The organism is Microcystis sp. 49638_E5, assembly GCF_021300285.1.
GTDB classification, from domain to species: Bacteria; Cyanobacteriota; Cyanobacteriia; order Cyanobacteriales; family Microcystaceae; genus Microcystis; species Microcystis aeruginosa_C.
Genome location: NZ_JAJTDH010000053.1, coordinates 1 through 48,699 on the forward strand (window position 1 = coordinate 1; position 48,699 = coordinate 48,699).

47 protein-coding genes are annotated in these 48,699 nt (G+C 42.8%); 21 read left to right on the forward strand and 26 right to left on the reverse strand.

Going from position 1 to position 48,699, the window contains the following annotated elements; genetic code table 11:
• The first annotated feature begins 174 nt into the window (after positions 1-174).
• Together LW728_RS14905 and LW728_RS14910 are read left to right on the forward strand one after the other, a co-directional pair.
• Positions 175-1,755 (forward strand): photosystem II high light acclimation radical SAM protein, encoded by a 1,581-nt coding sequence (locus LW728_RS14905; protein WP_287767142.1) that lies wholly within the window; start codon positions 175-177, stop codon positions 1,753-1,755.
• Positions 1,756-1,797: 42 nt separating this feature from the next.
• Entirely contained in the window at positions 1,798-3,309 is a 1,512-nt protein-coding gene (locus LW728_RS14910) for a WD40 repeat domain-containing protein (protein ID WP_287767143.1), read from the forward strand.
• Between the two features lie 12 nt (positions 3,310-3,321).
• Here LW728_RS14910 and LW728_RS14915 read toward each other — a convergent pair whose 3' ends face one another.
• Positions 3,322-3,474, reverse strand: a complete 153-nt coding sequence (locus LW728_RS14915) for a hypothetical protein (protein WP_216628720.1) — start codon at positions 3,472-3,474, stop codon at positions 3,322-3,324.
• Between the two features lie 15 nt (positions 3,475-3,489).
• On the opposite strand from LW728_RS14915, the gene LW728_RS14920 reads away from it, so the two are divergent.
• On the forward strand, positions 3,490-5,370 hold the full coding sequence (locus LW728_RS14920; protein WP_002737004.1) for a DNA-directed RNA polymerase subunit gamma: 1,881 nt from the start codon (positions 3,490-3,492) through the stop codon (positions 5,368-5,370).
• A gap of 40 nt (positions 5,371-5,410) precedes the next feature.
• Here the strand turns inward: LW728_RS14920 and LW728_RS14925 are convergent, their stop codons facing one another.
• The 4 genes from LW728_RS14925 to ileS form a co-directional block, all read right to left on the reverse strand.
• Positions 5,411-5,827 carry a RidA family protein gene (locus tag LW728_RS14925; protein WP_002762767.1) on the reverse strand — a complete coding sequence of 139 codons (417 nt, stop codon included), beginning with the start codon at positions 5,825-5,827 and terminating at the stop codon, positions 5,411-5,413.
• 125 nt (positions 5,828-5,952) lie between these two features.
• Positions 5,953-6,453 carry a HEPN domain-containing protein gene (locus tag LW728_RS14930; RefSeq protein WP_287767144.1) on the reverse strand — a complete coding sequence of 167 codons (501 nt, stop codon included), beginning with the start codon at positions 6,451-6,453 and terminating at the stop codon, positions 5,953-5,955.
• Positions 6,443-7,558: a DUF262 domain-containing protein gene (locus LW728_RS14935; protein ID WP_287767145.1), complete on the reverse strand. Its 1,116-nt coding sequence runs from the start codon at positions 7,556-7,558 to the stop codon at positions 6,443-6,445. Before LW728_RS14935 ends, LW728_RS14930 begins: the two co-directional genes overlap by 11 nt.
• Positions 7,559-7,642: 84 nt before the next feature.
• A complete protein-coding gene (gene ileS / locus LW728_RS14940; RefSeq protein ID WP_002800154.1) occupies positions 7,643-10,501 on the reverse strand; it encodes an isoleucine--tRNA ligase in 2,859 nt (952 codons plus the stop codon).
• A 209-nt stretch (positions 10,502-10,710) separates the two neighbouring features.
• On the opposite strand from ileS, the gene LW728_RS14945 reads away from it, so the two are divergent.
• Positions 10,711-11,283: a Uma2 family endonuclease gene (locus LW728_RS14945; RefSeq protein WP_287767146.1), complete on the forward strand. Its 573-nt coding sequence runs from the start codon at positions 10,711-10,713 to the stop codon at positions 11,281-11,283.
• Positions 11,284-11,318: 35 nt separating this feature from the next.
• On the opposite strand, the gene LW728_RS14950 is transcribed toward LW728_RS14945, so the two are convergent.
• The 9 genes from LW728_RS14950 to LW728_RS14990 all read right to left on the reverse strand — a co-directional run bounded on the left by LW728_RS14950 (position 11,319) and on the right by LW728_RS14990 (position 21,204).
• Entirely contained in the window at positions 11,319-11,960 is a 642-nt protein-coding gene (locus LW728_RS14950) for a Uma2 family endonuclease (RefSeq protein ID WP_287767147.1), read from the reverse strand.
• A 28-nt stretch (positions 11,961-11,988) separates the two neighbouring features.
• A complete protein-coding gene (locus tag LW728_RS14955; RefSeq protein ID WP_287767148.1) occupies positions 11,989-14,343 on the reverse strand; it encodes an HD family phosphohydrolase in 2,355 nt (784 codons plus the stop codon).
• A gap of 329 nt (positions 14,344-14,672) precedes the next feature.
• Positions 14,673-15,116, reverse strand: coding sequence for a DUF6036 family nucleotidyltransferase (locus LW728_RS14960; protein ID WP_046663377.1), 444 nt, complete (start codon positions 15,114-15,116; stop codon positions 14,673-14,675).
• On the reverse strand, positions 15,070-15,249 hold the full coding sequence (locus tag LW728_RS14965; RefSeq protein ID WP_046663376.1) for a hypothetical protein: 180 nt from the start codon (positions 15,247-15,249) through the stop codon (positions 15,070-15,072). The genes LW728_RS14960 and LW728_RS14965 overlap by 47 nt, the downstream gene beginning before the upstream one ends.
• A 137-nt stretch (positions 15,250-15,386) precedes the next feature.
• Positions 15,387-15,602: a DUF2283 domain-containing protein gene (locus LW728_RS14970; RefSeq protein ID WP_046663375.1), complete on the reverse strand. Its 216-nt coding sequence runs from the start codon at positions 15,600-15,602 to the stop codon at positions 15,387-15,389.
• On the reverse strand, positions 15,590-15,805 hold the full coding sequence (locus tag LW728_RS14975) for a hypothetical protein (protein ID WP_071846534.1): 216 nt from the start codon (positions 15,803-15,805) through the stop codon (positions 15,590-15,592). The genes LW728_RS14970 and LW728_RS14975 overlap by 13 nt, the downstream gene beginning before the upstream one ends.
• A gap of 301 nt (positions 15,806-16,106) precedes the next feature.
• Positions 16,107-18,836: a formylglycine-generating enzyme family protein gene (locus tag LW728_RS14980; protein WP_287767149.1), complete on the reverse strand. Its 2,730-nt coding sequence runs from the start codon at positions 18,834-18,836 to the stop codon at positions 16,107-16,109.
• A gap of 8 nt (positions 18,837-18,844) precedes the next feature.
• The gene (locus LW728_RS14985) at positions 18,845-19,840 is read right to left on the reverse strand and encodes an AAA family ATPase (RefSeq protein WP_287767150.1); all 996 of its coding nucleotides are present in this window, start codon (positions 19,838-19,840) and stop codon (positions 18,845-18,847) included.
• Complete coding sequence (locus LW728_RS14990; RefSeq protein WP_287767151.1) at positions 19,822-21,204, reverse strand: hypothetical protein; 1,383 nt, start codon at positions 21,202-21,204, stop codon at positions 19,822-19,824. The genes LW728_RS14985 and LW728_RS14990 overlap by 19 nt, the downstream gene beginning before the upstream one ends.
• A 126-nt stretch (positions 21,205-21,330) precedes the next feature.
• Here LW728_RS14990 and LW728_RS14995 point away from each other — a divergent pair, with 126 nt between their 5' ends.
• Entirely contained in the window at positions 21,331-21,510 is a 180-nt protein-coding gene (locus LW728_RS14995; RefSeq protein WP_287767152.1) for a hypothetical protein, read from the forward strand.
• A 118-nt stretch (positions 21,511-21,628) separates the two neighbouring features.
• Here LW728_RS14995 and LW728_RS15000 read toward each other — a convergent pair whose 3' ends face one another.
• On the reverse strand, positions 21,629-22,813 hold the full coding sequence (locus LW728_RS15000) for an NAD(P)H-quinone oxidoreductase subunit H (RefSeq protein ID WP_002754423.1): 1,185 nt from the start codon (positions 22,811-22,813) through the stop codon (positions 21,629-21,631).
• Between the two features lie 503 nt (positions 22,814-23,316).
• Here LW728_RS15000 and pruA point away from each other — a divergent pair.
• Both pruA and LW728_RS15010 read left to right on the forward strand, forming a co-directional pair.
• Complete coding sequence (gene pruA / locus LW728_RS15005; RefSeq protein WP_287767154.1) at positions 23,317-26,286, forward strand: L-glutamate gamma-semialdehyde dehydrogenase; 2,970 nt, start codon at positions 23,317-23,319, stop codon at positions 26,284-26,286.
• 317 nt (positions 26,287-26,603) lie between these two features.
• Positions 26,604-28,238 carry an alpha-D-glucose phosphate-specific phosphoglucomutase gene (locus LW728_RS15010; RefSeq protein ID WP_287767155.1) on the forward strand — a complete coding sequence of 545 codons (1,635 nt, stop codon included), beginning with the start codon at positions 26,604-26,606 and terminating at the stop codon, positions 28,236-28,238.
• A gap of 68 nt (positions 28,239-28,306) precedes the next feature.
• Here LW728_RS15010 and LW728_RS15015 read toward each other — a convergent pair whose 3' ends face one another.
• From LW728_RS15015 to LW728_RS15025, 3 genes are read right to left on the reverse strand one after another with little or no spacing between them, the layout of a single operon-like run.
• Positions 28,307-28,717 carry a tellurite resistance TerB family protein gene (locus LW728_RS15015; RefSeq protein WP_287666022.1) on the reverse strand — a complete coding sequence of 137 codons (411 nt, stop codon included), beginning with the start codon at positions 28,715-28,717 and terminating at the stop codon, positions 28,307-28,309.
• Position 28,718: 1 nt separating this feature from the next.
• Complete coding sequence (locus LW728_RS15020) at positions 28,719-30,059, reverse strand: 16S rRNA (cytosine(967)-C(5))-methyltransferase (RefSeq protein ID WP_287767156.1); 1,341 nt, start codon at positions 30,057-30,059, stop codon at positions 28,719-28,721.
• A complete protein-coding gene (locus LW728_RS15025; RefSeq protein ID WP_353845707.1) occupies positions 30,056-30,649 on the reverse strand; it encodes an alpha/beta hydrolase in 594 nt (197 codons plus the stop codon). The genes LW728_RS15020 and LW728_RS15025 overlap by 4 nt, the downstream gene beginning before the upstream one ends.
• 187 nt (positions 30,650-30,836) lie before the next feature.
• On the opposite strand from LW728_RS15025, the gene LW728_RS15030 reads away from it, so the two are divergent.
• From LW728_RS15030 to LW728_RS15080, 11 genes are all read left to right on the forward strand, one after another.
• Positions 30,837-31,025, forward strand: a complete 189-nt coding sequence (locus LW728_RS15030) for a hypothetical protein (RefSeq protein ID WP_287767157.1) — start codon at positions 30,837-30,839, stop codon at positions 31,023-31,025.
• 19 nt (positions 31,026-31,044) lie between these two features.
• Positions 31,045-32,562, forward strand: coding sequence for an NAD(P)H-hydrate dehydratase (locus LW728_RS15035; RefSeq protein WP_287767159.1), 1,518 nt, complete (start codon positions 31,045-31,047; stop codon positions 32,560-32,562).
• Positions 32,563-33,030: 468 nt separating this feature from the next.
• Complete coding sequence (locus tag LW728_RS15040; protein WP_108937976.1) at positions 33,031-34,836, forward strand: aspartate kinase; 1,806 nt, start codon at positions 33,031-33,033, stop codon at positions 34,834-34,836.
• Between the two features lie 106 nt (positions 34,837-34,942).
• Positions 34,943-35,335: a hypothetical protein gene (locus tag LW728_RS15045; RefSeq protein WP_287767160.1), complete on the forward strand. Its 393-nt coding sequence runs from the start codon at positions 34,943-34,945 to the stop codon at positions 35,333-35,335.
• Positions 35,336-37,282: a tetratricopeptide repeat protein gene (locus LW728_RS15050; protein ID WP_502845976.1), complete on the forward strand. Its 1,947-nt coding sequence runs from the start codon at positions 35,336-35,338 to the stop codon at positions 37,280-37,282. It begins immediately after the preceding gene.
• 297 nt (positions 37,283-37,579) lie between these two features.
• Entirely contained in the window at positions 37,580-37,801 is a 222-nt protein-coding gene (locus LW728_RS15055) for a hypothetical protein (protein WP_106908986.1), read from the forward strand.
• Positions 37,798-38,211 (forward strand): type II toxin-antitoxin system VapC family toxin, encoded by a 414-nt coding sequence (locus tag LW728_RS15060; RefSeq protein ID WP_002780221.1) that lies wholly within the window; start codon positions 37,798-37,800, stop codon positions 38,209-38,211. The genes LW728_RS15055 and LW728_RS15060 overlap by 4 nt, the downstream gene beginning before the upstream one ends.
• Positions 38,190-38,372, forward strand: coding sequence for a tetratricopeptide repeat protein (locus LW728_RS15065; RefSeq protein ID WP_287767162.1), 183 nt, complete (start codon positions 38,190-38,192; stop codon positions 38,370-38,372). The genes LW728_RS15060 and LW728_RS15065 overlap by 22 nt, the downstream gene beginning before the upstream one ends.
• Positions 38,373-38,427: 55 nt before the next feature.
• Positions 38,428-38,604 (forward strand): hypothetical protein, encoded by a 177-nt coding sequence (locus tag LW728_RS15070; protein ID WP_287767164.1) that lies wholly within the window; start codon positions 38,428-38,430, stop codon positions 38,602-38,604.
• A 93-nt stretch (positions 38,605-38,697) separates the two neighbouring features.
• Positions 38,698-38,961 carry a type II toxin-antitoxin system Phd/YefM family antitoxin gene (locus tag LW728_RS15075; RefSeq protein WP_002756068.1) on the forward strand — a complete coding sequence of 88 codons (264 nt, stop codon included), beginning with the start codon at positions 38,698-38,700 and terminating at the stop codon, positions 38,959-38,961.
• Positions 38,961-39,215 (forward strand): type II toxin-antitoxin system RelE family toxin, encoded by a 255-nt coding sequence (locus tag LW728_RS15080; protein ID WP_002797171.1) that lies wholly within the window; start codon positions 38,961-38,963, stop codon positions 39,213-39,215. Before LW728_RS15075 ends, LW728_RS15080 begins: the two co-directional genes overlap by 1 nt.
• A 149-nt stretch (positions 39,216-39,364) precedes the next feature.
• Here the strand turns inward: LW728_RS15080 and LW728_RS15085 are convergent, their stop codons facing one another.
• Together LW728_RS15085 and LW728_RS15090 are read right to left on the reverse strand one after the other, a co-directional pair.
• A complete protein-coding gene (locus LW728_RS15085) occupies positions 39,365-39,589 on the reverse strand; it encodes a type II toxin-antitoxin system HicA family toxin (protein WP_002739026.1) in 225 nt (74 codons plus the stop codon).
• Positions 39,589-39,801 carry a type II toxin-antitoxin system HicB family antitoxin gene (locus LW728_RS15090; protein ID WP_016516940.1) on the reverse strand — a complete coding sequence of 71 codons (213 nt, stop codon included), beginning with the start codon at positions 39,799-39,801 and terminating at the stop codon, positions 39,589-39,591. The genes LW728_RS15085 and LW728_RS15090 overlap by 1 nt, the downstream gene beginning before the upstream one ends.
• Positions 39,802-39,897: 96 nt before the next feature.
• Between LW728_RS15090 and LW728_RS15095 the strand changes: the two genes are divergently transcribed.
• Positions 39,898-40,044: a hypothetical protein gene (locus LW728_RS15095; RefSeq protein WP_159297941.1), complete on the forward strand. Its 147-nt coding sequence runs from the start codon at positions 39,898-39,900 to the stop codon at positions 40,042-40,044.
• A gap of 396 nt (positions 40,045-40,440) precedes the next feature.
• Here LW728_RS15095 and LW728_RS15100 read toward each other — a convergent pair whose 3' ends face one another.
• Both LW728_RS15100 and LW728_RS15105 read right to left on the reverse strand, forming a co-directional pair.
• Positions 40,441-41,634, reverse strand: coding sequence for a Coenzyme F420 hydrogenase/dehydrogenase, beta subunit C-terminal domain (locus LW728_RS15100; protein ID WP_287767167.1), 1,194 nt, complete (start codon positions 41,632-41,634; stop codon positions 40,441-40,443).
• 115 nt (positions 41,635-41,749) lie between these two features.
• Positions 41,750-42,667 carry a histone deacetylase family protein gene (locus LW728_RS15105; RefSeq protein ID WP_287767169.1) on the reverse strand — a complete coding sequence of 306 codons (918 nt, stop codon included), beginning with the start codon at positions 42,665-42,667 and terminating at the stop codon, positions 41,750-41,752.
• Positions 42,668-42,945: 278 nt separating this feature from the next.
• Between LW728_RS15105 and LW728_RS15110 the strand changes: the two genes are divergently transcribed.
• On the forward strand, positions 42,946-43,815 hold the full coding sequence (locus tag LW728_RS15110) for an alpha/beta fold hydrolase (protein WP_287767171.1): 870 nt from the start codon (positions 42,946-42,948) through the stop codon (positions 43,813-43,815).
• Between the two features lie 171 nt (positions 43,816-43,986).
• On the opposite strand, the gene LW728_RS15115 is transcribed toward LW728_RS15110, so the two are convergent.
• From LW728_RS15115 to ndhC, 3 genes are read right to left on the reverse strand one after another with little or no spacing between them, the layout of a single operon-like run.
• Positions 43,987-44,490, reverse strand: coding sequence for an NAD(P)H-quinone oxidoreductase subunit J (locus LW728_RS15115; protein ID WP_002738424.1), 504 nt, complete (start codon positions 44,488-44,490; stop codon positions 43,987-43,989).
• Positions 44,491-45,234 (reverse strand): photosynthetic/respiratory NAD(P)H-quinone oxidoreductase subunit K, encoded by a 744-nt coding sequence (gene ndhK, locus LW728_RS15120; RefSeq protein ID WP_002800109.1) that lies wholly within the window; start codon positions 45,232-45,234, stop codon positions 44,491-44,493. It lies immediately after the preceding gene.
• Positions 45,235-45,281: 47 nt separating this feature from the next.
• The gene (gene ndhC, locus LW728_RS15125; protein WP_002739390.1) at positions 45,282-45,644 is read right to left on the reverse strand and encodes a photosynthetic/respiratory NAD(P)H-quinone oxidoreductase subunit C; all 363 of its coding nucleotides are present in this window, start codon (positions 45,642-45,644) and stop codon (positions 45,282-45,284) included.
• Between the two features lie 1,240 nt (positions 45,645-46,884).
• On the opposite strand from ndhC, the gene LW728_RS15130 reads away from it, so the two are divergent.
• On the forward strand, positions 46,885-47,196 hold the full coding sequence (locus tag LW728_RS15130) for a ferredoxin (protein ID WP_287669249.1): 312 nt from the start codon (positions 46,885-46,887) through the stop codon (positions 47,194-47,196).
• 185 nt (positions 47,197-47,381) lie between these two features.
• On the opposite strand, the gene hemC is transcribed toward LW728_RS15130, so the two are convergent.
• Entirely contained in the window at positions 47,382-48,341 is a 960-nt protein-coding gene (hemC, locus tag LW728_RS15135; RefSeq protein WP_004163774.1) for a hydroxymethylbilane synthase, read from the reverse strand.
• Positions 48,342-48,699 lie beyond the last annotated feature (358 nt).

Genomic DNA, 48,699 nt, shown 5'->3' on the forward strand with positions numbered 1-48,699 from the left:
TGTAGGGTGTGGGGTGTGGGGTGTAGGGTGTGGGGTGTGGGGAGTTTTCTCAGTGAACTGATAACTGATAACTGATAACTGATAACTGATAACTGATAACTGCCAGAAAAGCCCAGCAAAGTTAAGTTATATTAAGATTACTCAGAATGCGTCCTCGTCCCATTCAGAAATCTCATGACTCAACCGCAAGCGCAACGCATCCTCTACGTTAGACTCCCCTGTAACCCCATTTTCCCCATCGGTGTGGTTTATCTTTCCGACCACGTCCATAAACTATTCCCCGACATCGAACAAAGGATTTTTGACCTTGGTGCAGTCCCCCCCTTAGACTTTAACCAGTCCCTCGATCGCTGTGTTGACGAATTTCGGCCCACCCTGCTAGTATTCTCCTGGCGGGATATTCAAATATATGCCCCCGTCGGTGGTCGCGGTGGTAATCCCCTGCAAAACGCCTTTGAATTTTACTACGCTAAAAACCCCCTAATCAAGCTGCGAGGTGCTTTAGGCGGTTTAAAGGTGACAACCGCCTACTACGGTGAATTATGGCGCAATCAGGGACTAATTCGCCGCGGGTTGCAGCGGGCCAAAAAATACCATCCCGAAGCGCGAGTTATCGTCGGGGGTGGTGCCGTCAGTGTTTTCTACGAACAACTAAAAACCAAACTGCCCACAGGAACAATTGTATCAGTGGGAGAAGGGGAAACCCTGCTAGAAAAATTCCTCTCCGGCCGGGACTTTAGCGATGAACGTTGTTATGTCGTCGGAGAAACCACACCCCGGCCGCGTTTAATCCACGAATCCCCCACCCCCTTAGAGAAATCCGCTTGTAACTACGACTACATCGCCAGTATTTGGCCGGAATTTTCCTACTATTTCCAAGAAAACGACTTTTATATCGGGGTACAAACCAAGCGCGGCTGTCCCCATAACTGCTGCTACTGCATCTATACCGTCGTCGAAGGGAAACAAGTACGCATTAATCCCGCCGATGAAGTAGTTAAGGAAATACGCCAATTATACGACCGCGGCATTCGCAATTTCTGGTTTACCGATGCCCAATTTATCCCCGCCAGAAAATTTATCGACGATGTAGAAGAACTATTAGAAAAAATCCTCGCCGATGGGATGAAAGATATCCATTGGGCTGCCTATATTCGTGCCGATAATCTCACCCCGAAACTGTGCGATTTAATGGTAAAAACAGGCATGAACTACTTTGAAATTGGCATCACCAGTGGTTCTCAGGAATTAGTCCGCAAAATGCGGATGGGCTATAATTTGCGGACAGTTCTACAAAATTGTCGAGACTTAAAAGCGGCGGGTTTTAATGATCTGGTTTCGGTAAATTATTCCTTTAATGTTATTGATGAAACCCTAGAAACTATTCGTCAAACTATCGCCTATCATCGGGAATTAGAAAACATTTTTGGAGTCGATAAAGTGGAACCAGCCATCTTTTTTATCGGACTACAACCCCACACCCATCTAGAAGAATACGCCTTCAAAAAAGAAATTCTTAAACCCGACTACGATCCCATGAGTTTAATGCCCTGGACAGCCAAAAAACTGCTCTGGAATCCTGAACCTTTGGGGTCATTCTTTGGCGAAGTTTGTCTGCAAGCATGGCGACAAAATCCCGATGATTTTGGACGGGAAGTGCTGAAAATTTTGGAAGCAAGACTAGGGAAAGCCGATTTAGAATCCGCTTTAACCGCACCGATAGAAACTAAGGAAAAAGTCTTAATTACCGCTTAAAAATTAATTTTAGTCAATCCGAAGGCGGCAATTAGCGTTACCATGAGTCTGAAATCAGGAGATCATCAAAATCCCTTTACTGGTAACTGCAAAATGACCGACCATCGCCCCCATGGGCTAGAATTAGCGGAATATATCGCCCTAGGATTAACCCTGCTTACCCTTATCGCCATGGGTGCGGGGTTTTTGCCTTTGTTCCTCCTAGTCGTGACTTTCGGGTTAAATATTCTCAATCGTCTCCGAGAAAGAACCAGGCAACTTCAACGCTTAACCGAGATAACCGGTCATTTACAGGAGCAGTGGGAAGAAGAAAAAGAAGCTTTATCGGCCCAAATACAGTCCCTGAGTCCCGCAGCAGCCAAGGATAACGCCCTTGCGGTCGCAGAATTAGAGGAGAATATTCTCGCCCTCGAACAGTCCTACAATCAAATTATTCAATACATCAACCGTAACGCGCTGCTGGAACGCATCGAACATCTGGAAAAATCCTACAGTCGCTTACAAAGAGAGATTTTACCGATTAACGAAGAATCGGCGGATATTACCGCCACAAAAGCGGAAAATGAGCCACAAATCACCCTACCCACCCTTAATTTAACTCTCACTTCCCCCCCCGTCCCTATCCCCCATTGGCACTATTATCGCCGTCTGACCGCCCATCGGGAAATGATCACAGCGATCGCAATTACCGAGGATCAACGGTTTTTAATTAGCGTTAGTTGGGATCGTACCCTGAAAATCTGGGATTTTGCGAGGGGAACCCTGATTAATACGTTGGAAGCTCACGATCAGGGCATTTTAGCCCTAGCAGTTACCGGAAACGGCGATTATCATCTAGCGACGGGAGGATTCGATCAAACCGTTAAATTATGGACTTTAGCCAGCGATGGCAGTAATCTGGAATTAGATCAAATTTTCCTCGGTCATCTCGGTTCGATTCACGGCCTAGATTTTGCCTCTCGGTGGCATTTTTTGGTTAGTGGTAGTTACGATCAAACCCTAAAACAGTGGAATTTAGAGCAGGAAACCGAAGAATTTAGCTCCTATGACAGTCTGGGGGCAATTTATGCCCTAGCGGTGGCTCCTAATCAAGATTTTATCGCCGCAGCTGGAGGTGATGGCACTGTCTCCCTCTGGCAATTGGGATCGGGAGAAAAAATCGCCGTCCTATCCGGTAACGTTTCTTCGGTGCAGAGTCTGGCGATCGCTGCTGATAGTCAGATTATTGCCGCCGGTTGTGTGGATGGGACGGTGAAAATCTGGCAATACGACCCCGAGAAAAGCGGTTATTTTGCGCCAATTCGGGTGATAAATGCCCATAATGGTCAGGTGACAAGCTTGGTATTCGCAGAGGAGGGTCAATGGTTATTTACCGGGGGAACCGACGGAGAGATTAAAATCTGGTTAGCCAATTCTCAACAGGCGATCGCAACTCTCACCGCTGCCGATGGGCGATCATCGCCGATCTCCAGTTTAGTTCTCAGCCCCGATTATTGTCACCTAGCGGCGGCCGCGGCCGACGGCAGCATCACCATCTGGGAAAATATCACTTAATGGTCGATCGAACTAGAAAAATTGTATAATGTAATGTCCCGGACTCGGTCGGGCCAGTTTGACCCCAAGAAAAAGTGACTGAGTTAATTGTCGTTTCTGCCTAATAGTTGTCATCGGGGCATCGAGAACGCGAGAGCGATCGCTTATCCCAGAATCATTACCCATAGTAAAAAATTCAGAATGAAGACTCCAACAGATCAAAGATTTGATTACGTCAAAATCGGTTTAGCGTCCCCCGAGAGAATTCGGCAATGGGGAGAAAGAACTCTACCTAACGGTCAAGTCGTCGGAGAAGTAACCAAACCAGAAACGATCAACTATCGGACTCTCAAACCGGAAATGGATGGGTTATTCTGCGAGAAAATTTTTGGCCCCTCCAAAGACTGGGAATGTTGGTGCGGTAAATACAAACGCGTCCGTCACCGGGGGATTGTCTGTGAACGTTGCGGGGTAGAAGTCACCGAGTCCCGGGTACGTCGTCATCGCATGGGTTTTATCAAATTAGCTGCCCCTGTCACCCACGTTTGGTATCTCAAAGGTATTCCCAGTTATCTCAGTATCCTGCTCGATATGCCCCTGCGGGACGTGGAGCAGATCGTCTATTTTAATGCCTATGTGGTTCTCGATCCGGGTAACGCGGGCAATCTTAGTTATAAACAACTCCTCAGCGAAGATCAATGGTTAGAGATCGAAGAAGAAATCTACGCGGAGGATTCGGAATTAGTCGGCATTGAAGTGGGTATCGGGGCCGAGGCTATCCAAAGACTCTTACAGGAAATTAACCTGGAAGAAGAAGCGGAAAGACTGCGGACGGAAATTGTCGAAAGTAAAGGGCAAAAACGGGCAAAATTAATTAAACGTCTCCGGGTAATCGATAACTTTATCGCCACGGGTTCTCAGGCAGAATGGATGGTTTTAAGCGTAATTCCCGTGATTCCTCCCGATTTACGCCCGATGGTGCAGTTGGACGGCGGCCGTTTTGCCACCTCTGACCTGAACGATCTCTACCGTCGGGTGATTAACCGCAATAACCGTTTATCCCGTCTGCAAGAAATTCTCGCCCCGGAAATTATCGTCCGTAACGAAAAACGGATGTTACAGGAGGCCGTCGATGCTTTAATTGATAACGGTCGTCGCGGTCGCACGGTGGTGGGGGCCAATAATCGCGCCCTGAAGTCTTTATCGGATATTATCGAGGGTAAACAGGGGCGTTTCCGTCAAAATCTCCTCGGTAAACGGGTTGACTATTCGGGACGTTCGGTTATCGTTGTCGGTCCGAAATTGAAGATCTATCAATGCGGTTTACCCCGGGAAATGGCGATCGAATTGTTCCAACCCTTCGTTATCCATCGTTTAATTAAATTAGGCATCGTCAATAATATCAAGGCAGCCAAGAAAATGATCCAACGGGGGGATGCCAATGTTTGGCACGTCTTGGATGAAGTAATCACGGGACACCCGGTGATGTTAAACCGCGCTCCTACCCTGCACCGTTTGGGCATTCAAGCGTTTGAACCGATCCTAGTGGAGGGCCGGGCGATTCAGTTACATCCCCTCGTCTGTCCCGCTTTTAACGCTGACTTTGACGGGGACCAAATGGCCGTACATATTCCCCTCTCCCTGGAAGCACAATCGGAAGCGCGATTATTGATGTTAGCTTGTCATAATATTCTCTCACCGGCGACCGGTCGTCCGATTGTTGCCCCTTCTCAGGATATGGTTTTGGGTTGTTATTATCTCACGGCCGAAAATCCCAAGGCCCAAAAGGGTGGAGGTCGTTATTTCGCCAGCATGGATGACGCTATTCGCTCTTTCGATCAGGGATTGGTGGATCTGCACGCTTCTGTGTGGTTGCGTTTACCAGTCGGAGAAAAGGTGAAAACCAATAAACCCGATGAGGAAGTCCTGGAAACGGAAACTCTCCCCGATGGCAGCATCTGGAAATATTATCGGGAGCGCAAAACCCGGGAGAAGGATGGTGAGATAATTTCTCAGTATGTGCGTACTACTGTAGGGCGAATTATCTACAATAAGACGATTCTAGAAGCTTTGGTGGTCTAGAGAGAGATTAGGTTAGGGTGGGCAATGCCCACCTTAATTTTTAGGCTAAAGCGGCAATACATTCTATTTCCACTAGCACATCTTTGGGAAGACGGGCCACTTCCACACAGGCCCGGGCCGGGGCAGTTTCCGGGGGGAAATAACGGGCATAAACTTGATTCATCGCCCCGAAATTGGCTAAATCCGAGAGAAAGACGGTAGTTTTCACCACATTTGACCAATTAGCCCCAGCAGCGGTTAAAATGCCCTCTAGATTGGCCATAACTTGTTCGGTTTGGGCGCTAATTTCCCCGGAGACGATTTCACCCGTGACGGGATCTAGGGGAATTTGTCCCGCAACAAAGAGAAAAGGACCAGGAGCGGCGATCGCTTGATTATAGGGACCCACAGGGGCCGGAGCTTTATCAGTACGGATGACCTGATTATTCATGGGCAGGATAGTTAAAAAAGATGACATTGAATCAATTGAATATTTTCCCAGTTTTTCGATCGCTTGTAGTTAATTTTCGCCGGTTAGGGGATTTAATTTTGACTGATTGTCTTTGTCGAAGGTGCGCTAAAAGCGATTGTACGAGAAATAAGTCAACACTTATGACGCTGCAATTCTGCATCTAACTCTGTTAACAAAGCATATATTCTATCAAAATCATGTTTAGTTTTAGAAGGAGCGTCATAGGTTCTCAAAGTACCTTTAGTATGAGTATGAGCCGCTCGATTGCGACTTTTCTTTAGATTAACAAGATCACTTTTTAAAGCACTGATTTTACCAGTGTTTTCTAACTTTTCTTCGATTTTTTCTAATGTTGCTAAACCAATAACCATCATCAACATTTTTCTAAAAGCTTCATATCCAAAACTATAAGTATCGCCAATAGTCTTATCGATGAATTTTTGGTTAGCTTCGGACTTTAAGCATCGTTTAGCACATCTTAAAACTATATCATCCATAGTTTCCTCGATCCAGCCACATAATTCTATAAGAGCTAGTTTAGAATAAAAAATCTTTTGATCATCACTTGTAGAGTCATTATAGAGTTTATCAAGCCTGTTTAGCGTCTTGAATAAATAACTTTTAGTAATCATTACCAGTAGAAGTAGATGAAAAAATTTTGATAGATGTATTAATTCTCTCTAAAGCCTTATCTTTTCGATACATACCACCAGATAAATTTTTAGTTAAAAATGGTTCAGATTTTATTAATCTAGAATACTTGTCTTGTAATTCATCATTGGAGAGATTGACTAAAGTATCTAAATTTTTGGCAACTCCTAACAGAATTCCCTCAGCAATAACTTTACTGGTTTTGAGAGGTTCCTCTTTGAAGATTCTATCATAAATCAAGTCAACAGTTTGCTTAAATAATTCATCTTTATCTTGAATAAAATCTTCATGAGCCAATCTATGTTTATACATATAATCATTTAAAAATCCGGTCAATTTCCCCTTGTAGTTCTGGTATCCATCATAAAAAGCAAAGAAACGAAGAACTAATTCTTCATCTTCAAATCGAGATGCTTTTTTCTGCTTTCGATCCATCAGCAAAAGCCAGTTTTCATATTGAGCGCATTCTTTTAAAAAAGTATTAAACTCGCCATTATAGATACAATTTCTGATCTCCTGATTATTAAGTTTTACTCCACCGGTATTTAAGCGATGGAAAATGTTAAAAATATAATTATTATGAGTTTTTTTGCTGGAGTCGTAGCGAATCATGGTGATGGGAATAGTCATATTTTCTACGCGTTCATATAATTCTTCATGCTGAGTTTTTATTTCCTCAACTGTTTTTCCAGAAATAGACGAATCTACATCAGCTAATTTTGATAGCTTCCAATTTTCAGTAGTTAAAAATTTGACGATGGTACTAATTCGTTGTAATCCATCGATGATATAGCGTTTATCTGTCTTATAGTCAAGACTAATACACATACTAGGAATCGGTAACTGTTTCATTAAACTATCAATAAAACGAGTTTGTTGTGGATCAGTCCACACCACATCTCTTTGAAAATCTGGATCGATAACCAATTGTTTTTTTTGATACATTCTAACTAGATCAGAGCAGGATCGCTGCTCATTGTAAGCAATAATATCTACAGGAGGAAAATCCACATCATCTTCTTCCTCTAGATACTTTTCTTCTTCGGCTGCTAGTAATTTCTCTTCTTGACTGAGATAATTAACCATAATTTTTATCCCTCCTAATATCTATAAAATTTTCACAGTTAAAAGGGTACTTTATTCGACAATAAAGCACCCTTTTAATTTAGCTTAGAACTCTCCTTTTAAAGCGGCATTACAGCGCTCGCAAATAGTGGGATCATCGGCAAATTTTCCCACTTGAGTGGAATAATTCCAACAGCGATCGCATTTTTCGCCGTCTGCTTTGACAATTCCCACCGAAACAAAGTCTGATTCTCCCTTATATTCTGCGGTTTGAATTGCGCTAATATCACTAACTAATTCCACTTGAGAAGAGAGAAATAGATAACGCAATTCATCGACTTTATTTCCCGTTAAACTATCACAATTGTTGAATAATTCTAACTCCTGTTGTAAGGTTTCATCGGGAACATAAAGTAAAACTTTTGCCTCTAAAGAAGCACCGATCGCCTTATCATTTCTGGCAGTTTCCATCACCTTATTAACTTCGGTGCGTAGCTGCCGGAATTTGGCCCATTTATCGGCCAATTCGCGATTATTCCAAGCAGGATCGATGTTTAGCCATCCTGACTCAAATACCGATAAATAAGGAGTTTTGTAGGGGAGAAATTGCCAGATATCTTCCGCTAGATGAGACAGGACAGGAGCGATCGCTTTAGCAAGATTTTCTAAAGCAATAGCATAGACTGTTTGACAACTGCGACGACGGAAAGAATTAGGATCAGAAATGTATAAACGATCCTTAGCGATGTCGATATAAAAGTTAGATAAATCGACAACACAAAAATTCTGTACCGTCTGGAAAAAGCGGAAGAATTGGAAACTTTCAAAAGCTGCCGTTACTTCCGTAAACACTTCCGAGATACGATGTAACATATAGCGATCAATCTCCGGTAGATCTTCATAAGCTACTGCATCTTTAACGGGATCAAAATCATTTAAACTCCCCAGTAAAAACCTGGCAGTATTACGGATTTTATTACGGATATCTACCAACTGTTTAAGAATATTTTGACCGATATTCACATCATTGGTATAGTCCACCGAGGACACCCATAACCGAATCACATCCACCCCATAAGCGGGTTCTTTTTTCTGGTCTTTACCCCCATTAATGATCACATTGGGATCGATGACATTACCCAGAGATTTACTCATTTTTCGTCCCTGTTCATCCAAAACAAAACCGTGAGTTAACACCGTTTTATAGGGAGCAATACCATTAGCAGCGACACTGGTTAATAAACTCGATTGAAACCATCCCCGATGCTGATCCGATCCTTCTAGATACATATCCGCAGGATAACTTAATTCTGGTCGAGCATTAGCCACCGCATTCCAACTAGAACCAGAATCAAACCACACATCCATAGTATCCATTCCCTTGCGATAACTGCGACCATTATCGCGATAACTAGGAGGCAATAATTCCTCTACGGATAACTCCCACCAAGCATTAGAACCCTTGACTGCGAAGATAGCTTGAACGTGATTAATCGTCTCCTCGGTTAACAGAGGTTCATTCGTTTCTTCGTCATAAAAAACAGGAATAGGAACCCCCCAACTGCGCTGACGAGAGATACACCAATCGCTTCTTTCACTAACCATAGAAGTGATGCGATTCTTACCCGTTGCAGGAATCCAACGCACCGAATCAATTGCTTCTAAAGCTAATTCCCGGAATCCTTCCACGGAAGCAAACCATTGTTCTGTTGCGCGGAAAATTGTCGGTTTTTTGGTTCTCCAATCGTAGGGATATTTATGCTGGTATGCTTCTTCTTTGAGTAAGGCACCCTTTTCTGTCAGTGCTAAAATAATTGCTTCATTAGCATCTTTCAAGACATTTAAACCCGCAAATTGTCCCGCTTCTGCGGTGAAATTTCCCTTATCATCCACGGGAGAAAGTATCGGTAAACCGTAACGTTGGCCGACGATATAATCCTCCTGACCATGGCCGGGGGCCGTGTGAACTAATCCGGTGCCGGAATCAGTGGTGACATAATCCCCACCGATGAGAATCGCACTTTCTCTGTCAAACAAAGGATGACGGTATTTAGTATGTTCTAATTCCAGACCTTTAACCGTTGCTTTAATCGTCAAAGTCCTGTTCAAAGTGTCGGCTAATTTTTCGACTAAATCCGTCGCTACAATTAGATAATTAGACTCGCTAGTTTCCACCACTGAATAGTTTAATTCTGGGTTTAATGCGACGGCCAAATTCCCGGGTAAAGTCCAGGGGGTAGTCGTCCAGATAGCCACGGATAAATTAGGCAAAAATGGCGTTAAAACTGGGGTTGAAACTGACGTAATTGGGAAAGCAACATAGACACTGCGGGAAGTGTGACCTTCGGGATATTCTAATTCTGCCTCAGCTAAAGCGGTTTGAGAACTAGGACTCCAGTGAACCGGTTTTAGTCCCCGATAAATATAACCTTTTAGGGCCATTTTTCCGAATACGGCAATTTGAGCGGCCTCGTATTCAGGTTGTAGGGTTAAATAGGGATTTTCCCAGTCTCCCCAGACTCCATATCTTTTGAAACCTTCACACTGTTCTTTTTGCGTTTGAAGGGCAAAATCGTGGGCTTTCTGACGTAATTTCAAAGGGGTTAGACCCTCTTTTTCCGAGCTTTTGAGACTTTGTAAAACCTTCAGTTCAATCGGCAACCCGTGACAATCCCAACCAGGCACATAGCGCACTTTGTAGCCTTGCAGCAGTTTATATTTATTGATAATGTCTTTGAGAATTTTATTTAAAGCATGACCGATATGCAGAGACCCGTTAGCGTAGGGGGGGCCATCGTGGAGAATAAATAATTCTTTGGGGTTATTTTGCGCTAATTTCTCGTATATTTGCTCATCTTGCCAGAATTTCTGGATTTCTGGCTCACGTTTACTGGCATTTGCTCGCATATCAAAGTCAGTTTGAGGCAAATTAACGGTATCTTTGTAACTTTTAGCGTTGGACATTCTAGCAAACCTATGGATATCAATCGTTTTCGGGATTCATTCCTAAATAACGTCCCTTTGAGAGTCGTTATCTCTAGTCTGTCACATAACTGTAATATAAATATTACAAGTGACAATCATTGATCTATAAGTCTAGCGAGATTGTGTCCAAGAGCGATGATTCCCAAAGGCTATAATTTAGTTATTCGAGAATAGGGAGCATGAGGACGATGGTGACGAATCCTAATTTTTTTTATGTCTCTCCAGAAGTGTATCTAGAAGGGGAAAGAGTCAGTCCGATCAAGCACGAGTACCGAAAAGGACGGATTTATGCAATGGTAGGCGCAAAAAAGCCGCATATCGTTTTATCGGCCAATTTAGCCAAGGTTTTAGGTAATCATCTCGATGATAGTCCCTGTCTTGTTCTCACTTCCGATATCAAAGTCCGGTTAGAGGAGGCAAATTGTTATTATTATCCCGATATTGCGGTGGTTTGTGACGAGAGAGAGATTAACAATACCGATGATTTTATTCTCTATCCCGTTCTGATTATTGAAGTATTATCGAAATCTACGGAATCCTTTGATAGGGGTGATAAATTCAGCGATTATCAAACCTGTCCCACCCTAAAAGAATACATTCTTATTCATCAAAACCAGATGAAAATTGAATGTCACCGTCGCGAGGATTCGGGAGTTTGGAAAGAACAGATCTATGAAGCGGAAGATGAGGTAGAATTTACCAGTGTAGGATTCCGGGGATCGATCGCTTCTATCTATCGCAAAGTCCCCGGTTTGGTATGATTACAATTCTTTTTTGACATCGCACTTTTATGTCCCTAATTCTCTAAAGCTTCAAATTGACGTAAAGCAAGACTAGAACCTTGATTCCAGCCTAATTCAACATAATAGGGGAAAAGTTTCTTGATATTTATATCGGGAAAGAGACGACTATTTTCACTTTCTTGATAACCGTCTTCTCTGAACAGATATATTTTTAATTCTTCCCGACGATAAACCCACAATTCGGGGATTTTTAGCAATTGATAAGCCTCTACATCAGTCAGAGAAGTAAAGTCCACTTCTATAGCTAAATCGGGAGGAGGATCGACAGTTAAATCAATTCTCTCTTTGCCTAAAATTGCCTGTCTATTATCAATATAAAAACAGGTATCTGGTTCTACTCCCGCTTCTCCCGGAATTTTCAAGGTAATTGGATCAAAACATTCCCAGTCTTTGCCTTGACGACGAAGGATAATTTTTACTAAATCACTTAAAAGATTGATACGTTTGCCATGACTTGGTAAGGGAGACATAAGCCGAATTTCTTGCGTTTTGCAATTAAAATAGAGTTTGGGATAGGTTTTTTGGAGACGTAAACTCAGCAATCTTTGGTAATCTTCCCAAGTCTGATGGGGAAAAATAACTTGACTGCCCGGAGATAAAGATAAAGTATTTTCGTTGAGAGTAATTAGTAGCATTTTGGTAATTATCCTTGATTTTTTGCTGTTATCTCTTATTTTTTTTGGCTGAGGAGACTTCTAAAACTGCTTTCGGGTAGGCAATGCGTTGATGGTGGAATTGTTGCCAAACTTGCACAAAAATCTCGGCAATAATTGGTAATTCCTCCTGACGAATACCACTATCTACTAATTGTTGCTCGCGCCATCGGGCCTGAAAAATCTTTTTGATCATATCCATGGCTTGTTCTGGGGAGGCCTCCTTCAGCGATCGCAAAGCGGCCTCGCTACTATCGGCTAACATGACGATCGCCGTTTCTCGCGATTGGGGAATCGGACCATCGTAGCGAAAAGCCGCCTCATCGACGAATTCTTGACCATTTTGGGCGGATTTTTGCAAAGCTTGCTGATAAAAATAGGAAATTAAGAGATTGCCTTGGTGTTCAGGAATAAAATCGCGGACGACTCGCGGTAAACCGTGTCTGCGGGCCATGACTAACCCTTCGCTAACGTGCTTTTTAATAATCTCGGCGCTGACATAGGGATCATTAATTTCATCGTGTTTATTCGGGCCACCCATTTGATTTTCAATAAAACCGAGAGGATCGTGCATTTTCCCGATATCGTGATAGAGAGTTCCCGTGCGAATTAATTCCACATTACAGTGCAGTTTTCGGGCGGCCGCTTCAGCTAAACAGGCGACAAAAAGGGTATGTTGAAAAGTCCCCGGTGCTTCCGTGGCCAAACGTTTGAGCAAACTACAATTAGGATTGGACAACTCCACCAGACGAATGGGAGTGACCACATCGAAACAGCGTTCCAAATAGGGGGATAATCCTAGGGCGATTACCGTCCAAGCTATCCCCGATAGACCATAGACGAGGGCCGTGGGTAGTAGAGTATAGATGATCGTGCTGGCCGTGGCACTAACGATTAGGTAAGTGAGCAGATAAACACCCCCTTGACTGACTCCGATTCCCATCCCTAGCAGCGATAATTCATCCCTAGAACGCAATTTTCCCGCTATCATAGCCGCTAATAGTCCCCCTATCGTCCCGGCGATTAAATCGGCGCTGATACCTTGGATGCTGAATAGGGAAAGACCGGCAGTTAAGAGGACTTGGGTGACGGCCAGAGTCGGGCCGTAGAAACTGCTGACTAATAAACCCACGGCTGCCAAATTGGTAAAGGGAATATTGGCGATCGCTAGGATCGGTGTGGTAAAACTTAGTAAACCCAAGAGAATAAAATCCCGGTGACGCAGAGGCCGATGGAGACGCTGAGCAACGAGGCAAAAAGTCCCGATCGCGCTGGTGACAAGGATTGCCGTTGACCCTAAACCCATCCAGTTAATGCCCCGTTCGCTCAAACCAAAGCCATCAATGAGAACAAACTGAGCTTGAGTAATTTTTTCGCCTGCTTTAACGATAATTTGACCGGTTTGAGCGCTAGACATGACCATATCTACCGCTTCCACCGCTTTAGCGGCTTGTTCTTTGGTTGCCTCCCGATCTTCTATCAGGTTCGCTTCTCCCTCCAGGGCCGCTAGAAGGATATTTTCGGCTAAAGACTGCTGGCGACCGGTTAGGCGATCGCTGCTAATCTGCACGGCGATGGTATCCTGTAGGTGACTGGTGGAAATCCCCGGGGGAATGCCTTGTATCAAAATCCGGCGCCCCGCTTGCAGGATGGCTTTTTCTAGGTTTTGCCACTCTCGATCGCCCATTTGGGCCACTGCGATCAGATCGGCGTATTTGAGTTTATTTAAGCTGGAATGCCGATAATTTTGGCTGGTTTGCTCCTTTATTTGCCGTAATTGCTCCAATCGATCGATAAATTGCTCAAAGCTTCCCTTCGTCACGCGCTGACGATAGGCTTGGATTTCGCTAACAGCATATTCCTGCTCTTTTGTCAAGAGGTTTGTAAAAGATTCTTCATAGTTGAGGCGGCTCTGTAGAGTTGACCATTGAGGGGCAGAAAAGGTGAGCAGCGTTTCCATTGTGGCGTTGGAAATAGTCCTGCCCATTAAAATGGAATTTTTTCGCAAAATTGGGCGAATTTGACTTAATTGCCCTAAAGTGTCCTGCAGCGATCGCTCGATCTGGTCGGTGGTTTGGGGGTCTCTTTTCAGCCGGGGAAGCAGTCCAGCCCGAATTTTTTGGCGTTTGAGGTCGGTGGTTTCTTGGTCTTGAAAACTGGCATCTTCGGGGGCGATAATTGTGACGGGGGAAATAGTCCCGACGGCCAATTTCGGCTGATTATAGAAACGATAACCGACCACGCTAGTCAGACAACCGACGGTAAACAGGAAGATTAAGGGTCGTCGCAGTTTACCCAGGGAGTAAGAGCGAGATTTTCGGGCAGAATCAGGAAAAACAGTGAAAGAATGCAGAAAATGATTCATAAATTCCAGCTAAATTCTATAAACTGCGCCACCATGCCCAGAGGAAAAATACCAGCAATTTGGTTTTGTGTTCCCTTTTCTATTTTAAGGACTCCCTGTGCAAAAAAATTTTTTCTCGAAAGGTATCTAGGGGCTGCTGAAAAAGTTTGTTGGTGGGGTGAGGAGTCGGTCGCAGGTCGGGGAAGAGAGAGGCAAAAGGCAAGGGTTTGGAACTACACAAGGGAGGGTCTTTCTCCGTTTCCTGATGGGTTAAGCAAGAGGTAGAACCTCTAGAAATGCGTTGCAAGGGAGACCCTTGCAACGAGGTACGAGGTAAATTATCAATAGCTCTAATCTATTTCTAGATTTTCTAAATCGGCTAAATCTTGTAATCTACCTGATGCTTTTTTGTTTTTTTTAAGATTTTCTAAGTCAATAAAGTTAACAATAATATCGTCAATTTTAACCTCAATTCTGGATAAGTAACAAGTTTGGAACTCTACCCCATCGGGGGTTGTAATTAAATCAATACGGTTAGGAGGATAACCTAATTGTATCACTTGATCTGGCGTTAAAAAGTCATCAATTGTTAATCCTAAAGAACCAAAACCGAACCCTTCTAAGGCTTTGATTAGATTATAGGCATTTAACGAACTCATTTCTATCCAAATATCAATATCTTTAGTATAACGAGGATAGCCATGTAAGGCAACGGCATAGCCGCCTAAGACGAGATAACGCACTTGATTATCGTTTAACAATTGTATAAACTCTTTGAAGTCTTGGTTCAGCATTATATTTATATTGATGATATTCTTGACGAATTTCTTCTAAGGCCGATAGTCTCGTTTGGTACGATTGACTACGCCAATAAGCTGTCTCCGTTTTGGGAGCTTTTAAGTTAACTTTTTGATAAGTGATTTTCATAGAGAGATTAAGTAGGTAGGCGTTAAAAACTATCAGACACCCCCCTTATCAAGGGGGGCAGGGGGGATCGAACTTAAAATCCATTTTTAATTTAATTATAACCCAGCTACTTAAGTGTTATTTTTCGCCTTTATTGTTTAAAGAGGGGTGGCGGTTTCTAGGGAAATTTTCAGATTCCTGTTCTCAGAAATCCTATAGTTAAGTTTTTCAAAACCAATAACTTCGCCTTTTTGATTTTTCATTAAAATAACTTCGTCGCCGGTTTCTTCGCAGAGATATTCTGAAGAGCGATCGCCAAACCACACGGTTAAGGTATTGCCCATCGGATCATAATAAACGTTTACTTCTGCCATAAAATTTCCCCTTCTTTAATTGCATCGGTGGGATAAGTGGTAATTAGGAAGCCATCACCATTGAGTTTTCGGATAATGGCACAGAGCCAACGTTTTGGTCGTTGAAGTTTATAAAAAAGATAAACATTAGGGTCACTGCGGCTACGTCGAATTTCATCAGGTTGGCTAAGGGTTTCTTGGACTAATTTTTCTTGTCCTTTCATTATAGGATGTTTTATCTGGGTGATAATCCTAAATCCTTTGAGTATAGGCTACTTATGAAGACAGGCACTCATGCAAGAGGCAAAAGGGAAAAAGGGGAATAAATAATCGGTTTTTAATAACCAGATTTAGTATAAGGGACTTGCGCTTTGATAATGTACCTTTTGGGCGAACGCAGTTCGCCCCTACATTGTGGACAAAATCCGTTACTGTAGGGGCGCAAAGCTTGCGCCCTCCGATCGATTGGGCAAAAAATTCCAGAAAAGGGAATGAGGGTAAAAAGGGAAAAAAAGAGAAAAAGGGTTACAGGGTCTCCCCAGCACCGCACACCACCCGAAAACCGAGGCAGAAGTCGTCGTCGTCGCGGCGGTCGTCGTCGTCGCGGAAAGCGGAACGGCAGCCAAGTGGATCGTCGAACCAAGAACCGCCCCGCAATGGAGAACGATTATCATTCCCATTTTCTATCCAAGCACTGCCATCCGTCGGTGCGCCATCATAATTATCGTGCCAGGTATCGGCACACCATTCCCAAACGTTTCCGTGCATATCGTACAACCCGAAGGCATTAGCTACCTGAAAATAGCCCACTGGGGTTGTTTTACGTCGATATTTTCCTTTGGGTTCATCGGCATAAGTTTTAGTACCAGTAGCTCGATAGTTAGCTAAATCTGCCGTTATCGTTTCCCCAAAGTGAAAGGCGGTTGTTGTCCCCGCTCTACAGGCATATTCCCATTCTGCCTCACTCGGTAGCCGATACTCCCGTTTTGTTTCCCTTGATAGTCGTTTACAGAATTCCGTTGCTTGATACCAGTTGACTCTTTCTACGGGTAGCTCATCCCCTTTAAAGTGAGAAGGGTTTGTCTCTAGGTCGATGTCTATTTTAGCGGTTGCGGCGATAGCTTGCCACTGAGCTTGGGTGATGGGATAACGCCCCATGTAGAAAGAGGAAACGGTTACTGGGTGTGGGGGTTTTTCTCGTCTAAATCCATCCCAACCAAATTTTTTCAGCAGTCTTGCAATTTCCTCGTCTTCGGTTCCCATCCAGAATTCTCCTTGGGGAATATACATCATGCGGATATAGTTTTGAGCTTCTTTCCGGTTGCCAACTTCCGCAAGGTTTTCATCGTAAAAATAGGCTTTAACAGGTTTTCTCTCGATAACTTGACCTTCTCTATCAACCAATACCGTTTCTGCGGTAAAAAGGAAAAGGTTTTCATTGTAGGGAACAATAGCGGCTACTTCGTCTATTAAACGTTTTTGTCGGGTTCCTTCGTCTTCTGGGGAAAGTTGAAGGACATTGCCAACGTGGTTTAAATCCCCTCTAGAATAGGCGGCAATCGTTTTATTAAGCAATAATAAGGGTTCATAATCGGCTAAAGCAGCCGATAGATTTTCTAATAAAGCTGTCAATCTCACAAGACGCACTCGGTTATTATTTTTGATAGCTTCTGCTAGTACCTGTTTGATTTCGTTGACTGCTTGACTGGGTTTTAGGTAGGCAAGAGCTAACCATTGTTGATTTTGCCAATAAACCGATTTTGAGCAATAATCACCGATTTGTTCCTGAATATAGGTTTGTAACTGATAGGGCAGAGATTTGAGTTCCTCTGGGGTTAATTTTTCTAATAATAGTTTACGAACATCGGGAGACATTTCATAGAGTTCTCGATCTATTTTGCGGACTAAACTGGAGAGTAAAATATCAGCGATCGCATACCAAGGAGCTTGATTATTTTTATCTTGATGTTGACGCAGATAATAAAGTAAATTAGGGGATAAACTAAGGGGAAATGCCGCTCGTTTCGCTAGTTCTCTGGTGTTTGGTTCGTTTTCTTTTTCAAATAATCTTAAACGGCTTTCTGCGCTAAAAAAATCTTCATCCTCATCCCAATTATCCCCTTGTTGAAATTGATTAGGATTAAATAAATGACGGGGTGGGATAGCTTCTTCTTTTAGCCATGTTATCAAGTTTTCCCAGTCCTCTGTGGTTAGTTCAAACATGGAAAAATTGGGTATATCTTCAGCTAAATCAGCAATATCGATCGCAGTTGTCCCATACCATCGATGATAGGGTAAGGGGTTTAACCATGCAACTCGGCTAAATCTTCGGCTAAATCGTCGGATAAGGGTTTCTGTTGCGCTCAAGCGCTCTTCTACATAACGTTTTCTAGCGGCACCCGCATCACTAAGAATTAGACAACTGGTTACTTCCGGAGAATAGTTAGAGAGAACTTTGGTTAAAGATTGACTTTCCCAACCGTTTTCTTGTCGTAAAACCTCGTCTCTAATCAGATTATCAAAGTAAAAATGGGGAACATTTGCCCAAGTTTGCTTCATTATTCGACCAAATCCTGCAAAGGGAATCATCGAGTCAGAACAATCAATAAAAATTATAATTTCTCGGCGATAAAGTTGTTTCTTTTGGTAAATTATTTGATCAAAAAAACCTCGTTTAGCCGTTGCCATCACCGTGGCTTTTAGATCCCAAGTTTGTCGAGGACTTTCTAGGGGTAATGGACGCAGTTGCTGCCAACTTTCTTGTAACTTAGCGATGCCAATAGGATAATAATCAGGATTATCTAAGGAGGTGATTTTTTTTCGCTTTTCAATAGCTGTGGCAATTTGTGGAAATGAAGTCTCCGGTGCTATTGGTGTATCCCCAGAAGGAGTAATTTCTAATGAGGGAGATTCCCTATCATCCATCGGGTTTATGATTTTGCTAATCGATTCTTCTGAATGACGAATAGGTGTTTTTTGGGCTATTTCTATATTTATTTCTGGTTGGAATTGTAGCATCTCTGTCCAGGCCTGATCAAACTTTTCTTTTTCTTTCGGGGATTTAACCCATAAAGCTTGACAAAGAAGTTTAATTTTAGGATTCTCTAAGTTGGGATTTTCTTGAATAGCAATATCAGAATCATTGGCGAGTTTTTGAATCAGGTAATTTTCCACCCGATAATATTGTTCAATAGACAGCAGAAATCCTTGTTCGTCTCTGAGTTGATAAAATAGGTCAAGTAGGGGGGATGTCATTGGCTTTTTTAACCTCTTGTTCCATAATCTTGTAAATCGGTACGGCTTTTTAGTAAAACACTAGCGTGGGGTAATTTGTCCTCGTTTAATTTGGCGATAATTTCTTCAGATTTGTACTTGAGCAACGATTTAAACCAGGCTATTAATTCACTGGTGCTAACTTTTTTTTCTCCTTCAGATTTAGTCTCGTCTTGTGATGTTCTCACTTCCAGAAAACGGTCCACTGCTTTGATGATAACCTCTTGTTCAGCGTCGGTAAACCGTTCGGTTAATATTTTTCTTAATCTTTCTTGGTTGGGTAGCTCAATATAGTGATAAATGCAACGTCTCAGAAAAGCATTGGGTAAGTTTTTTTCTTGATTACTGGTAATTATAATCAGAGGAAAAGCTTGATCATCTGCTTCAATTGGTTCTCCTGTTTCTTTAATGAAAAAACGACGAGATTCAATGGCTAAAAGTAAATCATTAGGAAAATCTCGATCTGCTTTATCTATTTCATCAATTAATACTACCGATTGTTCTTGCTTATCTTTACTTTGTTTAAATGCTTTACCCAAGGGTTGTAAATCAACCCAATCTTTTGAAGTAGCTGGATTTTTTTGCTTTGAAGTAGCTGGATTTTTTTGCTCAGAAGAAGATTCTTCTATTTCTTTTTGGCTTAAAATTCCGCTAATTTGAGCAGCTTGTAAACGACCAATATAATCATATTGATAGAGACTATCTTCCGCTTTACTTGTAGATTGAACTATCCACTCATAATATTTTATAGAACCACTTTGCTGACCATTATTAAATTCATGAACTAAGGCATGAGCTAGACGACTTTTGCCACATCCCGGCTCACCTTCTAGTAACAAAGGCATTCCCAATTCAATAGCCAAGTTAACAACTTCTATTAACTCATCACCTGCGTCATAGGGATAAATTTTCTGTTGAATCGGTTCATAATAAAGATCCGATTTGGGTTGAATTTTTCCCCTGTAGGTTAAGGATAGTTTAGCCATCTATTTTCCCTCGATAATTGTCCTTGAAATTGTTGATAAAAAGCTTTCAGTGTGTCTTCTATGTTGCCGTGCTTGCTATTTTCCCATAATTGCTGCAAGGTAGATTTAAATAAGTCTGTGGTTTCATCCTGTAAGTCACAACCTAACTGAAGTTGTTGAGCAAAAGTAGGAATAATTTCCTGAAAAGACCGTTGTTCAAAGCAAGAGTCAATCTGTAAGCGGTGAATAGGAAATTCTGATAATTTGTCCTTATCTCTCCAATCATTACTTTTTCCATAATCTAACCAAATCATTAATAAAAAGCCCAGAATGGGACTATTTTGTATTTTACGAGCGTTGGTAATTAAGTTTTGCCAAAATGAATCAATGTCTTTTAAACGGGAAAAGTCTGCACAATCAATTCCTTCAAAAATCAAACAAAAATTATTAGTCTTTAAATTTTTAATTCCTCCAGAATTATTTAAAAAATGTTCATGAAGACTATAGCTATCCCATTCTTCCTGACCATCTCCTTGAAATTTAAAAACAATATGTTTAACGTTCAAATTATTAGTGATAAAGAGTTGTTTGTGTAAACGATGTAAACACCAAAAACGATATGTATGAGGACAAGGGGGAATATAAATACTTCCTTCTCGTAAAGGTTTAGCAGCTATTGAACTGGTAAATTTTACTAGATTAGTGTAATTAAATTCTGTTAAAATATCATAAATCTTCCCATTATTTGTTCGTTGATTTTTTAGGTTTTGATGATGATTTTGACAACATTGTAAGCTTTCAAAATCTCGTCGTAATACTTCGCAATAAGCTTGAACAATATAAGATTGTTTAGCGGTTCTTTGCCCTTTTTTTCCTAGTCCATATTTTTTTTCAGTACAAAACCGCAAACTATCTCCAGATATGCCAATTACCTTTAAAATAGACGAATCTAATAAAAAATTCAGAACCTCATCAAAGGTTAAATGAATTGAATTATCATTAATATCTTCAATTCTCGGTGTATTTATTTTATTTTGAGTAATGTACTCCCTTTTCTTCTTATTTTCAAATCCTTTAAAATCAGATTCATTTTGTAAGTACAATTTCTTCCCCTTTGGTTTTAAAACCTCTTTAGTTGTTCCAGATTGTGGCTGAGATTCTGTCATCCAATCTTTCAAGACATTTAATGGAATGGTATAACTGGAAGTTTTTGTTCGACTACGGTATTCTTCGAGAAATGCCTCAAGTAACCATCGACTTGCTTCTATTAATATTTTCTCTATTTTCTCCGAAGCACAAGAATAGTTTCCCTTATAAGCATCTTTAGCCTTACGAAGGGTTTCTACATCTTCATCCGATAATCTGATTTCGCCAGACCTTAACATAAATCTCGTCAAACGTCAATCTACCATCTGATCCACTTTTTGATCCCCTTTTGCCAGCATTTGCTTAAAGCATTTTAATCAACTTGTCCTCAAAAAACAAGCTATAAGGCAACAGGAGCAAAATCTATGAATTTCTGGAAAAAACATAAAGCGGACATTGACGTGATTTGCCGCATCATCACCACTTTAACTGCTTTGGCTAGTTTGGGTGTTCAGGTGGGAGAGTTAAAGATTCCCCAAAGCGAGATTCTTCCCCCTATGACTGAGGTTCAATTGGAAGCGGGGAAAAACACTCACCCCCACTAGAGAAGATAAATACTAGGGATTGAAGCACATTACCTGAAATAAAGGCCGATGTGCTTTTTTCATGACACTGGGCCAAAACGGGGGTGAGTTAGTTAAGATAACCCACCCTGAAAGAGATTTAGCGATCAACTGACCCCATAATAATATCAATACTGCCTAAAATCGCCATAATATCGGCAACTTTTACCCCTTTGAGGATATGGGGCAGAATTTGAAGATTATTAAAATCGGCGGCCCGAATTTTCCAACGCCAAGGGAAAACATCATCATTCCCGACGATAAAGATACCTAATTCGCCTTTACCACTTTCCAAGCGCACATAATGTTCACCTTTAGGAATCTTAAAAGTGGGGGCGACTTTTTTGGCGATATATTGATAGTCAAAATCATTCCAAGCTGATTTTTTCCCTTCTGCCATCCGTTTTGCTTCCAGATTTTCGTAGGGACCACCGGGTAAACCTTTCAGTGCTTGCCGGATAATTTTCACCGATTCGCGCATTTCCCGAATCCGCACCAGATAACGAGCAAAACAATCGCCGGCGGTTTCCCAATGCACTTCCCAGTCAAAATCGTCGTAACACTCGTAATGGTCAACTTTTCTTAAATCCCATTTCACCCCGGAAGCGCGCAACATCGGACCGGATAAACCCCAGTTAATCGCTTCGTCTCTGGTAATGCAGCCTATCCCTTCAATACGACGGCGGAAAATCGGGTTATTAGTGATTAATTTCTCGTATTCGTCCACTTTGGGGTCAAAATAGTCACAGAAATCCTCGCACTTATCCACCCATCCGTAGGGTAAATCCACCGCCACACCACCAATACGGAAATAATTATTATTAATTAACCGCATTCCCGTGGCAGCTTCCCAGAGGTCATAAATCATCTCCCGTTCCCGGAAAATGTAGAAAAAGGGAGTTTGTGCGCCTACATCCGCCATAAAGGGGCCTAACCAGAGTAAATGGTTAGCGATGCGGTTGAGTTCCAACATAATCACCCGGATATATTGCGCTCGTTTGGGAACGGCGATATCGGCTAATTTTTCGGGAGCATTGACTGTAATCGCCTCGTTAAACATCCCTGCGGCGTAATCCCAACGACTAACGTAGGGAACGTACATGACATTGGTGCGATTTTCGGCAATTTTTTCCATGCCCCGATGAAGATAACCGATTACGGGTTCACAGTCAATCACGTCTTCCCCGTCAAGGGTGACGATTAAGCGCAAAACTCCGTGCATCGAAGGGTGATGGGGTCCCATGTTTAAAACCATGGGTTCTGTTCTCGTTTCAATTTTTGCCATAGGGCTACCGATGATCCCGAAAATCTTTTTAAAGTTATTATAGGTAAACGCTTCGACAATACACAAGGACTATCGGGTATCAGTAATCAGTGATCAGTAATCAGTAATCAGTAATCAGTAGTCAGGAGATTATTTTTATTTATTCTCCCTACACCCCACACCCCACACCCCACACCCTACACCCCACACCCCACACCCCACACCCCACACCCTCTTTGAAGTCAGGAGATTATTTTTATTTATTCTCCCCATTTCCTAATTCATAATTCATAATTCATAATTCATAATTCCCTCTCCCCGCTTGATCGAGTACAATAGAGTGTTCAGCAAAAGCGATCAGCTATTAGCTTTGATTAGTCCTTCGGTAAGAATATAAACCAGAGAAAAGACCCATTAAGAGCGGCAATCAGCTGAAAAAGCTCAAAAACTGAATTTTAGGCTGAAGGCTGACGGTAGCTTGCTGAAAGCTGAATCCCGTTGATAATTTTTTTACTTGAATCGCCGTGGTTATCCAAATCGAATCAACTCAAAACTACGAAACCAAAACCCAAGAGATCGCTAGACAACTTTTAGCCGAAACTCGGGAAAAAAAAGGTCTTTGGTCTGCTTTACAGGATCAAATGCGTTGGGATGATAAATTACTCGATTGGGCAATGTCTAACCCCAATTTACGAGTACAATTATTCCGTTTTATTGACTGTTTACCCGCTTTACGCAGTAATGCCGAGATCGCTAATCATCTCCAACAATACCTCGGTGATGCTTCCGTAGAACTGCCCAGTGCGCTGAAAAGTATCCTCAACTTTAGTGATCCTAACTCCCTACCCGCTCAAACGGCCGCCAGTCTGATCAGTAAATCCGTAGAAACCTTAGCTCGTAAGTATATCGCCGGGGAAGACCTAGAGCAAATTACTCGCACTGTCACCCGTCTGCGGAAGGAAAAAATGGCTTTTACCATAGATCTCCTCGGTGAAGCGGTAATTACTGAAGCGGAAACCCAAGTTTATCTACAAAGTTATCTGGATTTAATGACCCATTTGGCTCAAGAAGCGACCAAATGGAATAAAGTTAGCCAAATTGATGAAGCAGATGGCGAGTTACTACCACAAGTGCAGGTTTCTGTCAAGCTAACTGCCTTTTATTCTCAGTTTGATCCCATGGATCCGATTGGTAGTAAAGAGAAAGTTTGCGATCGCATTCGCCTACTATTGCGACGCGCTCAGGAGTTAGGGGTGGCAGTCCATTTTGATATGGAACAGTACGTTTATAAAAACCTCACCCTGGCTATCCTGAAAGAATTACTCCTAGAAGAAGAATTTCGCAGTCGTACCGATATTGGCATCACCCTACAGGCATATTTAAGAGATTCTGCCCAAGATTTACAAGATTTAATTAATTGGGCCAAAAAGCGCGGTTATCCCCTGACTGTCCGGCTAGTCAAAGGCGCTTACTGGGATCAGGAAACGATTAAATCTCGGCAAAATCATTGGCCACAGCCGGTATATAACGAAAAATCGGCCACCGATGCCAATTATGAACGTATGACGCGGTTATTATTGGAAAATCATCAATATTTATACGCCGCCATCGGTAGTCATAACGTGCGATCGCAAGCCTTGGCCTGTGCGATCGCAGAAAGTTTAGAAATTCCCCGTCGTCGCTTTGAAATGCAGGTATTGTACGGCATGGGCGACCAATTAGCCAAAGCGTTAGTGAAGCGGGGTCATCGGGTGCGGGTTTATTCCCCCTACGGACAACTCTTACCCGGTATGGCCTACCTAATCCGCCGTTTATTAGAAAATACCGCTAATAGTTCCTTCCTAAGGCAAAATTTGGAGGATCGTCCCGTGGAAGATTTAATCGCAGCCCCCCGGGTTTTAGGCCAGGATAACCCGATTATCGCCGGTTTTCCTAATGCCGCCGATACAGATTATGCTAACGAGCAATTACGAAATAAAGCGAGTCAAGCCCTTACTTTTGTCAAAAATTCCCTCGGTAAAACCTATTTACCCCTAATTAACGGCGAATACGTTGCCACCAATGTTCAAATTAATTCCGTTAATCCCTGTAACCCACAGGAAATAGTGGGGAAAGTAGGCTTAATTGAGGTGGAACAGGCAGAAAAAGCGATCATAGCGGCGAAACAGGCTTTTCCCGCTTGGAAACGCACTCCAGTGGCAAAAAGAGCCGAAATACTGCGAAAAGCGGCGGATTTGATGGAAGCGCGACGACACGAGTTATCGGCCTGGATTTGTTTGGAAGTGGGCAAAGTTATCCAACAGGCGGATCCGGAAGTGTCAGAAGCGATCGATTTTTGCCGTTATTACGCCTCCGAGATGGAAAGACTGGATTTAGGGCATAATTTCGACGTAGCAGGTGAGAATAATCGTTATTCCTACCAACCCCGGGGTATTGCTTTAGTGATTTCTCCCTGGAATTTCCCCCTAGCCATTGCGGTGGGGATGACAGTAGCGGCTTTAGTAGCAGGTAACTGTACGCTATTGAAACCCGCCGAGACTTCCTCGGTGATTACGGCGAAATTTGCCGAGATTCTCCTAGAAGCGGGTATTCCTGCCGGAGTCTTCCAATATATCCCGGGTAAAGGTTCCCAGGTGGGGGCGCATTTGGTTAGCCATCCCGATGTTCACCTAATCGCCTTCACCGGTTCACGAGAAGTGGGCTGTCGCATCTATACAGATGCCTCTATCGTGCAAAAGGGTCAAAAACACCTAAAACGAGTTATCGCCGAAATGGGCGGCAAAAATGCCCTAATTGTCGATGAGAGTGCCGATTTAGATCAGGCCGTTGTCGGTGCGGTTAAGTCCGCTTTTGGCTACACCGGCCAGAAATGTTCGGCCTGTTCGCGGATAATCGTTCTGGAAAGCGTCTATGATAGCTTTGTTGATCGCTTTGTCGAGGCTACCAAGTCCCTCAATATCGGGCCGACGGATTTACCGAGTACGGAAGTAGGACCGGTTATCGACGAGAAAGCTCAAGCAAGAATTCGGGAATATATCGAAACTGGTAAAAAAGAGGCAGAATTGGCCCTAGAGATGCCAATTCCAGAAGTGGGTTACTTCGTCAGTCCCACCGTCTTTAAAAATGTTCCCCCCGATGCGGTAATAGCGATGGAGGAAATTTTTGGTCCGGTGGTGGCGATTATCAAAGTGAGCAATTTTGAGCAAGCTTTAGCCGTAGCTAACGGAACCGACTATGCTCTAACCGGTGGCTTATATTCTCGCACTCCTGCCCATATTAACCGAGCTACGCAGGAATTTGAAGTAGGAAACCTCTATATTAACCGGGGAATCACCGGTGCGATTGTCTCCCGTCAACCCTTCGGGGGTTTCAAGATGTCGGGGGTAGGTTCCAAAGCAGGGGGTCCCGATTATCTGCTGCAATTCCTCGAACCTCGTCACATCAGCGAGAATATTCAACGTCAGGGATTTGCACCGATTGAAGGGGCCGATTAAGCGATATAGCTAAAATTGGTTATTATTGGGGGTTTATACCCCCAAATCTGGTTAATTTATCGGCTAAGACCCATCTTAACCCCCTATCCTTAGATTAGCTCTCTTATTCTTTGTGTGATCTCGCGTAGCGAGCGCGTTGCGACCAGTTTAAATTATATAGGAGCGATCGATCTCTGTGTCCTTTGTGTCTGGAGTGGTTCCTTCCACTCACTCACCAAACCCAATAGAACCGTTGTCTTTCTTACCCGATTTCTTGGCTGTCAACCTACTGCTATATACTTAAGTTTACAATTGCGTCAGCCCATCGAGAAAAGACTATGACGATTGAAACCGTTGCCACAAAACCCTTTAGTGACCAGAAACCGGGGACTTCTGGATTGCGAAAATCCGTTCCCGTTTTTCAACAACCCCATTATCTGGAAAATTTTATTCAAGCTATCTTCAATACTTTAGACGGTATCGAGGGTCAAACCCTAGTCGTCGGTGGAGATGGTCGTTATTATAACCGTCAAGCTATTCAAACTATCCTGAAAATCGCCGCCGCTAACGGTATCGGTAGAATCCTCGTGGGAACCGATGGTATTGTCTCCACTCCCGCTATTTCTGGGTTAATTCGCGAAAATAACGCTTTTGGCGGTATTGTTCTCTCCGCTAGTCATAACCCCGGCGGTCCAGAGGGGGATTTTGGCATTAAGTACAATATTACTAACGGCGGACCGGCCCCGGAAAATATCACCGATGCAATTTATGCCGAGACGAAGGTGATTAGCAGTTATAAAATCCTCTTAGGGGCCGATATTAATCTTGATCGCCCCGGTTCCTTTAAACTGGGAACTATGGATGTGGAAGTGATCGATGCGGTTACTCCCTACGTCAAAATGATGGAAAAGATTTTTGATTTCGATCGCATTGAGGCCCTACTCACTTCTGGTAAGTTTAAAATGTGCATGGATTCTCTCCATGCGGTAACCGGTCCCTACGCTTATGCTCTATTTGAACAGCGTTTAGGTGCGCCCAAGGGTACAGTGTTAAATGGTATTCCCCTAGAGGATTTTGGTGGTGGTCATCCCGATCCTAACCTAGTCTATGCCCATGATCTGGTAGAAATTCTCTTCGGTCAAGAGGCCCCGGATTTTGGGGCCGCTTCCGATGGAGATGGCGATCGCAATATGATCCTCGGTCGGAATTTTTTTGTCACCCCCAGTGATAGTTTAGCGGTACTAACTGCCAATGCTCATCTAGTACCAGGGTATCAAAATGGTATCACGGGAGTGGCGCGATCGATGCCCACCAGTGCGGCGGCCGATCGCGTAGCGGCTAAACTGGGAATTGACTGTTATGAAACTCCCACCGGTTGGAAATTCTTCGGTAATTTGTTAGATGCGGGGAAAGCAACCCTTTGCGGGGAGGAAAGTTTCGGCACGGGTTCCAATCATATTCGCGAAAAAGATGGTTTATGGGCGGTTCTTTTCTGGTTAAATATTTTGGCAGTTAAAGGGGAATCTGTAGAGGAAATTGTCCGCAGTCATTGGCAAGAATTTGGCCGCAATTTCTATTCTCGTCATGACTATGAAGAAGTCGCCTTAGAACCGGCTAAAGAGATGATGGCACGTCTCCAGAAGCTGGTTTTAGACCTTAAGGGTAAACAATTTGGTAACTATGAAGTGGAATATGCCGATGATTTTAGCTATACGGATCCGGTGGATGGTAGTGTGAGTAAAAATCAAGGCATTCGCATTGGTTTTACCGATGGTTCTCGGATTATTTATCGTCTATCGGGTACGGGAACTAAAGGAGCAACTCTCCGGGTTTATCTAGAAAGTTATGAACCGGACGCAAGTAAACACGATATCGACACCCAAAAGGCCCTACAGCCGTTAATTGATTTAGCCGAAAAAATCGGTCAAATTCGTCAATCTACCGGACGGGAACAACCCACAGTTATTACCTAAAATCTAGGGAGCGGCTATCAGTTTTTATCGGGGAAATTTTTGACCTGCTCATCACTGATAGCCCCTCCTTAATTACTTTCAGTAATTGCCCTGTGGTACAATTTCTGAATTCCCGTCACTAATTTATCTAAAATAGATCGATGGCTATCGTGAGTCGGATCAAGACTCTGCACTTTGGTTAATAATTTCGCTTCCTGTATATCCACGTCGTCATCGCTATAGATTAAAGTGCTAATCGATGTTATTAGATCTTGATAGGTTTCCGGACTAGGATTATCGCCTAAATAAGACTCTAACCATCGATAACATTCACTGGTTTTAATCGGTTTTAGTTCCGATAATAGTGGTTTAATCTCCGGATCATCATCAAGTTTTTCCCTCACAGCTACCTGTCGTAAATAATTTCTTTCTGATGGTTGAATGACACCATCAATCCAAGCAACACCGATGAGAATTTTCAGTAATTGTTTATTTTTCATCTCACACTTCCTTGACTAACTTAGCCATAAAAAAACCGTCTTGATTATGCCGATGGGGTAACACTTCGATCGCTCCCGTTTCTGTATAGTATTCTGAGAAAGATGAATTAGAGTCAGGAGTGGCCATTTTCCAATCGGGATGAGCCGCTAAAAACTGCTCGATCACTCTTTCATTTTCTAACGGATCGAGAGTACAGGTGGCATAAACTAAGATTCCCTTCGGTTTTACCCAAGTGGCAGCCGAGGCTAAAAGTTCCCCCTGTCGTTTGGCTAGTACAGGTAAATTTTCGGGTGTTTGTCGCCAACGTATATCAGGACGCTTGTGCAGGGTTCCCAATCCTGAACAGGGAGCATCGATTAGTACACGATCGGCGATGCCACACCACTGGGGACGATCGCGACTATCCCCTAGATGTATTTCGATCGCTTTTAAGTCTAATCTTTTAATATTGGCTTCTAACTGTCGTAAACGGGATGCCGTTTGATCACAGGCCAATATTCTACCCCGATCGCCCATTAATTCGGCAATATGAGTGGTTTTTCCCCCCGGTGCCGCGCAAGCGTCGATAATTGTCTCTCCGGGCTGGGGATCGAGGAGATAAGTGACTAATTGGGCGCTAATATCCTGTAGGGTGTAATTTCCGGCTCGAAATCCCTCTAAACGCTCAATATTGCCTAAACCAGAGGTTAAACGGCAAGCTAGAGGTAATTTAAGATGATTAAAAGTTATATTGGCTGATTCTAACTCATTTTCTAGGGCTTCTCGGCTAGTTTTCAGGGGATTAATCCGAATATCGAGGTCAGGAGATCGATTAAACCATTGACAAAGTTGTTCCGTTTCCGTAACACTAAAGCGATCTAACCACAATTGCACCAACCAATCGGGGAAACTGTGGAGAATACCCAATCTAGAAGCGGTATTTTCTGGCAAAATTAAAGGATCATCGCCATTAGCGGTTAAACGGAGATATTGCCGCAGCATTCCGTTAACCACCGCCGCTAATTTGCCTAAATGACTGATTTTAGTTAATTCTACCGCCGTATTCACCGCCGCCGATGGGGGAATCTGGGAGAGATAACGCAGTTGATAAAGACCAATATGGAGAATTCGCCGTAAATCCGGGGGTTGCTGGGCCGCGGTTTTTTTCCCCAAGCGATCGAGCAGCGCATCCAAAGTTCTTTGGCGGCGGATTATACCATAAACAATCTCCGTTGTCAAGGCTTTGTCAAGACAATTTAAGGAACTAGCGGACAAATGGCGATCAAGAGCGCGATCGGGATAGGCGGAAGAGCGATCGATATCGCGTAAAATCAGCAAAGCCAGCTGACGAGCATTATTCATGCAGTTTCCAGACGATTGCGGAGGAATTGGCGTAAAATAGTCAGCGCCGGAATCGGGATTTCGTGACCCATATTTAACTCGTGATATTCGACGTTAACCCCCAAACCAAGCAGTAAATCTCTGGCCTGACGAGCAGCAGCGATAGGAACGACGGGATCCTGCTTACCATGAACAATTAAGACATTTTGTGGATCTTGGGGATGGGGTTCACCGTGCAGATAACCACTCAGGGAACCCAATCCCGCCAAGGGTAAGGATAAACCCACATCCAGCGTCATCGCTCCCCCTTGGGAAAAACCGGTCAAAAAAGTCCGCTCTAGGGGAATACCGGTAGTTGCTTCTAGGGAAATAATCCAATCGTGCAACTGTTGACGACTAGCGGCTAAACCTTGATAATCGGAGGTTTCTAACGCATACCAGGCGCGTCCTCCCGGCACTTGCGGATGATCAAAGGGAGCATTAGGAAACAAAAATTGACAATCAGCCAGATCCAGCATCGATGCTAGGGGGGCCAGATCCATGGCATCCGCACCCCAACCGTGCAGCATGATCACTAGATAGCGAGCGGGATTTTCTGGGGAAGGGGGAATGACAATCGGGTTAAAAGACAGGGTTTTTTCCTCGCAATTCTCTTTTTTATCTATTCTATAGCGGTTTTCCCCGGGGTGAGATGGCTGTGGGGGAGTCTTTTCAGTGATCAGCTTCAAATAATATCTGTAGGGGCGAATTGCATTCGCCCTCTTGGAATAACTTCTGCTTCTGGGAGAAGGTTTGGGGGTGAGGACATTGTGGGCGCACGCAGTGCGCCCCTACCATTGGCGCAATGATATTATTGTAGGGGCGAATCACCGTCAAGCGGAAACTAGACAGAATGATCTGGCTATTATCACCCAACCCAGCCTTGAGCCAGTGAAAATTGGGTCTAATTGGCAATTTTTCGGCAAAAAAGTTATCTACACCTGTTAACAGGCAATTTATCCCCCGAATGAGCTACAATTATCGGTCAAACGTGGTTAATAGCGAGCAGATGCGTCGCATTGAAGGGGCGATTTTTGCCTCTGGTATGCCTGTGGCCGCTTTGATGGAAAAGGCAGCCCTGTTAACGGCACAACAGTTTAAAAAGTCCTATTCTTTGGCTGATTTCCCCAAAATCGGCGTTATCGTCGGCCCCGGCCACAATGGCGGCGACGCTCTCGTGATTGCTAGAGAATTACATCTCGCCGGTTATCAAGTATCTCTTTTTTGTCCGATCGCCAAACTCAAGGATTTAACAGCACAACAGGCTAATTATGTCAAGCATTTAGGCTTAATTTTTCAGAAAACTTTAGAATCTTTGCGGGATTGTCAGTTAATTATCGATGGTCTTTTCGGTTTTGGTTTAGAAAGGACTTTATCGGGAGAGATTGCCGAATTAGTCGATAAAATTAATAGTTGGCAAAAACCGATAATTAGTATCGATATTGCTTCGGGAATTCACACCGACACCGGAGAGGTTTTAGGCACGGCAATTAAAGCCACTCATACCTTTTGTTTGGGACTCTGGAAGCGAGCTTTTTTCCAGGATTTGGCCCTACCCTATCTGGGTAAAGTGGAGTTAATTGATATCGGAATTAGTCCCCTTGACCTAGAAACAATTTTACAAGATTCACCGCCAATTCTGAGGGTTAATCCCGATCTAATTCGCCCTTATTTACCCTTACCCCGTCCTCTCCTTACCCATAAATATCAGCAGGGACATTTATTAATTATCTGTGGTTCTCGTCGTTATGCAGGGGGGGCAATTCTTGCCGGATTAGGAGCGCGAGGTAGTGGTGTAGGAATGCTTTCTATTGCTGTTCCTGCTGCCCTTAAATCTTTATTAATTAGTCATTTACCAGAAGCATTAATTATCGATTGTCCCGAAACTGCCACGGGAGCTATTGCCGAACTTCCCCTAGAATTAAATAATTATCATGTCCTCGCCTGTGGTCCTGGATTAACCACAGAAAATCCCGCTATTATCGAACAGGTTTTAGACAGTGATAAACCGATTATACTCGATGCTGATGCTTTAAATATTTTGGCTCAACTGGGTACAGAAAAATTATCATCTCGTCAGAATAAGACAATTTTAACGCCTCATTGGGGAGAATTTAAACGCTTATTTCCTAACTTATCAGGTTCTCAAGATAGGATTAATATCACTCAAAAAGCATCTCAACAAAGTGGTGCAATTGTCTTATTAAAAGGAGCCAGAACTATAATCGCCTCCCCGGAAGGTAAAATGTATTTAATTCCCGAAAGTAGCTCCGCTTTAGCGCGAGGTGGTAGTGGTGATGTCTTAACGGGACTAATCGGCGGATTCTTAACCCAAATGCCGGATAATCCCCCAGAAACAACTGCATTAGCGGCTTATTTACACGCTCAAGCTGGCATTTTAGCAGCCCAAGAAAGGACAGAATTAGGAGTAGATGGAGTAACTTTAGCTAATTATTTATTTGCCGCCCTTAAAGATTTAAATTAAACTCCGAGGGGAAACACACGCAACCCAAAAACCGAGTAAAATCGATAAAGGATTAAGTAGGTAGGTGTTAAAAATTGTCAGATTTACCCCCTTATCAAGGGTAGGGTTAATTCATGAATTAACCCTACCATGAATCAGTCCTAAGATTAAGGGAGTATCAGAATTGATAATTATTACTGTATCTAACATTAAAATATCTTTCATAATACCCACCAAACCTAAGAGAGCCAAAATATTATTAATAGCATAAATGTACTGTATTTAAACTGCCTATTGACATTTTAGTACAAATGCTCGGACTGCCTCAACCTAGCTCCGGCGCTCCCTTCTCCGGTGCAGTCTTAAGGATTAATTCAGATAGTCGGCATTTGATAAAACATAAGGAATGTTAACCAAAACCACTTATCGTTAGGAATTTTGATAAGTTGGAGATTGAACAAAGATAGAAAGTCTCTAGCGCTGACAACTATGGCTGTAATTGTCCAAAAATACGGTGGTACATCGGTAGGTTCCGTGGAACGCATTCAATCGGTAGCTCAACGGGTCAAAAATACGGTAATAGCAGGAAACACCGTGGTGGTGGTCGTTTCTGCCATGGGTAAAACCACCGATGGATTGGTCAATTTAGCCAAACAGATCGCCGCCGAACCCTCGCGCCGGGAGATGGATATGTTATTATCCACGGGGGAACAGGTGACAATCGCCTTGATGAGTATGGCCCTAGAGGAAATCGGACAACCGGCCATCTCCCTAACCGGCGCTCAAGTGGGAATTGTCACGGAATCCGAACATAGTCGGGCCCGTATCTTAGAAATTAAAACCGATCGCCTTTCCCGTCATCTATCGGAGGGTAAAGTAGTTGTGGTCGCCGGTTTTCAAGGTGTTAGCGATAGTGATCAACTAGAGATTACCACCCTAGGGCGCGGTGGGTCCGATACCTCGGCCGTGGCCCTAGCAGCCGCCTTAAAAGCCGATTTTTGCGAAATTTACACCGATGTACCCGGTATTCTCACCACTGACCCCCGTTTAGTCCCCGAAGCGCGTCTTTTAGACCAAATTACCTGCGATGAGATGCTCGAATTAGCCAGTTTAGGGGCGAAAGTTCTCCACCCGCGAGCGGTGGAAATCGCTAAAAACTTCGGGGTTCCCTTGGTTGTCCGCTCCAGTTGGACAGAGGATCCGGGTACTTGGGTGACATCCCCAGCACCGAAACCGCGCACCCTGCAAGGATTGGAATTGACAAAAGCAGTGGATGCGGTGGAATTTGACGGCAATCAGGCGAAAATCTCCCTTTTACGGGTTCCGGATCGTCCCGGTATCGCTGCCCGTTTATTTGGGGAAATCGCCCATCAACAGGTGGACGTGGATTTAATTATTCAATCGATTCACGAGGGGGACAGCAACGATATCGCCTTTACGGTGATGGGAAATGCCTTGAAAAAAGCCCAATCCGTGGCCGAAGCGATCGCACCAGTTTTACGTTCCCATCCCACTAATACAGAGGAAGCGGAAGTGATCATCGAATCCGGGGCCGCTAAAATCGCCATTACCGGCGCTGGTATGATCGGCCGGCCTGGAATTGCTGCCCAAATATTTAGCACTTTGGCCGCAGCGGCAATTAATATCGAAATGATCTCCACTTCTGAAGTAAAAGTCAGTTGTGTCATCGATGAAGCGGACGGAGAAAAAGCAATTAAAGTCCTTTGTGATGCTTTTCAAGTGGAGTATTCTGCTAAAGTTGCTCATTGCGAAATCCCTAAAAATTTAGTCCCAGTCAGGGGAGTGGCCCTAGATAATAATCAGGCACAAATGGCTATTCGTAACGTCCCCGATCGCCCCGGGATGGCGGCGAGAATTTTCTCGGTTTTAGCGGCAAAAAATGTCAGTGTTGATATGATTATTCAATCCCAACGCTGTCGCATTGTCGATGGTATTCCCCGACGGGATATCGCTTTTACTTTACCCCAAGCTGATGCTAATTTAGCCCAAAAAATCCTTTTAGAACTATCGGAAAGTTTGGGTTTACAGGAAGTAGTGGTTAATAATGATGTGGCCAAAGTGAGCATTGTTGGTTCGGGAATGGAAGGACAACCGGGGGTAGCAGCACGCTTTTTTGAAGCTTTAGCAAAGGAGAAAATTAATATTTTGATGATTGCTACTTCTGATATAAAAATCAGTTGTGTGGTGAATCAGGAAGATGGAGTCAGGGCCCTACAAGTGGTTCACGCCGCTTTTGGATTGGCCGGACAGGGTAAAATTGAAGTACCCGCCTAAATGAAATTACAAGTTCTATGATGGGGGTAAGAGTTGTTTAATTGTTGGCAACTTAACCCCCAAAAACCCGATAAATAAGTTAACCCTCATCACCCCGATTTTATCTATGGAACCGATAACAGTGGCGACAATTGTTGCTTTGGTATTTCAGACTACTGTAGAAAAATTTACCGAAGCTGCTCTAGAAAAAATTAATACTTTGCGGCAAATCATCTGGAATAAACTTAAAGCTAATCCTAATGCTGAAAAAGCTTTACAAGCTGCTGAAAAAGGGTCAAAAACTGATCTAGAAAAAGTAGCAGATTATTTAAAGGTTGCCATGAATGATGAAGCAGATTTCGCCGAAAAAGTCAAGGGTTTAGCAACAGAAATTCAATCCTTGAAAATTCAGGATAATAGTAGTATGAATCAGGCTAATTATGGAGGGACAAATTTCCAGAATAAGGTTGAGGGTGGTGAAGTTTATCAAGCAGCAACTATAAACATCAATAAAACCTGACTGCAGCCGCCTGTTAAGGAACAGGTTAAACAACATCCTCACAATTTATCTAATAGTAATATCCCTAAATTTGTTGGTAGGGATCAGGAATTAATTGACTTAAAAACTCAATTACAACAATCCCAAAAGCTTGCTATATCTACCTTAACGGGAATGGGAGGCATAGGTAAAACCGAACTAGCCAGACAGTTTGGCTGGCAACAATGGCGGGAAAAAGCCTATCCGGGGGGTATATGTTGGTTAAATGTGGCAGAAAGTGACGGCGGTTTTATCGGTACTTCTATTTTAGATTTTGCGCGGGTACATCTCAAATTAACTTTACCGGATGAGGGAGAATTAGACGTAAAAATTCGTTATTGTTGGCAAAACTGGTTAGCGGGAAATGTCCTAATTATCTTTGATGATGTGCGGGATTATCAGCAAATTAGGGATTATTTACCACCGCAAGAAGACAAACGCTTTCAGGTTTTAATTACCACTCGCAAGGAATATTTATCAGCGACAATTGCAACTTTTCGGGTAGAAGTATTAAAAGAAAAAGATGCACTTGATTTATTGCGTTCCTACCTTGAAGACAACAGAATTGACACACAAATCGAGGCAGCTAAATTATTATGTCAGGATTTAGGTTATTTACCCTTGGCGTTAGAATTGGTGGCAAGGTTGCTAAAACGGCGACAGGATTGGAAAATTAGCAAAATACGGCAGAAATTAGCCGAAAAAGGCTTAGATGAGCCAATTTTAGCCAAAAATCCCAAGTTTGATACAGAAATGACTGGGGAAAGAGGGTTAAAAGCTGCCTTTAATCTCAGTTGGGAGGAGTTGCATAGCGAACCAGAAGCGCAAATTTTGGCACTTTACCTCAGTTTATTCGCTCTTGCGCCCTTTCCCAAGGGGATGATTCTGGATTTATTTCCCGATGAGGATGGGGATACAGTGGAGGAATGGTTAACCGATCTACAAACATCTGTCGGGGAATATCCCCAATATATCGCTGATGAGGATTTATTTTGGTCCTATACGGGTTTAGCTCGTTATTATAATGGACAAGGATTGTATGCTATTGCTGAACCCTACTATCAAGCTTGTTTAACCGCAACTCGAACCCACTTAGGAGACAATCATCCCGATGTGGCAACTTCCCTCAACAATTTAGCAGCATTGTACGATTCCCAAGGCAGGTACACAGAAGCAGAACCTCTCTATCTAGAAGCATTAGATTTGAGAAAACGACTCTTAGGAGACAATCATCCCGATGTGGCACAATCCCTCAACAATTTAGCATACTTGTACAATTCCCAAGGTAGGTACACAGAAGCGGAACCTCTCTATCTAGAAGCATTAGATTTGTATAAACGACTCTTAGGAGACAATCATCCCCATGTGGCAGCTTCCCTCAACAATTTAGCATACTTGTACAAATCCCAAGGCAGGTACACAGAAGCGGAACCTCTCTATCTAGAAGCTTTAGATTTGCTTAAACGACTCTTAGGAGACAATCATCCCGATGTGGCAACTTCCCTCAGCAGTTTAGCATACTTGTACAATTCCCAAGGCAGGTACACAGAAGCAGAACCTCTCTTTCTAGAAGCATTAGATTTGTGTAAACGACTCTTAGGAGACAATCATCCCCATGTGGCAGCTTCCCTCAACAATTTAGCAAACTTGTACTATTCCCAAGGCAGGTACACAGAAGCAGAACCTCTCTTTCTAGAAGCATTAGATTTGTGTAAACGACTCTTAGGAGACAATCATCCCTCTGTGGCAACTTCCCTCAACAATTTAGCAGCATTGTACGATTCCCAAGGCAGATACACAGAAGCGGAACCTCTCTATCTAGAAGCGATTAATATTGCTACCCAAGCATTAGGGGAGAATCATCCTAATACTGTTACAATTCGGGAAAACTTACAAATAATGCGACAACAGCAACATCCATCGCCTTAACTGTGATTTATGGGATTATGGGATAGACTATAATTGATCATTGATAAAGACTTGCCAAATACAACACAATCATAGTATTCACTCAATCATTCAAATCACAGCTTAGACTTATTATAGGAATCTTCCAGGTTCTGTGCGATAAGCTTAACCTACAACATAATCGATCTTTGTGTCCTTTGTGCCTTTGTGGTTCCTTCCATTCCCTCGCCAGCAGGACTGTATCTTAGAATACATTTTACCCACCAAATCCAAGAGAGCCTTGAATGAACCAATCATAAACTGATAACTGATAAAGCTATGACACTCAAAGAACAACTTATTAAAGAAATTGAAACAACTCCCATTTCTCTGCTGCCGGAAATCCTGCATTTTGTCCAATCTATAAAAACAAAACATCCAGACGTTGACTTTATGGAATTTGCTGGTATGGCAGCAGATATAGAAAATACTATGCAAGAGATTGTCGAAGAAGCAGAAGCTAATCGTCAACTTGATTTAAAACGGATAAATGACTTATGAAACAAGCATTACTTGATACCAATATCCTCTCTTATTTTTTACGAGGCAATCCCGCAGTAATTGAACAATTCCGCATCTATCGACAACACTATACTTATATATCGTTTTCAATCTTTACCTATTACGAGATTAAAAGTGGTTTATTGTATAAAGATGCACGAAATCAACAACAACAATTTGAACGTCTTGTAGAAGTCAGTGAAGTAATTGGTTATGATCGTGAAATTAGTGATATAGCTACTCAAATATACGTTAATCTTAGAATAAAAGGACAACTCATTACCCCGATTGATTTGTTTATTGCTGCGACTGCTATTTATTGCGATTATACTCTGATTACAGCTAACATTAAGCACTTTCAAAATATTCCCAATCTTAGTTATGAAAATTGGTATCTCTCAATAATTTAGGACTATTGTATCATTCCCAAGACAGCTACACAGAAGCGGAACCTCTCCATCTAGAAGCGATTAATATTTTCAGAGAAGGATTAGGGGAAAATCATCCCCATACCCAAACGATTATGGAGAATATAAAACTATGTTGTCGCAACTCTGGCAATCAGAATTAAGATAGAGTTTGAATGCTTTGGAAAATAGGGTTCGTAGGCGCACGGATTTTCCATTATGAATATAGTATCCTGTCAAGTCGCCTTTGTCAAGAGAAATTTTAACAACATCCAGAAAAACGTTATTGTAGGGGTAATTCATGAATTACCCCTACACCTATTACCTAGTCCAGTAACGCATCACCTATCATTGACTATGATTGAATTAATCACTGATGACTACAATGATGGATAATTATAGGAGGATGCTGTCTGGACTGTGATTAGGAGAGATTGTTAAATCCCTACAATAATTTTTATTATTTCATCATCAAAAAAAGGATTAATTATGATCAAAAAAATTAAAATCGCCGATGCTCAAACCGATTTACCAAGTCTGGTTAAATCGGTTACAGAAGATAACAAAATTTATGCCATTGAGAATCAGGAGGACTCTGTAATTTTGATTTCCCAAAAAAACTATGAAAGTTTACAAGAAACCATCGAATTACTCTCTATTCCCGATTTAAGAGAAAGCTTACAACTATCTCTACAGCAAATTAATGAAAATGAAACCTATTCTCTTGAGGAAGTCTTGGGAGACATTGATTAATGGTTTATGAAGTCAGATTTACCAAAGAAGCTAAAAAAGATGTTGATAAGCTAACCCTTAAACTTAAGAAAAAACTGAAGTCAATTATCCAAGATACCCTGAGTATTTCTCCCTATAGTGGCAAAAAATTAGTAGGAGATTTAACGGGTTTCTATTCAATTCGGTTAAGTTATCAAGATAGAATACTTTACACCATTAATGATGAACAGAAGTTAATCTATATTCATCGTGCTAAAACTCATTATGGCGAATAAACTAGACCTTGAAAATTCTTGAAAACTAGGGTTTGCAAGCGCACGGATTTTCCATTATATATATAGCATCATGTCAAGTCGCCTTTGTCAAGAGAAAATTTAACAACATCCAGAAAAACGGGGACATGAAGCTTAAATCAAGATGGGAATTACAGCAGACGAATAAATTCTTCTTGTGTCAGTTCAGCATCGCGTAAAATTTTTAGGAGTAATCCTTTCCCGACAGTTTTCCCCCGATGAACCGGTACGGTGACAACTCTTCCATCTTCATGTTTTAAGCGCAGATGACTTCCTTTTTGTCGGATAGATTGAAACCCTATTCTCGTTAAAGCTTTGATAACTTCATCACCGGTTAATATCGGTAATTTTGGCATCAGATAGACACCTTTTCAATTCCAACAAACTCCGACACATCTTCAGGATTGCCATCTTCCAAGCAAAGTTCAATCACTTCCCTGATATTCTTCATCAATTCATCAATCGTTTCCCCTTGACTGTAACAACCCCGAAGTTGAGGAACTTCCCCAACATAATATCCATCCTCATCTCGTTCAATGACAACATAAAACTCTCTTTGATGGTTCATGGTTCTCAATCCTTAAAAAAATTATCGCTATCTAAGCTTTTATTGGCGATTATTGAGACTTGAAAATAGGGTCTGTAGGCGCAAGGATTTTCCATTATGAATATAGTATCATGTCAAGTCGCCTTTGTCAAGAGAAAATTTGACAACATCCAGACAAACGTTATTGTAGGGGTAATTCATGAATTACCCCTACACCTATTACCTAGTCCAGTAACCCACCACCATCGACAGTGGTTGATGTAATCATCTGATGGACTATGACTAGGGAGCTAGTTAAGAGTAGATTAGAGATGAAGATTGATTGAATGAACCAATCATAGTTAAGACCGTTGGAAAAGAGGGTTCGTAGGCGCACGGATTTTCCATTGTGAATATAGTATCCTGTCAAGTCGCCTTTGTCAAGAGAAAATTTAACAACATCCAGAAAAACGTTATTGTAGGGGTAATTCATGAATTACCCCTACACCTATTACCTAGTGATAAGTAAAACCTAGGGTGCGTTAGTTGTAACCCACCACTTATTATTGACTTGATCGGCGATCACACCCTGTAAGGGTGAACATTCGGGGGATAACCCATCGCTGAAACCGTAGATTTCCTATCCGAATGTTGCGCCCCTACTTTTTCAGCATACCCTAATTAATCGGGCAATTTATACTGTTCCACAATCTTTTTAGCATATTCAGGAACATGAGCCGCTAATTTTTCAGGATAATTACGTTTAACATAAAGGTAATTACGGGTAAAGTGAGAATCGATGGAAAAGCGAGCATATTCTAAACCTTTAGGCCCGATTTTTTCAATTACTACTCCCATCATTTTTGCCGCCCACATCGGCAAGGTTACACCTTTATCATAGGCAGGAATGCTATTTTGTACCGCCTGTTTTCTATCACCACTAGACATAACATCTTGGGTGTCTAATTGATCTTTAACTAACTCTAACATTTCCTTGCCCGTATCATTACGAACCATAATCCATTGCCAGCCAAAAGGTGCGCCCATATAGCCCACAACTAAATCAGCAAGGGAGTTAACATAATCAAAACAAGTCATACAGGAAGGGGCAAAAACATCTTTTAATTTATTAGTTTTTAAGCCAAAAAAGGGAACCATTTCCATCGAGCCGTCTTCGTGTTTAAAGTGTACCCGAAAATCCTGCATAAATTCGTAGTGAACCACAGTTTCTGGGGAACGACTGGTAGTTTCTAGAAACTTTTGCAGTCCTGAGCGGGTGACATTATCGACGCAGGGAGTTCCTAAGACATATAATTTTTCCAAGCCTAATTTTTTTTCTACTGCTCTTAGGGCTTGAATTTGACAACCAACTCCGATAACTAATAACCGTTTCATGCCCGATTTTTCAATTTCTTCTAGGACTGATAAATTGGGAGAAAGAGTCGGTTTATTAACTTTAGCGGCGAGAATTTCTTCCGTGGTACGGGCAAGAATCGGCTGCGGTTGAAAGCGATCCTCGGCGGTATTCTGCACACAAACCACCCCTTCTACTAAACCACGATCGAGCATTTCACAGGCAATTGTGCTGACGATTCCTGTCCATTGCGCCCCAGGGATAGCTTGTTTTTTCTTGGCAGCCATCATCTCTTGATGAACACCAAAATAGAGATCATTTTCCTGATTTAAGTCGCGACTTTTGCCGTGTGATGCTGCTTCTAAATCGGCGATTTGTTGATTGAGAAAAGCACAAGCTTCTTTAACATAGTGAATATAATAAGTGTCACAAAGTCCGCACTCGCTGCACAATTCTTTGGCAGGACGACGACTATTTGACTTGAGGGCTTTGGCTTTTAGGTGTGGCGCAAGGGAGTTCATAATCTTAAAAGGCAACTAGGTCAAGGGTTTTTTTCTATTGATCGTTTACCTTACCGCATTAGATCGCTTTGTTACCAATCTTTTTAAAGAAATGTAACGATTACCCGGAATAGGATCAGAGCAAAGCTTCTAAGGTGGCGACGACGGAAGCCGCTAAAGTTTCTAAATCATAACCGCCTTCTAAGCCGAAAAGCAGCGGTTTATTGAGAGTTAAGAGGTATTTGGTTAAAATTCCATAATCCTGTGGGTGTAAACAAATTCCCGCCAGAGGATCCGCTTGATTGGCATCATATCCAGCACTAACAATCACTAAATCCGGTTGAAAATTTTTCAGAAAAGGTATGACTTGCCCCTCAAAATGTTCTTGATAATCTTTAATCGTACTTCCCGCCGATAAGGGAATATTCAAAACATTATTAAACTCCCCTTTTTCTCTCGCTTCTCCCGTGCCTGGATAAAAGGGGAATTGATGGAGGGAACAATAGGCAATCTGGGGATGATTTTCGACTATATCCTGGGTGCCATTGCCGTGATGTACGTCCCAATCAAGAATCGCTACTTTTTGCACTCTTTTGTTTTCCAAAGCATAATAGGCGGCAATAGCAGCATTAGAAAACAGACAGAAACCCATGCCATAATTAGAAGTGGCATGATGTCCGGGGGGACGGGCTAAAATAAAGGTAGGATCGCCAGTAGATAAGACTCGTTCGACTCCATCTAACCAGCCACTAACCGCTAGTAACGCCACATCGTAACTACGCGCAGAAACGGGAGTATCGGCATCCAATCTTCCTCCGCCCTGTTGACAAATTCGCCGCAATCTATCAACATAATCTTGATTATGAACTTGTTTAATCAAAGGAATTACTTCGTCACGAATTTCGAGCGGTGTCGGTAAATGCCATGTTAATTTTGACTGCCATTCTGTTTGTTTTAAAGCCTCGACAATTGCCGTTAAACGCGCCGCTTTTTCGGGATGGTAAATACCTGTATCGTGATCGAGAAATTCATCGGAATAGATAATCGATATCATAATCAAATTACTGCTTAAGTAGCTGGTTATAATTAAATTGAAGATAGATTTTAGGTTCGATCCCCCCTGCCCCCCTTATTAAGGGGGGTGCCGATAGGCGGGGGGATCTGACAGTTTTTAACACCTAACTGCTTAACTCGTTGATTTTTGAGCAACCCAATGATTTTAATCTATCAGAAAAACAGGGGCTTGAGGAGCTATAGTGAAAAAACTTTACCGATCGGGCCACTTTTGCCGGATGATGCAATTATCTCCCCCTAAGGTGACAGGAAGCAAAAATGCTGACAAATTTTCAGAAATTTCAGCTAGAAGTTAATGGCATTACTATCAATGGTGTCAAAGGTGGGCGCGGTTTTCCGCTGCTTTTGCTCCATGGTTATCCCCAAACCCATCAAATGTGGCATAAAATCGCCCCCCGATTAGCGGCTAATTTTACGGTAATCGCCACGGATCTGCGCGGCTACGGGGATAGCGATAAACCCTTACCCCTAGAGGATTCTAGCAATTATTGCAAGCGGGTGATGGCCCTCGATCAGGTGTTGCTGATGGAAAAATTGGGTTATCAGGAGTTTTATCTGATCGGCCATGATCGAGGGGCGCGAGTTTCCCACCGCCTCGCCCTTGATTTTCCAGAAAAGGTCAAAAAACTCGTTTTACTCGATATAGCCCCGACGCTGGCGATGTACGAGGCGACTGATCAAACTTTTGCCACTGCCTACTATCATTGGTTTTTCTTGATTCAGCCTTCCCCTTTTCCCGAAACCCTGATCGCTGCTAATCCCGATTATTATCTGCACCATTGCTTGCAAAGTTGGGGGCGAGATTTTAGCGCTTTTACAGAGGAAGCTTTGGGGGAATATCGGCGTTGTTTTCGAGATTTAAGGACGATAACCGCCACCTGTGCCGATTATCGGGCCGCCGCTACCATCGATTTAGAGCATGATCGTCAGGATTTAGACCAGAAAATTTCCTCCCCCCTCTTGGTTCTTTGGGGAAAAAAAGGTTTCATCGCACGTCAATACGATGTGATCGCTCTTTGGCAGCAGCGAGCTAATCAAGTGACAGGACAGGCGATCGCCAGTGGTCATTTTTTACCGGAAGAAGCAGCGGAAGAGACGGGACAGGCGATCGAGGATTTTCTCGGCTAAGTAATACTAAATCCTGTTATTAAAAACTGATTATTTATTCTCCGTTTTGCATGAGTGCCTCTCCTGATATGTAGCCTATATTCAGCGGATTTAGTATCAAAAAAAAATCGGGCTAGAAATAGCTTCCAACCCCATAGGATCAATAACCTAATTAGTGATTAAATTCTCGACTTAGTAAGCGTCCTGTAGTTCATAGAATTCGGGAGAAACGTAATCTTTGCGTAGGGGCCAACCTACCCAATCTTCTGGCATTAAAATCCGTTTCAGGTGGGGATGTCCTTCATAAATAATGCCGAACATATCATAACTTTCTCGTTCTTGCCAGTCAGCGGCTTTCCAAATCCAGTAAACCGAAGCAACCCTGGGATTATCTCTAGGAAGAAAGACTTTTAAGCGCACTTCCACGGGACTATCGACATTATCGGTTACTTTGACCAGATGATAGAAACTAACTAATTCTTTCCCCGGTCCCAAATCGTAAGCGCCCTGACATTGGAGATAATTAAAGCCATAAGCGAATAAAGCAGTGGCCAGAGGAATTAAAAATTCTGCTTCTACTTTAATCAATTCCACACCACTATGGTCAGCTTCTAAAGCTTGATGATCAAAACCATTTTCGCTTAACCAAATCGAAGTGGGGCCAGCTTGCACAATAGCTGTGGTTTCTTCAGTCATTTAGATTTCTTCCTTTTGTTTCGTGGTCAAAAGAGCGGGAGGAACAGGCATACCAGTGGCTTCTAGTAACTCTTTCGGAGGTGCTTGACGGGTGGCCGATTGCAGATATTTACCCGTAAGAATCGGTTCCGTGGCCTGCATTTTATGGGTGGTGCTGTAATAACGATTGGTTTGTTGGAGGACAGTCCCGCGTTCTTGAATAGATTCGTTAGCGACTTTTTTCCGCAGTTTAATAATTGCATCGATAATCGCTTCCGGACGGGGGGGACAACCGGGTATATAGACATCCACGGGGATAAGTTTATCTACCCCTCTGACTGCGGTGGTGGAGTCACTACTGAACATTCCCCCCGTAATCGTACAGGCACCCATGGCGATAACGTATTTGGGTTCTGGCATTTCTTCGTACAGACGCACCAAAGCGGGGGCCATTTTCATGGTAACTGTACCGGCAGTGATGATTAAATCGGCTTGCCGGGGACTAGAACGGGGAACTAAACCAAAGCGATCGAAATCAAAACGGGAACCAATCAAGGCCGCGAACTCGATAAAACAGCAAGCTGTACCGTATAGCATCGGCCAAAGACTTGACAAACGCGCCCAGTTATATAGGTCATCAACGGTGGTAAGGATGACATTTTCCGATAAATCCTGGGTAACTTTAGTGCGTTCGATGGGATTGAGGATTTTTTCGCTTTGTTGTGCGATAATTTGCTTAAATTCGCTGGTAGGGTTGGGACTCATCGGGTTATCCTCTCATGAAAAGTCAAAAATAAGGAAAATTATGGCCGTTATGACCATTCTAAGGCTCCTTTCCGCCAAGCATAGACGAGAGCAACCACAAGGATAGCAATAAAGATCAGTGCTTCTACAAAAGCTAATAGGCCCAATTGATTGAAAGCTACTGCCCAAGGGTAGAGAAAGACGGTTTCCACGTCAAAAACCACGAAAACGAGGGCAAACATATAATAACGAATGTTAAACTGAATCCAAGCACCGCCGATCGGTTCCATCCCCGATTCATAGGTAGTGCGTCTTTCCGGACCGCCACCACTAGGCCGCAGGACTTTGGAGGCAGTTAGGGATAGGATTGGTACTAAACTGCAAGCGAGCAGAAATCCTAGAAAATACTCGTAACCTTTGAGGACAAACACTGGGTTTTTTTTCTCCTTATTCGCTATCGACAGGGGAAGTTGTCGGCATCTCTATGGCTACTTATTATAGAGGCTTTAGCAACCCCTCTCCTTCTCAAAAGCAGCATTGAAGATGTTTATCGATACCATTAGCTAATCATCGGGTTGAGCTTCGCTTCTGTCTCTGTTTTGCTCTTAACTCTGACGGGGTGACAAGGAAGCCTACAATCCCTATGAGAAGCGAAGTGTAGCCAAATATGGTAAAAAAGAGGTGGCTGGGATCAGCTGTTGACTATCTCAATGAGTGCCGGTGTTGTCAGTCCGAGCATTTGTACTAAAATTTTTCCTAGGCAGTGTAAATTATGAGAAATGCTGTCCAGCGGATTATAGTTTGTTTGTTAATGCACAGGCTCAAAGCAGCGATCGCTTAAGACAATATATCATTATGCAGTTACTAAAACTGACTCGCTAGAATTTTGCTAAATCTCTTAATAGCTTGTTTATGTCTTAAAATAAGACTGATTAGATTATAACGATTACAGTTTAAGTAAGTAGTTATTGCCTCTGATCCCCCCTGCCCCCCTTAATAAGGGGGGTGCCGATAGGCGGGGGGATCCCCCCTGCCCCCCTTGATAAGGGGGGTGATAGGCGGGGGGATCCCCCCTGCCCCCCTTGATAAGGGGGGTGTCTGACAGCTTTTAACCCCTACCTACTTAAATAGTGACGAGGACAATTTCCAATCCCCATTCGGATTAACTTTGTTAGCTATAGCATCCCTAAATGAAATGTGAAAAGGTATCGTATTTTTTAAGTTTAGGAAAATTAAATAATTGAAATTTAGCCAAAAACTCGAACAGTCGTTTAACCACAGGAAAACCTTTCGCCATCCCATAAAATCCGCTCAAAAGACTTGTTAACTGTAGCCAAATCGTTTCTACTAGATTTTCTTCGGTTTGGTGCGCTCTCAGTTTTCTGCTGACGTTCTTTGCGCTATTTAACCGAATAAACCCTTTTTAAGGCATTAGGGAAGGATAGGCTATGCCGACTTTTATTTTATGAGACTAGGCTATTGTATCAACTTTTAATTAAACAGCTAATCGGCTAAAGTGATAAGTAAATATTATTTTAAGTTTATTTAAGGCTGTCATTACTAATGGTAAGTTGAGCCTGGTGAATTTTCGCGTAGTATCAAAAAGGAAACTCATTCGACCTGTTCAGTGTAAACGGGGAGAGAAGGCATTTTGAGACTGAGGAACAACCTATGGCAAAGAAAATAAAGACAACCACTTATAAAGTCACCCTGAAAACACCCAAGGGCGATTATGAAATTGATGTTCCCGATAATGAATATATTCTCGATATAGCGGAAGAAAAAGGATTAGATTTACCTTCTTCTTGCCGTGCTGGTGCTTGTTCTGCTTGCGCTGGTCAAATCATATCCGGTAGCGTTGATCAATCCGAGCAATCCTTCTTAGATGACGATCAAATTGAAGCGGGTTATGTCCTCACCTGTGTGGCCTATCCTACTTCTGACTGTGTGATCGTCACCCACAAAGAAGAAGATTTGTACTAATTTAACTCAATATTCGGGGGTTAGATACTCCAACAATACAACAATAATAGAGCGGGAACTGCAAGGGCGACAGTTCTCGCTTTATTTGTATTTTTGCCTCTTGACTCGACAATGAGATAAAGCCCAAAAATTAATCCTGCAGCGGCAGGGTGTGGGGTGTAGGGTTAATGGGCGCTGATCACTAATTATCGGCCCACTTCTGCGAAAATCTCGGCTAAAATCTCTCCAGCACCAGCCTCGCGCACTTTATGGGCTAAATCTCGTCCTAAGACTTCCCCATGGCTAGGATCACCGCTAACCGAGTCCTTAATCAGGCGCTTACCGTCGAGACTGGCCACCATACCCGTTAAAGTTAGGATACCATCCTCGATCGCCGTATTCACTCCGATGGGAACCTGACAGCCCCCCTGCAACTCGCGTAAAAAAGCGCGTTCAGCATAGCATCTATCGCGACTAGGGGCGTGTTCCAACACTTTTAGGACTTGCAAAACCTCCGCATCTCCATCGCGGCATTCTATCCCTAAAGCCCCCTGTCCCACCGCATGGAGAGAAATTTCCGCCGGAATAACCTGATGAACTCGATCGCCTAATCCTAACCTTTCCAGTCCCGCTACTGCCAGAATAATCCCGTCGTATTCTCCCGCGTCCAGTTTTGCCAGACGGGTGTTAACATTGCCGCGCACATCTTTAAAAGTCAGATGGGGATAATGATAACGCAACTGGGCCAATCGCCGCAGGGAAGAAGTCCCCACCACCGCACCTGCCGGTAAACTGTCTAATTGATAGTCTTGGTTTTGGCTATTTACCACCAAAGCATCGGCCGGATTAACTCTTTCGGTGACGCAACCCAAGATTAAACCTTCGGGCAAATTAGTGGGCAGATCCTTGAGAGAATGGACAGCAAGATCGATCGATCTATCCAACATTCCCAGTTCTAATTCTTTGGTAAATAAACCCTTATCACCGATTTTCGCCAGGGCCACATCGAGAATTTTATCGCCTTGGGTACTCATCGTCTCCACCTCAAACTGTCGATGGGGGTGGTGTTTACTCAATTCTGCCTGTACCCAATAGGTTTGTACTAGGGCTAACTGACTTTTACGCGAACCGATACGCAGGGAACGAGGAGGACTAGAAACGGACATATCTGAACTAGGAATTTAACTAAACATCTATCTGACTGCTCGATCTAGACTATCCTGATCTCACCCCTGTTGAGTAATCACTTTCTCGGTTAGGCATAAATAGTTACATCTCTTAATATTTTTAGGCAAATAGGGTGAGGGTAATTACCCATTTCTCCTTTTCTGGAAGAGGGGTTGGGGGTGAGGGTAACTATCTGTTTTTTGGACTGCCAAAAAAGCCGAAAAGTCCTATGCCACAAGGTTTTTATATAGCATTTACATTTGAGACGTGGAAACCAATTTCTGAAAAAAATGCTATAATCTAAGTCAATGTTTTAATAACTTTAATTATGGACAAGGCTCAGAAAATCAAAAAAGA

Excerpts from the sequence above, each read along its gene's own strand:
- LW728_RS14935 (WP_287767145.1), bottom strand. The coding sequence starts at position 7,558 with ATGGTTAATTATCTCAGTCAAGAAGAGAAATTACTAGCAGCCGAAGAA.
- LW728_RS15105 (WP_287767169.1), bottom strand. The coding sequence starts at position 42,667 with ATGATATCGATTATCTATTCCGATGAATTTCTCGATCACGATACAGGT.
- LW728_RS15115 (WP_002738424.1), bottom strand. The coding sequence starts at position 44,490 with ATGACTGAAGAAACCACAGCTATTGTGCAAGCTGGCCCCACTTCGATT.
- LW728_RS14990 (WP_287767151.1), bottom strand. The coding sequence starts at position 21,204 with ATGTTAAGGTCTGGCGAAATCAGATTATCGGATGAAGATGTAGAAACC.
- LW728_RS14985 (WP_287767150.1), bottom strand. The coding sequence starts at position 19,840 with ATGGCTAAACTATCCTTAACCTACAGGGGAAAAATTCAACCCAAATCG.
- LW728_RS15130 (WP_287669249.1), top strand. The coding sequence starts at position 46,885 with ATGGCAAAGAAAATAAAGACAACCACTTATAAAGTCACCCTGAAAACA.
- LW728_RS15100 (WP_287767167.1), bottom strand. The coding sequence starts at position 41,634 with ATGAACTCCCTTGCGCCACACCTAAAAGCCAAAGCCCTCAAGTCAAAT.
- hemC (WP_004163774.1), bottom strand. The coding sequence starts at position 48,341 with ATGTCCGTTTCTAGTCCTCCTCGTTCCCTGCGTATCGGTTCGCGTAAA.
- LW728_RS15075 (WP_002756068.1), top strand. The coding sequence starts at position 38,698 with ATGATCAAAAAAATTAAAATCGCCGATGCTCAAACCGATTTACCAAGT.
- LW728_RS15040 (WP_108937976.1), top strand. The coding sequence starts at position 33,031 with ATGGCTGTAATTGTCCAAAAATACGGTGGTACATCGGTAGGTTCCGTG.
- LW728_RS15035 (WP_287767159.1), top strand. The coding sequence starts at position 31,045 with ATGAGCTACAATTATCGGTCAAACGTGGTTAATAGCGAGCAGATGCGT.
- LW728_RS15055 (WP_106908986.1), top strand. The coding sequence starts at position 37,580 with ATGACACTCAAAGAACAACTTATTAAAGAAATTGAAACAACTCCCATT.
- LW728_RS14920 (WP_002737004.1), top strand. The coding sequence starts at position 3,490 with ATGAAGACTCCAACAGATCAAAGATTTGATTACGTCAAAATCGGTTTA.
- LW728_RS15110 (WP_287767171.1), top strand. The coding sequence starts at position 42,946 with ATGCTGACAAATTTTCAGAAATTTCAGCTAGAAGTTAATGGCATTACT.
- LW728_RS15080 (WP_002797171.1), top strand. The coding sequence starts at position 38,961 with ATGGTTTATGAAGTCAGATTTACCAAAGAAGCTAAAAAAGATGTTGAT.
- LW728_RS14960 (WP_046663377.1), bottom strand. The coding sequence starts at position 15,116 with ATGCTGAACCAAGACTTCAAAGAGTTTATACAATTGTTAAACGATAAT.
- LW728_RS14965 (WP_046663376.1), bottom strand. The coding sequence starts at position 15,249 with ATGAAAATCACTTATCAAAAAGTTAACTTAAAAGCTCCCAAAACGGAG.
- LW728_RS15015 (WP_287666022.1), bottom strand. The coding sequence starts at position 28,717 with ATGAAAAATAAACAATTACTGAAAATTCTCATCGGTGTTGCTTGGATT.
- LW728_RS14905 (WP_287767142.1), top strand. The coding sequence starts at position 175 with ATGACTCAACCGCAAGCGCAACGCATCCTCTACGTTAGACTCCCCTGT.
- LW728_RS14945 (WP_287767146.1), top strand. The coding sequence starts at position 10,711 with ATGGTGACGAATCCTAATTTTTTTTATGTCTCTCCAGAAGTGTATCTA.
- LW728_RS15020 (WP_287767156.1), bottom strand. The coding sequence starts at position 30,059 with ATGAATAATGCTCGTCAGCTGGCTTTGCTGATTTTACGCGATATCGAT.
- LW728_RS14970 (WP_046663375.1), bottom strand. The coding sequence starts at position 15,602 with ATGGCAGAAGTAAACGTTTATTATGATCCGATGGGCAATACCTTAACC.
- LW728_RS15085 (WP_002739026.1), bottom strand. The coding sequence starts at position 39,589 with ATGCCAAAATTACCGATATTAACCGGTGATGAAGTTATCAAAGCTTTA.
- ileS (WP_002800154.1), bottom strand. The coding sequence starts at position 10,501 with ATGTCCAACGCTAAAAGTTACAAAGATACCGTTAATTTGCCTCAAACT.
- ndhK (WP_002800109.1), bottom strand. The coding sequence starts at position 45,234 with ATGAGTCCCAACCCTACCAGCGAATTTAAGCAAATTATCGCACAACAA.
- LW728_RS14930 (WP_287767144.1), bottom strand. The coding sequence starts at position 6,453 with ATGATTACTAAAAGTTATTTATTCAAGACGCTAAACAGGCTTGATAAA.
- LW728_RS15070 (WP_287767164.1), top strand. The coding sequence starts at position 38,428 with ATGAATATAGTATCCTGTCAAGTCGCCTTTGTCAAGAGAAATTTTAAC.
- LW728_RS15060 (WP_002780221.1), top strand. The coding sequence starts at position 37,798 with ATGAAACAAGCATTACTTGATACCAATATCCTCTCTTATTTTTTACGA.
- LW728_RS14910 (WP_287767143.1), top strand. The coding sequence starts at position 1,798 with ATGAGTCTGAAATCAGGAGATCATCAAAATCCCTTTACTGGTAACTGC.
- LW728_RS14980 (WP_287767149.1), bottom strand. The coding sequence starts at position 18,836 with ATGACATCCCCCCTACTTGACCTATTTTATCAACTCAGAGACGAACAA.
- LW728_RS14950 (WP_287767147.1), bottom strand. The coding sequence starts at position 11,960 with ATGCTACTAATTACTCTCAACGAAAATACTTTATCTTTATCTCCGGGC.
- LW728_RS14925 (WP_002762767.1), bottom strand. The coding sequence starts at position 5,827 with ATGTCATCTTTTTTAACTATCCTGCCCATGAATAATCAGGTCATCCGT.
- LW728_RS14955 (WP_287767148.1), bottom strand. The coding sequence starts at position 14,343 with ATGAATCATTTTCTGCATTCTTTCACTGTTTTTCCTGATTCTGCCCGA.
- LW728_RS14975 (WP_071846534.1), bottom strand. The coding sequence starts at position 15,805 with ATGAAAGGACAAGAAAAATTAGTCCAAGAAACCCTTAGCCAACCTGAT.
- LW728_RS15010 (WP_287767155.1), top strand. The coding sequence starts at position 26,604 with ATGACGATTGAAACCGTTGCCACAAAACCCTTTAGTGACCAGAAACCG.
- LW728_RS15000 (WP_002754423.1), bottom strand. The coding sequence starts at position 22,813 with ATGGCAAAAATTGAAACGAGAACAGAACCCATGGTTTTAAACATGGGA.
- LW728_RS15090 (WP_016516940.1), bottom strand. The coding sequence starts at position 39,801 with ATGAACCATCAAAGAGAGTTTTATGTTGTCATTGAACGAGATGAGGAT.
- LW728_RS14915 (WP_216628720.1), bottom strand. The coding sequence starts at position 3,474 with ATGGGTAATGATTCTGGGATAAGCGATCGCTCTCGCGTTCTCGATGCC.
- LW728_RS15095 (WP_159297941.1), top strand. The coding sequence starts at position 39,898 with ATGAATATAGTATCATGTCAAGTCGCCTTTGTCAAGAGAAAATTTGAC.
- LW728_RS14995 (WP_287767152.1), top strand. The coding sequence starts at position 21,331 with ATGAATTTCTGGAAAAAACATAAAGCGGACATTGACGTGATTTGCCGC.
- LW728_RS15045 (WP_287767160.1), top strand. The coding sequence starts at position 34,943 with ATGGAACCGATAACAGTGGCGACAATTGTTGCTTTGGTATTTCAGACT.